Here is a 40,394-nt window from a genome sequence, read left to right on the forward strand (position 1 = left end):
GGCGGCACCTGGACCACCTTGGGGGCCGGGGCGGATCTGGTGACGCTGACCAGCGGCTCCGGCACCTACACCTGGAACAACATCCCGGATGCGATCCACGAGAACATCCTGCTGCGGGTGACCGATAACGGCAATGGGAATGTCACCGCCCAATCGGCCCAGTTCCACATCGCGGGCAAGGTGGAGGTGGCGAACATGCCGGCGACTGTTCCGGTGACGCCGAAGACGCAAGCGATCACCTACACGACCACCGGCACGGTGACGTCCATCAAGCTCTACTACTCCTCGGACAACGGCTCCAACTACAGCTTGCTCACGACGCAAGCCCAGACCGCGCCCGGGACCTACAACTGGACGTGGGCCACTATGCCGGATAACGTCACCAACACCGGCAAGATCAAGTCGACCGACGGCAACAGCGAGGCGAACCCGTACGTTGTGCAGACCGTGTCCAACACGTTCGCAATCGTCGGGATCTTCGACCTGACCGCGCCGGAAAGCGGGGCGGTGGTGACGGCTGAAACGCCGTTCCTGGTGCAGTGGGATAAGGGCACGGCTCTGGGGATCGGCAACGCCAAGATCGAATACTCGGTCAACGGCGGCAGCGACTGGGCCGTGATCCAGGAGAGCGAAGGCACGGCCAATGACGGCATCGTGCCCAACTCCGGCAGCTATTCATGGAGCGTGACGCAAACACTCACGGCGGCGTTGAAGCTGCGGGTGTCAGATCCGAATAACGCGACGACGGTGAATGTGGGCGCTGGCAACAGCGAAGTGCGCGGGTCGCTGACCGTCACCTCCCCGAATCTCGGCACCGAGTCGTGGGACGCCGGCTCGACCTACAGCGTGACGTGGACCAAGAAGGGCGACTGGGCCACCGCCGGCTACACGGTCCAAGTCCTGTACTCCTCAAACGGCGGCTCGACCTACACCGCGATCACCGGGGCCACCGGCATCGCCGCAGCCGCCGGCAGCTACGCGTGGTTCATCAGCGACTCCACGGTGACTAGCACCCAAGCGCGCATCCGGCTGCAGGGCGATACGCCCTACACCGTGGTCTTGGATGATTCAAACAACAACTTCACTGTGAAGGGGCAGGTCGTGCTGACCCAGCCTGACGCGGCCGGCATCACGCTCTTTGTGAACGACGGCTACGAGATCAAGTGGACCAAGTTCGGCAGCGTCGCTACGGTCGATCTGTACTACTCGATCGATAACGGCTCCACGTATCCGAACCTGATCACCACCGCCGGACCGGTGAGTGCCGCGGCCGGCACCTTCAGCTGGACCGTTCCAGACCAGATCATGACCAGCCTGCGGGTGAAAGTCGTCGACACCGGCAACTCGTCGGTGTTCGACACCTCGGCTAATGCGTTTACCATCAAGGGGAAGGTGAACCTGACGTATCCAGACGGCTTCGAGGTCTTCACGGTCAATGACACCGTCGGCATTCTCTGGTCGAAGACCGGCAGCATCGGCAACTTGAAGATCGAGTACAGCCCGGATGCCGGCACGACCTGGAGCAGCATCACCGCCTCAACTCCCTCGAACTCCGGGGCCTACACCTGGACCATCCCGCCGACGATCACGACCAGCACGACGGCGAAGGTTCGGTTGACAACGCTCTTCTCCGACGGGGCGCTGAACATCACCGATCAGTCCGTGAACAACTTCAAGGTGAAGGGCCAGGTCACGGTGACGTATCCCAACGCCGGATCCGAAGTCTGGATCGCGCAAGATGTGCCGACCATCCAGTGGCAGACGGTTGGGGCCATTCAGAATGTGGCGATCGACTATTCGATCAACAATGGCTCGACGTGGACCACCGCGGTCGGCTCGACCCCGGCGGCCGCCGGCTCCTACAACCTGTGGACCGTGCCGAATAACGCCATCACGAACCAAGCCAGGATCCGTGTCACCGACACCACCGATCCTGAGGTGACCGATGTGTCGAATAATCCGCACACGATCCGCACGGCCCTCGCACTGACCGATCCCAGCACCTCCGGCCAAACCGTCGTGGTGGATTCGGTCTTCAACATCAAGTGGACGAAGAAAGGGGACATGGCGACCGTCAAGATCGAGTACTCCACCGACGGCGGATCGACGTGGAGCGTGTGCCAAGACAGCGTGGGCACCCAGGCCAACGCCTTCGACGCCAGCCAAGGGGCGACGGGCTTTCCCTGGAAAGTGCCTGATGTGCTCGGCTCGAACACGAAGATCAAGATCACCAACAACGCCGATGCGACCAATGTCTACGCGATCTCTCCAGCCTTTAAGATCATCGGGTCGGTGGCGGTGACCGCGCCGGTCTCGAGCGACAATTGGAGGGTGTGCAGCACCTACAACATCAAGTTGACCAAGACTGGCTCCTTCGCGCAGGTTCGGATCGACTACACGACCGACAATGGCACAACCTACAACTCCATCACGGCCGGCACACCCTCTGGCGGCGGCAACCCTGGCTATCCGTGGAACGTGCCGAATGTGGCCGGTATCGTCTCCCCGAACGTGAAGATCCGGATCCAGGATGTGGATGAGCCGCTGGCCTTCAGCGTCTCGAACGCCTTCAGCGTCGTGCCGTCATTCACCGTGACCGCGCCAGCGCTCAATGAGCGGGTGACGGCGAAGCGGCCGTACAGCATCACGTGGAACACCGTCGGCCAGAACGCGACCGTGAATCTCTACTACTCCAAAGACGCGTTTGCGAGCGCTGGCATCTCGATTGCCGCCGGCGTGTCGAACACCGGCTCCTACTCGTGGAATACGCCGGATCTGACCGAGCTCTCCACCGGCCCGGTGACGATCAATGTTCGCGTCGCGTATCCGCTCGATGAGGCCGGCGCCTACGATGATTCAGACGCCTTCAAGATGGTGGCGGGTTTTGCGGTGGTCTCGCCCAACGGAGCCGCGGATAAATGGGATGTGGGGACGACCCAGCTGATCCGTTGGACCAGCACGACCGCCAATGTCGCCACGGCGACCATTCTCTACTCGACGGATCAGGGCTCGACCTTCCCGTACCAGCTGACGACGACCGCGGACAATACCGGCGCGGTTGATGCGGAGCGGACATGGCTGTGGCCATCGGTCGCGGATACGATCACCTCGCAGTTCCGCGTCAAGGTCCATGCGACCAACGATCCGCTGGCCTTTGACACATCTGACTTCAACGGCAAGATCAAGGCGTACTTCAAGGTCTTGACGCCGGATGCCTCAGGCATCGTGCTGAACGCCAACCAGGCCTACAATGTGACCTGGACGTGGAACGGCTCCGTCGCCAATGTGTTCCTCGACTACACGAAGGACAACGGCAGCACGTACGTTCCCATGAACGGTGGTGTGGCTACCGTCAATGACGGACTCTTCGAATGGACCGTGCCGGATGATATTACCACGACCCCAACGGTGAAGATCCGCGTCAAAAGCAGTTTGGACCTGGATGCGTATGACTTTTCTGATAACGCGTTTAAGATCCGCGCGGTCTTCTTAGTGACGCGGCCGAACGGCGGCGAGGGGTATCGGATCGGCCTGAGCGACACGATCCAGTGGACGACGACCGGCAACATCACCTCGGTGAAGCTCATCGCATACTCCACACTGGGTTTGAGCGACCCAGGCTTCCCCTACAGCCTGGCCTCGCCGTACACGATTGCTGATCCGCTGTCCAACACCGCCAACGGCAGCACGACGTACACGTGGAATCCGGTTCCTAACCTGCCGTCGCCCAACGTCATCGTGCGGGTGGTGGACGTGAATGACGCGGCGGTGTACGACGAATCCAACGCGGTCTTCCGCATCCAAGGGCAGTTTACGCTTTCCTCTCCAGTCGGGAGCGAAACCTGGGGCGTGGGCAGCACCCAGAACATCACGTGGACCTGGGGCGGGAACATCCCCAATGCCAAGATTGAATACTCGACGGACGGGGGCACCACCTACGCTGCGATTCAGGAGAGCGAAGGCACGGCCAATGACGGGATTGTCGCGAACGACGGCTCATTCACCTGGACCGTGCCCAACGCGATTTCTGACACGGTGAAAATCCGCATCAGCGATTCGCTGGATAGCACGGTGTTCAACGTGTCGCCAGCGAACTTCAAGATTCATGGCACCTTCACCGTGGTGGCGCCCAATGGGGCGGAACGGTTGATCACCAATGACCAGCAGTCCATCACCTGGACATCGACCGGCACCATGGCGAACGCCAAGATCGAATACTCGGTTGATGGCGGGACCACATACGCGGCCATTCAGGAGAGCGAAGGCACGGCCAATGACGGCATCGTCGCCAATGACGGGTCGTTCATATGGACGATTCCCAACACCCAATCGACGACGGTCATCGTGAAGATTTCGAATCCGCTCGACCTGACCAATGGATTCGATGTCTCGAACGCGACCTTGACCATCGATTTGTGGCAGATCACGTTCCATGTCCGCGACTTGCTCAGCAATGCGTACATCACGACCTTGACCGCAACGAGCACAGCCTCTCCGGTAGGGTACACGTGGTCGCAGCCCGGGTTAGGCAACGGTTCAGCTCCGATTATCAAAGGTTTACAGAACGGCACGTGGACGATCGTGTGGTCTCACAACGCTTATGGGGATCAGTCGGTCAACGTCTCAGCCGTTGATCCAGACGGCGCAGGGCCGCTCACCGGCGATCAGTCGATCACGGTCTTCATGGAGACCAAGATCGTGCACATCTATGAGGCGGTCACGGAGCACTCGTACAACGCGGTGAACAACACGCTGACCCTCGGTGTTTCGCTGCGGCGCGACGGCATTCTCTTAAACGGCGCCGACTTCTGCGAGGTGAAGATCTTCGACCCGGCCAGCCCTGCCTCGCCGATTGCCGGCGGCACCTTCACCACCAATGGGGCGCCGGATGTCAACGGCTTCTACAACTACACGTGGAGCGGGACGACCTTAGACCAGGATAAGGTCTACAGCGTGGTGACCAAAGTCCGGCTCGCGTCCACTGGGGCGATCTTCACGACGCCGCGAACGCTCAGCATCGCCGTCGAGAAGAAGATTGATACCCCCTTGTCACAGGTCAGAGGGGATGTGGTGGCTGCGGTCAACACCCAGCTGACGACTCAAACCAACAGCATCAACACCAAGCTGGATACCCAGACGACGAACCTCAACACCAAGCTGGACACGCAGACCGTCCTGATTCAGACGACGCTGAACAACTTCACCAACGCGGTGTCCAGCTCGATCATCAGCCTGGAGGACGCGGCGGTCCGAAGCCAGGTGGCCACCGAGAATCTCGAGGAAGCCGCCGAAAAGAGCTTGGCCGCGGCTGATTCACTCGATAAGACCGGCAAAAAGTACGCCGGACGCCTGCTGCTGCCGCCCACCGCGGTGATCGGCGAGCGGCTGATGCTCCGCTACCGCGCCGGCGAGAAGCTCTCGCCGAAGATCGACATCTTCCTCGTCGACACCGAGGGCAAGACGGTGAACATCGCCAAGGAAGCCGCGATGACGGAGTCGACCAGCAATGCGGGATTGTACGAATATGCCATCGACATCAAGAAAGACAACGGCTTCACCCCGGGCAAGCCGTTCAATGTCTTCGTGCGAGAGCTGACCACCGGTAACCTGGAAGCCGGGTCGGTGTTCGTGGAATCAACGACGCTGAGCGCCCTGGAGGGGTTGATCGCGGCGGGCGGCGGGGTCAAGAACATCGCGCAGGAGACCTTGGACGCGGTGAAGGCGGTTCGAGGCACCTTGGCCACCGGTGGTGATTTCAACAACGCCTTGGAGCTGCTGAAGGTCAAGGTGGATCGCATCCCGCGGCTCGTGGCTGAGGAAAGCGGCACCGGCAAGATCAAGCGAACGGTCGATGAGGTGGCCGAGACGATCAAGAGCCTGGCCGGCGATCAGGGCTATGACTTCAGCCAGCTCGTGAAGAAGGGCATTGAAGAAGCGCCCAGCCTGAAGGATGTCCGCAAGAAAGCGGATGAGATCCAGGGCGCCACCGAAGTGATGCAGATTCTGATGGAGCACAAGCTCGGCGGCATCGATGATCCAGTGGTGCATGTGACGTATCAGTAACGAGTGATTCAGTGATTGGGTGATTGAGTGATTGAGTGAGTCAGCAAAAGAGGGAAGGAGAAGACGATGAGGCGGCAGGGAGTTGCGATGATGGTGGCGGCGGCGCTGGTTGGCGGTATGACGGTTCCGGTATGCGCGGCGGAGCGCGAGCCGATGACAATGCGCGTGGTGGCCGTCAACCCATCGGCGGAAAAAGCCAAAACGGTTCCGGTGCGCATCGATTTGCCGCAGGAGATCAAGCCGGGCGACATCATCGACCACGGGGATCTGGAAGTGGAATTTGATACGGAGCGCTCCCTCTACTTCGTCCACAAGGAGGACGTGACCCTCTCGCCGAAGCAGACCCGCATCTTTGAGGTGGTCGTCAAAGATGTGTGGTTCATTCCGGACACGGACCTGGCCGGCTTGAGAAACCATGCGCAGATTCTCATGAAGCGGCTGGAGAAAAGCGAGTACCGCGACGCGGCGCTGCAGCTCGGCGGCACCATCGTCTCGCGGCTGGATGACATCCAGAAGATGCAGGATGATGAGTCGGTCGCCAGGAAGCAGCGGATCGGCGCGTACCGGCGCAACCTGCTGGCCCTCCAGACGATCAAAGAGGACTTGGCCCGGCTCGAGAAGCTGCTGTCCTTTGCAGGCGGCCCGCCGGTGCCCCAGATGCTCGAGGAATCGCCGTTGAAATCGGACGCGCCGTCCACCACGACGACGTGGCTGGTGATCTTTTTGATCGTGATCTTCATGGGGCTGCTGGCCGGGCAGTTCTTCTTCACCTGGCAACGGCGGCTCAAGACGGTCTCGGGGTTTTCCAACGAGCCTGAGGCGTTTCCCAACGAGGGGCCTCCTGAGGATGGGGGAGCCGCTCCGCGGGGAGGACCTGAGCGATAACGAAGAGCCGCTAACGCCGTACGTTGCGCCCAAGCCACAGAGGGAACAGCTGAGCGTTCTGTTCGCCCTGTGGTTTTGTGCTGTTTGGCTTTTGTTGGGAGTAAAGGAAAGTATCTGAATCAGATGGCGACGAGAGCGATACCGAAAGTGGAAGTGCTGGTGACGAGTCCGGCGAAGGTGCTGTATCGCGGCACGGCGCAGAGCGTCGTGTTCCCAGGCGAGCAGGGGACCTTTGAGGTGCTGCCGCTGCATCGGCCGCTCGTGAGCCGCCTGATCTCCGGCGCGCTCACCATCGATGGACGCGAGCTGGCGATTCGACGAGGGATTGTCCGTGTGGCGGATGATGTCGTCACCGCAGTGGTAGAACTACCATGAAAGCTATCAGCTATCAGCTATCAGCTATCAGCGGAGAAAGATGATGAAGGATCAGTGGGCGGTGCCGGTGGCGATTGGGACGACCATGGCGATCGTCGGGATCATGGTCATCATCGCCGCGGCCTGGAAGCTGTCGGTCAGCCGCAACGTGGCCCTGACGGTGATCTTCATGATGTCCATTGTCGGGCCGTCGCTGGTGTTCGCGGCCAACGCGTTCTCGAGCATTGAAGCGCTGGGGCGCAATCCCTCAGCGGCTCCGAAGATCATGACGGCGATGGTGATCAATTTGTTTTTTTCGGCCGGTGTGACCATTGTGGCGTTTCTGGTGGTCTGGCAGCTCTACGCGGCGCGAGGATGAGGCGATAAATGTCGTTTCTTCCGATGGTGGTCATTGTCCTGGTGTGTTTTATCGGCGGGGTCATCGTCCTGCAGATGCTCTTTGGCCGCCAGGTCACCCACGCCACCGCCCAGCTGCAAGCTCTCAACGCCGAATACACGCGGCGCCAGGAGGAGCTGAAAGAGCGGGTCAAGGAAGCCGAGCGGCAATACGACGAGCTCATGGCGAAGGCGCGGACCGAAGCCGAGCAGATGGTGCTGCACGCCAAGCAAGAAGCCGAATCCACGAAAGCGCGGACGGTCGAAGAGGCGCGCGCGGAGAGTGACCGGATCATCCACATGGCGATGACCAGCCGCGACGCCATTCGCAAAGAAATCGAGCAAGACATGGAGCGCCGCACCATCGACCGCGCCTGCGAGATGATCCGAGCCGCACTCCCGGCGGTGTTCCGACGGCAGATTCAATCTCACTGGCTTGAGGAACTGCTCGCCGACGGGCGAGGCACGCTCGATGGATTGAAAACGGACGAAGCGGTGCAGGAAGCCCGGATCGCCTCAGCGTTTCCCCTGTCGGCGGAGCAGCGACGGTTGATTCAGGACCACCTGAAGAAGCTCTTCGGGCGGGACGTGACACTCACCGAAGTCGTGGATGAGACGCTGGTGGCGGGGTTGACGCTGACGGTGGGTAGCCGGGTGCTTGATGGCACGCTGGCGTCAAAGATCCAACACGAGGCTCGTCGAGCCCAGCAGGCGATCTGATGGCAGGCAGCACACAGCACACAGCAGACAGCACACAGGGACATCCCGAGACCTCAGCGTATGAAATTCGAGAGATCGGGACGGTGAAGTCGGTGCGGGAGCTGATCGTCCGGGTCGTAGGATTGCCCTCCTGCATGAACGGGCAGATGGTGGAGTTTGCGAATGGCGCGATCGGCATGGTGATGGGGTTCACCGAGCACGATGTCCAGGTGCTCGTCTTCGGCGGCAAGGGGCGGATTCGCGCCGGCGATGAGGTGTACAACCGCGGCCAAGAATTCCGGCTGCCCGTCGGAGACCCGTTCATCGGGCGCATCGTCAACGCGCTGTGCGAGCCGGTCGACGGCTTAGGGCCAATTGCCGCGACCGAGCACCAGCCGGTGTTCGCCGAAGCCGCGGGGATCTTGGAGCGCCGCGGCGTGGAAGACACGCTGGAAACCGGCACGAGGATTCTCGACGCCGTGATTCCCATCGCGAAAGGGCAGCGCCAACTGCTGATCGGCGACCGCATGACGGGAAAAACCACCTTGACCATCGACGCGATCCTCAATCAAAAAGGGAAAAACGTCGTCTGCATTTATTGCTCCACCGGCAAAGCCTATTCCAATCTTCTGCGGATGGTGCGGCTGCTGCAGCACCAAGGGGCGATGGAGTACACCGTGGTGGTCAGCGGTCCGGCCTCCTCCTCGCCGGGCGAGCAATATTTGTCGCCCTACACCGCCGCGACGCTTGGCGAGCACTTCATGCGGCGCGGCCGCGACGTCCTGGTGGTCTTTGACGATCTGACGAAGCACGCCTGGGTGTACCGGCAGCTCAGCTTGCTGATGGAGCGCGCCCCGGGCCGCGAAGCGTATCCCGGCGACATCTTCTATATCCATTCGCAGCTCATGGAGCGGGCGGCCGCCATGACGCCTGAGCTTGGCAACGGCTCCATGACGTTTCTGCCCATTTGCGACATCCTGCAGGGGGACCTGACCGGGTACATTCCGAGCAACTTGGTGTCCATGACCGACGGGCAGATTTATTTCAACACGACGCTGTTCAACAAGGGGATCAAGCCGGCCATCGATTTCGGGTTGTCGGTGTCCCGCATCGGCAGCAAGGCGCAATGGCCGGGGATGAAGGAGCTCAGCGGGAAACTGCGCCTGGAATATGTCCAGTATCAGGAGCTGCTGCAGATGACGCAATTGCGCACGAATCTCTCCTCGGATGCGGAGGCGAAACTCAAGCGCGGCGAGGCGATCACGAACCTGCTCGTTCAAGACAAAAACCGCCCCGCGGCGATGGAGGACCAGATCATGCAGCTCTACGCGCTGCGGAAAGGCGTCTTGGATGAGCTCTCGGCCAGCCATATCAAGCAATTCAAGCGGGAGTTCGGAGCCGCCGTGCGCCAATGGGTTCCGCAGTTCGCGCCGGAGCTTCGAACGCGCAAGACCCTGACCGCCGAGATGAAACCGCAGCTTGACGAGATGCTGCGCCGCTACCTTCAACAATTGGCCCCCTGATGCCGGCGCTGACGAAGCTCAAACAGGACATGGTGTTCAACGCGCGCCTGGCCGGATTGCTGGAAGCCATGAAATCCATCGCGGCCCAGCAATTCCAGGCGCTGGAGCGCGCGCTGAAATCGAATCCGACGCTCTTTGAGGCGATTGAGATGATCGCGGCCACCTTCGACCCGCAGAGCGTGTCGCATCCGTTCATGCAGGCGGAAGGGCCGGTGGGCGTGATCGCGGTCACCTCGGATACCGGATTGGTTGGCGGTTTGAATCATCAGGTGATGCTCCGCTCGCTGCAGGAGTATCACCGGCAGCCCGGCGAACTGATGGTCGTCGGCGAGCGGGGTGTTGCCGCGGCGCGGGAGCACGGTGTTCCGTGCCATGCGTTTGCCTCGGCCGGCGACGCGGCGCGCCGGCAGCGGGCGGAGGAAATTCGCACCTACGCGCTCAATCGCGTCGTGAGCGGAGCGCTCGGCGCGCTGAGCATCGTGTATCCGCGAGCCCTCTCCTTCACGGTGCAGCGCGTTGAGCTGATTCGCGTGCTGCCGTGCAGCGCGTGGCTGCAGGCCAAGGAAGCGCCGCGGGTGCGCGGCGGGCCGGTCCTGATGGAGTCCGCGGTCTCAAGCGTGCTGGAGTATTTGGTCTGGCTCTGGCTGGGCCAGACCCTGGTGGATGTCCTGGGCATGAGCCGGTTGGCCGAGTTCGCCGCCCGCTCCATCCATCTGGAGGGCAGCTCCCAGGAGCTGCAGCGCCGCGGCAAGCAGATGCAGTTGCGCTATTTCAAGGAGCGGCGCGAGGTCATCGATCGCAACATGCGGGAGCTCTTTTCCGCAAAAGCCATTTTCGGGAAGACCTAGCCATGGGGCGCCGATGAGCACGGCTAATGCTAAGCAGAACGGGCAGGACATGGGACGCGTGGTCGCGGTCCAGGGGCCGGTGGTGGACGTGAAATTTCCCTCCTCGCGCGACGTGCCCAACGTCTTCGATGTCATCGAAACTGAAACCGCCTACCACGCGCCGGTGGTGCTGGAGGTGGCTGAGCACTTGCCCGGGAATCTCGCGCGGTGCATCGCGCTCACCTCGACCTTGAACCTGCTGCGCAACGCCGCGGCTCGGCCGACCGGCGGGGCGGTGACCATTCCGGTCGGGCATGAAATGTACGGCCGCCTGGTCAATGTGCTGGGCCGGCCGATGGACTTGAAGGGGCCGATCGTGCCCACGGATACGCGCCCCATCCGCCGCCCGCCGCCGGGAGCGCGAGTCTCCCAGCGGGGCCGGGGGGAAGAGCCCCAGCTGCTGGAAACCGGCATTAAGATCATCGACATGCTTTTTCCGCTGGTGAAGGGCAGCAAAAACGGCATCCTGGGGGGCGCAGCGCTCGGCAAGAGCGTGCTCACCCTGGAGCTGATTCATAACATGGTGAAAGAGCATCACGGGGCCTGCGTGTTTACCGGAGCCGGCGAGCGCATCCGCGAAGGCAACGAGCTGTATTACGCGCTGCAGCATCATGAGGTGCTGGACAAAGTGCAATTGGTCTACGGCCAGATGAATGAGCCGCCCGGGGCGCGCTTCTGCGTGGCCATGACCGGGATGACGCTCGCCGAATCCATCCAGCGGGAAAACAAGGATGTGCTGCTGTTTGTCGACAATGTGTTCCGCTTTCTTCAGGCGGGCGCGGAAATTTCCACCCTGCTCGGCCGCGTGCCGTCGGAAACCGGCTATCAGCCGACCTTGGCGGCGGAGGCCAGCGAATTCCACGAGCGGATCCGCTCGGCCTCGGATGGCAGCGGCTCGATCACCTCGCTTGAGGCCGTCTACGTGCCGGCGGATGACCTGACCGATCCGGCCGTCGTCGCCCTCTACAGCTTTTTGGAAAGCATCATGGTGCTCTCGCGCGAGCGCATTCAGCTGGGGCTGTATCCGGCGGTGGATCCGCTGCTGTCCTCCTCAAGCAATCTGGATGCGGATATCGTGGGGCAGCGGCATTTCGATGTGGCCATCGACGCCTTGCGCGTCATGCAGAAGTACGAGGAGCTTCGGCGCATCGTGGCCGTCATCGGGCTGGATGAGCTCTCCCAGGCGGATCGCACGCTGTACGCCCGCGCGCGCAAACTGCAGAACTTCATGACCCAGCCCTTCTTCGTCGCCGAAGGGTACACCGGCAAGCCAGGGGAATACGTCACCGTGGAAGACGTGGTGCAGGGGTGCGAGAAAATCTTGTCAGGCCGCGTGGATTCGGTGCCGGAGGAGAAGTTTTACATGGTCGGCCAGCTGCCTTTTTGAGGGACCGATGGAGACGTCGAGATCGAACAAGCGGATCGGAGAAATCCTGATGGAGCGCGGGTTGGTGACGCGCCGGCAGCTGGAGCTCGCCCTTGAGCATCAGCGCATCACCGGCCAATTCCTGGGGGCTACGCTCATCGATCTTGGGTTCATCAATTCGAAGATTCTGCTGGAAACGCTCTCGGAGCAGTTTCGTATTCCCCATGAGCCGCTCAGCGAAGGGCGCGTCGACTGGGAGGCGGTGAAAAAGTTTCCGGCATCTTTGCTGGCCTCAGGGAAATGCTTTCCCGTCCGCGCGGATGCCGCGACGGTCACGATCGCCTTGGCGAATCCGCTCGATGTGGAAGCGGTGAGCCAGGCCGAAAAGTTCGCGGGCTTGCGGCAGGTGAAACTGGTGCTGGTCTTGGAGCGCGAATTGCGAGAGGTGGTGCGAGCGTATCAGCAGCGCATCCTGCGATCGCTCTCCTCGCAACTGAAAAGCCATGGCAGCCTCTAAACCGACGAAATTTGGGCAGGGCCTCGTGACGAGCGGGGTGTTGACCGCCGAGCAGCTCGAGCAAGCCATGCAGGAGCAGGCGTCGAGCCGGCGGTTCCTGGGGACGATTCTGCTGGAGCGCCGATGGCTCAGCCCGGAGCAGCTGCTGCGCGCGCTCTCCGAGCAGTACGGGATGCCGTGGACGCGCTTCGCCGATGGGAGCGTGGAGCGGCAGGCGATCGACGCCATGCCGGTGAAGGTCGCCACGCACTATAAGGTCATGCCGGTTCGGGCCGGCAACGGCAGCCTCACCGTCGCCATTGCGAATCCCCAAGACGTGCGCCTGGCCGACGAATTGCAGACGGCGCTGCAGGATCGCTTTCGCATCGAGACGGTGCTGGCGACCGAGGAGGACATCGAGCGCGCCATCAAGAAGCACTACGGCATCGGCGCTGAAACCGTCAGCCAGCTCGTGAAGGATCAGCCGGCGAGTCTCCGCCTGCAAGCCGTCGGCGAGGGGGCGGTCGAGGATATTGAGCAGCTAGCGGATGACGCCTCGGTCGTGAAGCTCGTCAACCAGCTCATGGTCGAAGCCCATCACCGCCGCGCCACGGACATCCACCTGGAGCCGTACCGCGGCAAGGTGCGCCTGCGGTATCGCATCGATGGCGTGCTGCGCAACGTGGACGTGCCACCGGCAATTCGGCAATTGTTTCCGGCCATCCTCTCGCGCGTGAAAGTGCTCTCCAACCTGAACATCATGGAGCGGCGCCTGCCTCAGGACGGGCGCGCGAGTGTTAAAGTGGGGGAGGAGAAGCTCGATCTGCGCATTTCGGTGCTGCCCACGCCCTCCGGCGAGAGCATCGTGGTGAGAATCCTGCCCAACACCATGCTGCTGGCGTTGAAAGATCTGGGGTTTCGCGCCGAGGATCTCGACGGGCTGCAGCGCATCATCGCCCAGCCCCACGGGCTGCTGTTCGTCACCGGCCCGACCGGCAGCGGCAAGACCACCACCCTCTACGGCATGCTCAATACGATCAATACCGAGCGGCGGAAGATCATCACCATCGAGGATCCGGTGGAATACGAAATGGACGGCGTGACGCAGGTGCAGATTCATCCATCGATCGGGTTGACCTTTGCGACCGGGCTGCGCAGCATGCTGCGCCACGACCCGGATGTGATGATGGTTGGGGAAGTGCGCGATTATGAGACGGCCGAGCTGGCGATTCGGATCGCGCTAACCGGCCACCTGGTCTTTTCGACGCTGCATACGAATGATTCCGCCAGCAGCGTGACCCGCTTGCTGGATATGGGGGTGGATCCGTATCTCATCGTCTCCTCGGTGTCCTGCTTCATGGCGCAGCGCCTGGTGCGGCTGCTCTGTCCCGACTGCAAGGTCGAGATCGCGCCGGAGCGCAAGGATTTCAAGCGCCGGTTTCAAGCCAAAGGCTGCGAGGCGTGCGGGCATGCCGGCTACTTCGGCCGAACGGCGATCTATGAGCTGCTGGTCATGGCCGAGCCCATCAAGCAGCTCGTGCTGCAGCGCGCCTCCTCCGATGCGATTTGGCGCAAGGCGATTGAATGCGGGATGCGCACCATGCAGCAAGACGGCTGGGAGAAAGTGTCCCAGGGCTTGACGACGCCGGAGGAAGTGACGCGTGTGACCCAAGAGCAAGAAGATGAGTTCCTCCGCGTGACCAAAGAGGAAACCTGAGGGTGATTACAGTGAGCATCACTGTAATCAATGTTGAAAATGCCAAAATTCCACTACACAGCGAAACGCGGACCGCAGGATGTCATTGAAGGCATCCTGGAGGCGGAGAACCGCAGCGGAGTCCTCGCCTACCTGACGCATGCCGGGTATGTGCCGGTGCGCATTCGCGAGCACGCCGATGGGCAGACGGTTTCGGTGAAGCGACCGGCGACCCCCCTCCGCCCGCGGCGAGTGCCCTCGTCCGCCTTGGCGATGATGACGCGGCAATTCGCCAGCTTGACGCGCTCCGCCGTGCCGCTGCTGCGGGCGTTGAGCATCCTTGAAGATCAGGCCAGAGTCCCGTACCTGAAACACGTCTTGCGCGCGCTGAGCGAAGAGGTGCGCCAGGGCCAAACGCTCTCCTCGGCGATGGCAAAGTTCCCCACGGTCTTCTCCCCGCTGTACGCGAACCTGGTCCGCTCCGGAGAGATCAGCGGGGCGCTGGACGCCGTGCTCGAGCGGCTGGCGGAGCAAGCCGAGCAGGAGGAAGCGATTCGGATGAAACTCCGCATGGCGTTCACCTATCCCGCGTTCGTCGGGGCGGTGGGCTGCGGCACCGTGATCTTTCTGATGACGTTCGTCATGCCTCGGCTCTCGCGCCTGCTCATCGGCTTAGGCTCGCGGCTGCCGGCGGCGACGCGCGGGCTGCTGGCGATTTCCGAGGTGATGTCGACCTGGTGGTGTTGGGCCTCGGTGGCCGCCGCGGTGATGCTCGGCATTGTGCTCTGGCGGAACCTCGGGGAGCGCAGCCGGCTGGCGATCGATGGGCTCCTGCTGAAGGTTCCGCTCCTGGGCCCGCTGATCCAGCAAATCGACGTCGCTCGCTTCGCCCGCTCCTTTGGATTGCAGCTTGGCCATGGCATTTCGATTCTTCAGGCGATGGACGTGGCCCTCTGGGTGGTGGGCAATCGGATGATCCGCAAGGAGTTCCAGCGGCTGCCCGAAGCGCTGCGGCAGGGCACGCCGCTTTCGAGCGCCTTGAAAGAGCTGTCGGTCGGCACGGCCTTCCTTGTCAACACGGTGGCGGTCGGCGAAGAGGTCGGCAACGTGGGAGAATCGCTGACGGAAATCGCCCGCTATTACGAGCAAGACAGCGAGCGGCTGCTGCAGATGATGGCCGCGCTGGTGGAGCCGATCCTGATCGTCGGCGTGGGGCTGATCGTCGGCTTCATCGTCATGGCCGTGCTGCTGCCCATCTTTGAGATGAGCACAATTAATCCGTAACCTGGAGGCGACGATGGAAAAGATTAGACAAGGGTTTACGCTGATTGAGTTGATGCTCGTGGTGGTGATTATTGGAGCGTTGGCGGCGATGGTGGTGCCACGCTTAGCGGGCCGGTCCGAAGAGGCGCGCATCGGCATTGCGAAGACCGATATCAAGGCGAACATCGCGACCGCCCTGAAGCTGTATGAGCTCGACAACGGCCGATTCCCGACGACGGAGCAGGGTTTGCAGGCGCTGATCGCCAAGCCGACCAGCCCGCCGGTGGCGGATAACTGGAAAGGCCCGTACATTGAGCAGGAGCCGCTGGACCCGTGGAGACGGCCGTACGTGTATCGGTATCCGGGGACGCATCCGCCCAGGGATTATGATTTGTTTTCCGTGGGGGCCGACGGGGTCGAGGGCAAAGACGATGTCACGAATTGGGCCGTGCAGGCGGCGAGCCAAGACTAAGGGCGTCAGCCTGATTGAAGTCCTCATCAGCGTCGCCATCCTCGCCGCCGGGATGGCGGTGATTCTGCAAGGGCTCGTCCGCAGCGCCTACACCCTCAGCGTGGCCCGCAATCGCCTGCGCGCGTACAGTTTCGCCTCGGCGAAACTCACCGAAGTGGAATTAGGCATTCACCAGCGTGCGGAGCTGCGGCCGGAGGGGAGTTTCCGAATCGGCCGCGAGACGTTCCGCTGGCAGTTGACGGTAGCCCCCGCGACTCCCACCACTCAAGAGGCCGCGCTGGCCGTGGAATGGCAGCAGGCCGGCCATCCCTACCGCATTCACACCGCGTCGATGATGCCGATCCCCGCGACCCCTGAGCCATGACACCGCCACGCGCTGGCCGCGGATTTACGGTTGTGGAAATGCTCGTGGTCGTCTCGCTGATGGCCTTGGCCGGCGGGGCCATGGTCTCGGCGTTTGCCGGCGGGCTTCGGGTCTGGCAGCGGGCGAATGAATTGAGCGCAGCAGGGCAATCCGGGTTGATCGCCTTCGAGTTCATCCGGCGGGATCTGCGCAGCCTCCGCACCTTTTCGCCGGTGCCCTTCGACGGCGCCTATGATCGGTTTTCCGCCGCGACCGTCGAGGCCGAGCGCCCATCGGCCTGGCCCTCAGGGACGCTGGGCCGCATCGGCTATTTTCTTCGCGAGCGGGATCACGTGCTCTGCCGCTCGTTTGTTCCCTATGCGCAGACGCGGACCGTCTCGCTGCGCGATCGCTGCGAGCCGGTGCTGGATCGCGTGACGCGCCTGCGCCTTCGGTATTTCGGCAAGCACCCCGACAGCGGAGTCGAAGCGTGGAGCAGCCACTGGAGCGGGCCGTCGCCGCCGCTGGCGGTCACGGTTGAGGTGACCACGCAGGAGGGCCGGCGGCCGCCTGTCACCCAGACGCATACGGTGTTTCTTGCCCAAGGACACATCGATGAACCGACAACAGAGTGATATCGCGGATCGTGGATCGTGGATCGTGGATCGTGGACCCCTTCACGTCCACCATCCACCATCCACCATCCACCATCCTCATGGTGGAAGCATCCTCATCTACGTGCTGTGGGTGACGTTCTTGCTGAGCCTCTTCGCCGTCAGCGTGGCGTCCCAAGCCTCCGCCGGGCTGCGGTTTTCTGACCGCATGCTCGGCCAGTTGCGCATGCGCGGGATCGCCCAGGCCGGTTTGCTGAAGGCCATCGAAGCGCTCGCCCTTGACGCATCGATGGTCGATACGCTCAGCGATCCCTGGGCGGATTCGTTTCATGATCGCACGCAGTGGGACGGGATCTTTTCGTTGATGTCATCTCCGAAGCCCGATCCGGAGCGCCGCTATGGCCTGGCCGATGAAGAGCGCCGGCTGAATCTGAACACCGCGCCGAAGGATGCGCTCGACCGGTTGATCCGCTCGGTGACGCCGCTGGCACCCGATGACGCGGACGCCCTCGCCGATGCGATCAGTGATTGGCGCGATGAGGATGATGATGCCGAGCCGCATGGCGCGGAGCATTTTTACTATCGGGGGCTGGCCAACGCCTACGATTGCAAAAACGGGCCGTTCGAGCAGCTCGAGGAGCTTCGGCTGGTCAAGGGGGTGTCTCCGGCGATCTATCGCTGGCTTGAGCCGCATGTGACGGTCTATGGCTCGGGGGCGGTCAACGTGAATACCACCTCGCCGGTGATCTTCGCAGCGCTCGGTCTGAGCCCTCAGGGGGTGGCGGGCCTTCGAGCCTTTCGGTCGGGGGAGGATGGCCTTGAAGGCACGGGCGATGACCAAGCGTTCTCATCCGTCGATGGCATGGAAGCAGACCTCCGGGCGTATCTTCCCCAAGCGGACCTCGGCAGGCTCGCGCAGCTCATGCAAAAAAAACTCCTCACGGTCTCCTCGCGCGCGTTCCGGTTCCACCTGGAAGCTAGTGATGGCACGCCGGCCCACGCGGTGCATGCGATGGGCATCATCGATCGGGAAGGGCACGTCAAGTTGTGGACAGAACGGTAAGAACCGCGCACAATATCACCAATAATGACCAATCACCAAGCTCCAATAATCAAACAAGCACCAATGACCGAATGACCAATGACCAAACCAATATTGCGGTTTGGATATTCGGTCATTGATTCATTGGTCATTGTTTGGTTATTGGGATTTGGTCATTGGTAATTTTCCTGACCATGGGTTCAAAGCATCGCTTCCAAGAGGCGCTGTTGCAGCTGGCACTGCAGCCGCGGCGGTTGGCGAAATCGCTCGGCCAGTTGGTGCCTGCCGCCGCGTCCCAAGGGCTCTCCGTCGCGGTGCTCGACGGGCGGTGGCTGAAGCTGCTGCAAGCCCATGGGCGGTCGGTCGCCAAGGTGGCGGCCATTCCCATCGAGGGCAAGGGTCCTGAGGAGATCGCGAAGGCTCTGCAGGACCACTGCGCGGCCGAGCACGTGGCACTTCACGACGTCCTGCTCGCCAATCCCACCCATCTGTCCACGATCCGCGTCTTCACCCTGCCGTCGGTCGATGCGAACGAAATCCGGGACATCGTCGAGCTGCAGGCCGAGAAGCACACGCCCTATGCGAAGGAAGAGATCTTGCTCGATTTTGCCGTCCTGGATCGCGAGCGCGCCGGCTATTCCCGCGTGCTGCTCGTCATTGCGCACCAAGACGTGGTGCATCGCTCGGTCCGCGTGATGGAGCTCTCGAACCTGCTGCTGGAGCGCGTCGCCTGCGAGGTCGAGGGATTGGTGCAGTGGTTCCAGATGGTGCGCCGCCGCGTAAGCACTCCGGGGGCGGGGCCGACCCTCGTGATCGACGTCGACGGCAGCACGACGACGCTGCTGGTGATGCAGCGCGGCCAGCTCGTGTTTCAGCGGAACTTTGCCTTGGGGATGGAGCATCTCCATCGCGACCCGGCGGCGGCCAGCCAGCGGCTCATCGCCGAGCTGCAGCGGTCGGTCGAGGCCGTTGAAGCCGAGGGGAGCGCGTCCAAGATCCAGGACATCGTGATGACGGGCCGGGTGGAGCGGTTGCAGGAGCTCAAGACAGCCGTGGAAAGCGCCTTCGGGCTGCCCGTCAATCTCGCCGCACCTTGGGGAGCCATGGAGCTCGCCGAGGAAGCCAGCACAGCCGCCGAGCGGCTGCCGGAGATCTCATTCGCGAGCCTCGTGGGGCTGGCCGCGGCCCCCAGCCGCATTGATCTGACACCGAAGGCCACCAAATTGCGCCAAGCCTTCGAGGCGCGGGCGCGTTCCCTCGTGGTGATGGCGTGCCAGGGATTGGGGGTGCTGCTGCTTATCTCCTTGCTGATCATGGGCCGGGCCCAGCAGCAGCATCGCTATTATGAGACGCTGCAAGCCCTCTACAACACCGATGCCTCCGAGGCTTTTGACATCGAGCAAGGCTTGGCCAGCATCAATTTCATCCGCGAGCGGCTGCGCCATCGCGGCGAGCTGCTCAATCTTGTGGACGGGCTGGTCAAGCTCTCGCCCCGGGAAGTGCAGTGGGATGCCCTGACCTATACCCAGGCGGAGTCGCTCATCGTGAAAGGCGAATCGAACGCGCTGCCGAAAGTGTATGAGTTCGCCGCGAGCCTCTCGAACAGCGCCCTGTTCACCGACGTGCCTCCTCCGAAAGTCTCGCAGCGGAAGGGCGGCGCCGACGATGAGCAGGGGATCACGGATTTCGAGCTTCGGTGTTCTCTGGTTCCGCCGAAGCCCGGGCGCGGGACGCCGGGGTAGCCGAGCATGAAATTTCCGCAACTGCCGTCCCTGCAACCTCGCGAACGGCTCCTCGCCGTGGTCGGCGGCATGGCCGTGATGGTGCTGCTGCTGGACCGCGCGGTGCTCAGTCCGTGGCTGCGCCAGATCCGCGCCGTCGGCCGGAGTATTACGCAGATGGAGGAACGATACGTGACGAATCAACAGCTCATGACGCGCAAAGACCGCGTCCTCGTGGATCTGGTGCGGTACCAGCGCTATCTGCGCCCTCCGCAGGCCGATGAATCGCAAATGGCCGCACTCCTCAAGGAGGTCGAAGCCATCGCCGCCGACAGCCATGTGACGGTGGGGGAAGTCAAGCCGCTGGCCACGGAAACCACCGACGCCGCCACGCGCTATGCCCTGGAGATCCGGTTTGAGTGCACGCCGGAAGATTGGGCCGGCTTCATCTACCATCTGGAGACCTCGCCCGCCCTCTTTGATGTGCAGCGCGCCGGCCTCTCCCGCAAGCCGGACAGCCAGGATCAGCTCGAAGGCACCCTGCGCATTGCGACCACCGTGCTGCAGCTTGTCCCGGCGCGCTCGCCGGCTCCCGCGGGAGAACCCCATGCGGCGTCCCCGTAAGATCGCGCTGGCGGCGGGCTGCTGCGGGATCGCGCTGCTGTGCGGCCATGCCTTGGCGGCCGATGATGACGCAAGCCGTGCGGCGACGGTTCGAAAAACCGAAGACCGGCTGCATTTTCAGCTGCCCCAGGACTGGCCGGTTGAGCGCCGCAACGGGATGATCGCTCCGGTTCCGGTGGAGGAATACCTCGCCATGAAATTCGGCGCCATCGAGGAGCGGTTGCAGGCGATTGAGCAGCGGCTGAAGGGGTTCGATGCTCGGCTGCAGGCGGTTGAGGAGCAGCAGAAAACGCCACGTCAGCTCCCGCAAGCGTCCACGCCATGAGACGACCATCAGCTATTTGTTATGGGCTCTCTGCTATTTGTATTTTCTCCGTCGGCTCTTTCGTCGGATATGCCGCTGAGTCCTCTCGTGATCCCAACCGCATCGCCGGCTACATCTTCGGCCAGCCGGTGCCGGCAGGGAATTATGACTTTGCGAAACGCGTCGCGTCGCTCTTTCCGCGCCCGTGGGAAGAGCAGGCCTCGCCGGAGCAGCGCGAGCGGGCTATCTGGGACGCCCTGATCTTGCACTTCGAATCGTTCCGCCGCAAGATCACCGTCTCGGATGAGGCGCTAACGACGCGGATTGACAGCGTGCTGAAAGGCGATCAGCAATCCTTCACGCGCGCGAGCGATCCCTCGGCCTACGCCCGGTGGACCAACGAGCGGCTTGGCGAAGATGTCGAGCTCTTTGAGAACCAAATGCGGTATCTGCTGCAGATCGATCAATTGCAGGAGGCGATGAGGACCTCATTCAACGTGGCCGTCACCGAGGAGGAGCTGCGGCAGGAGTTTCTCAATGAGCAGCATCATGTCGGCGGCGAGATGGTGAGCTTCGGCGATCAGGCGGCGGCCCAGGCGTTTTACGAGCAGGTCAAGGACCCGAAGGCCTGGGACGCGATGAAAGCGAAAGGCGAGGAGAAGGTCCGGCCGGTCAGCCTCATGACGCTGGAAGCGTACATGGACCTGTGGGCGATTCCCAAGGGCCAGATCTACGCCTTCCACGCGCTGCCCATCGGCAGCGTCGGTCCGCCGATGCCCTTCGGCGCAAACGAATGGTGCGTGTTTCGGCTCTTGGATAAACGCACAGGAAATCTGGCGGAGTTTCCGAAGCATCGGGAATCGTACGTCGAGCAGATCACGACGAAGAAACAGCACGAGGAACTCAAGAAGTGGGTTGAGAACTTGAAAGCCTCAGCGAACCTGCAAATCCTTCCCCTTTCCTCCTAAGTCATGGGTCGCCGTTAAGCGGCAGCTTTTCGTTCTTTGGGGAGTCGCACCGTCATCGTCGTGCCTTGCCCGGGGATGCTTTCCACCTCGATCGCCCCGCCGTGGCCCTTGATGAGCGACTTGGCGATGAACAGCCCCTGGCCCAGCCCGCCCATTTTCCGCTCATGCAGATCCCCGATCGACTTGAACTGCTCAAACAGCGATGGCAGGGCGTCTTTGGCGATGCCAGCCCCGGTGTCGATCACCTCGATCACGGCCTCGCCGGAGCCGGCGGAGAGCTTAATCTTCACATGGCCGTCCCGCGAGGTCGCTTGAATCGCGTTTTCGACAAGCTGATTGAGGGCCACCGTCAGATGCGGCAAATCCACCTGCCAGAACAGCGGTTTGGGAAAATCGATCGTCGTTAAACGGAGGCCTTTGGCGGCCGCGGCTTGGCGGTGGATTTTCTCGAGGCTGGCGAGCAGCGTGCGCAGATCGTATGACTCGAAGGCGAATTTCGTCTGCCCGGTCATGAGCTCGGTGGACGTCTTGATTTTCTCGATCAACCGCTCAAGCCGGTCGGCGTTCTCCAGCACCGTCTTCAGAAAGTCCTGCTGGTCGCTGCTGGTTTCGCCGAGCGACCCATCCAGGACCAGGTTGACCCCCTCCTTGATGGCGGTCAGCGGCGTGCTCAGCTCGTGGGACACCAGCGAGAGCATTTGATTCTTCAGCTCATCGGCGCGGCGCAATTCCTCCACCAGGAACGCGTTGCGCAGCGACGACGCCAGCTGCTCCGCGACAATGCCGATGGCGTGGCCATCCTCCTGAGAGAAGGCGTCCTCCTTGCCGCTGAAGAGGCTCAGCAGGCCGATCGGCTCGCCTTTGACGGTCAACAGCGGCGCAAAATATTTCGACCGCAGCGACGCCGTGGGCTGCAGCAGCCCGCTATGCTCGACGGTCTCCATGACGCATAGACTGTCCTCTTCGGCGATGGGATGTTTCAGCAAATCCGACGCCGCCTCGCGGATCTGGCGAGTGGCACTCGCCAGCTCCACCGGGGCGATCGGGGCGAAGGGAATCAGATGCAGCTTCCGCTGGGGAAAAAAGAAGATGCCGCACAGGGCCACGGGAAACGCCCCGTGCGCGTACGACGCCGCCAGGCGGATGATCGCCTGCGGTTCGGTGGTGGAGGTGAGGAGCCGCCCGATTTCGTAGAGGGTCTTGATCTCTTCCCGGGAGCGCTCCACGAAATATTTCAATTCCGCCCGCGAGACGTTGGCCATGACGCCAAAAGTATACCACATCAGTGGCGAGCGTTGGCGAATGGCGATCAACGAAAGGCCATGGGGAAAATCTTTTGCCAAGCTTGACGAAGGATGACCATGGCAGGCATACTCTACCTATATAGAGGAAGGCGCATGGAGAAACCGTACTTGAACGTTGAAGATGTGGCCAAGCGCTTTGGCGTGAATACCACGACGATTTACCGCTTGGTCAAGCGCGGCAAGCTGCCGGGCTTCAAGGTCGGCAGCCAGTGGCGGTTCAGCGAGCTGCGCCTGAAGGAATGGGTCGAAAACCACGAGTGGCTCGGCTCATGACCATCCCCTCGCATGCTCATTGGACGCACCCGCGGCGCGCTGAGGCGTGGCGATATCTCATGGTCGCCGGCATTTTCGGGCTGGGGGTGCTGGTGTCGATCGGGCTGTCCCTGATGGTGCACGATGCCGAGCGCGCGCGGCTGCAAGCGATCTTTGCGGATGCTGCGGGAGATTACGCGCAGGAGCTGCGGCGGCAGCTCCGGAGCAGCTTGGAGGTTTTGTACGCCATCCGCAACTTCTATGCATCCAGCCGCGAGGTCGAGCGGGGCGAATTCGCGACCTTTACGCGCGATGCGCTGCGGCGCCATCCCGAGATCCTCGCTTTGGATTGGGTGCCTCGCGTGGCCGGAGCGGATCGTGCGGTTTTTGAGCAGGCGGTTCGCGCCGAGGGGTTCCCCGCCTTTGAGGTGACTGAGCAAACCGCCGATCGGTCGTTCGCGCGGGCGGAGGACCGGCCGGAGCATTATCCCATTCTGTTCATTGAGCCATTCGAACCGTACCAGGCGGCGATGGGGTTTGACATGGGCTCGGAAGCGCGCAGGCGCCAGGCGTTGGAGGCGGCACGAGATGCCGGAGACTGCCGCGCCACCGAGGCGGTCACACTGGTGGTCGGCGACCCTCAGGCGTATGGGTGGCTCGCGTATCTGCCGATCTATCGCAATGGGACGCCGCATGAGGCCCTCAGCGACCGGCGGGCGAACCTGCAGGGGTTTGCCATGGTGGTCTTCCGGCTGACCGAGCTGTTTGACAGCGCCTTGAAGGACGTGGGGCTCAAGGGGATGGCCGTGTCCCTGCACGATGACACAGAGCAGGTCGCAGCCCATCTCCTGTATCATCCGGGCAGCGCGAGCCGCGCCTTGGGAATGAGCCGCCCGCTGCAGTGGCAGACGGCGATTGACGTCGCGGGGCGGCGATGGAGGTTTGCGGCTGAGTCCACGCCGCGGTTTCTTGCCATCAATCAGCGACGGGGGGCGGTGTTCGTCTTGGGCTTCGGCCTGCTGATGACGGTGCTGGCGACGGCGTATCTTGGGTTGCTGCTGAACCAAGCCTCCAAAGTCGACCGCCTGGTGAAGCGGCGAACGGCTGAGCTGATCACCATGAATGACCGGCTCCAACAAGAAGTGGGAGAGCGCCTGGAGGCCGAGGCCGTGCGGCACACGACCGAGCTGCGGTACGAGACCCTCGTTCGCGAGGCGCCTGACCCGATCGTGATCCTGGATGCGGCAGGGCAGATCCAAGCATTGAATCCCGCGGCGGAGCGAATCTCAGGGTATGCCGCGCAGGAGCTGCTGGGCAAGCATTTCCTTCGCAGCGGGGTCCTGAGCGCTGTCGCGCTGCCCAAAGCGCTGCAGGAGTTTACGCTCGTGGTGGCCGGGCAGCAGCGGCCGCCGTTTGATCTGGAGATCATCCGCAAGGACCAAGCGCGGCTGATCATGGAGGTGAACCCTCATCTGTTGAAAGATGACCAGCGCATCTTGGGGATCCAGATCATGTTCCGGGATGTGACGCAGCGGCGCGCCGCCGAGCAGCAGAGCCGAGCGCAAACCGAGGCGCTTGAACGGATCAACGCGGAGCTGGCCCGGCGCGAGCAGGTCACGCGCAGCCTGCTTGAGGATCTGCAGCGGTCGAAAAAGGAGCTGGAAACCACCAGCCGGCAGGTGCAGCAGGCCAATCAGAAGCTGCAGCAGCTCGCCCTTCTCAAAGATGAGTTTGTCGCCAAAGTCAGCCATGAGCTGCGGACTCCGCTGACGTCCATCAAGGAAGGCTTGGGGCTGCTGCTGGACAACGCCTTAGGGGCCACGACGGATGACCAACAGGAATTTCTGGCGACGATGGACGGGGACATTGACCGATTGACCGAACTGATCAACAATATGCTCGATATCTCGAAGATTGAAGCCGGGCGGATGCGGCTCTCCCGCGCGCGGGTCGATCCCGGGGCGGTCGTGGCGTCGATCATCCGCAGCCATCAGCCCCTGCTGGGGCGACGGACGGTGAAGGTCGAGGGCGAGGAAGTCCCAGCGTTATTCGCGGATCGCGATCGCGTGATTCAAATTCTGACGAATTTTCTCTCCAACGCCATGAAGGTGACGGATGACGACGGCGCGATCACGGTCCGTCTGGCCCAGCATGAGGGCATGGTGTCGATCGGGGTCCAAGACGACGGGCCGGGCATGTCGTCGGATGATCTTGGCAAGCTCTTCGAGAAGTTTTCCCAGGTCGGGGCGGTGAAGGAAGGGCGTCCTCGCGGCACCGGCCTTGGGCTTGTGGTCTGCAAGGAGCTCACCGAATTGCACGGCGGGCGGATCGAGGTGGCCTCAGAGCCTGGCCGCGGCTCCACCTTCACCGTGCACCTGCCGATCTACACGGATGAGTTCGTGCTCACAGAAAGCTTTCGTGAGCTCCGCGAGCTGCTGCCGACGGCGGACGGCGAAACCGTTTGCGCCATCGCCATCGCGCCGGAGCGCCAAGAGCCGCTGGATCGGCTGGCCGAGGAGGTGCGGCAGCGGGTCCATCGCGGGGATATCATCTTTGCCTATAACCACCACTGGGTGGTGCTGCTCGGGCTGATCCGCCCGACGGACCTCGGGGCCATTGTGAAGCGGCTGCGGCAGGCGCTGGGCGGGAGCCACCGCCTCGGGTTCGGCGCAGCGCTCTATCCGGGGGACGGCGACAACGGGGATGCGCTGCTGCATGCAGCGGCCGCGCGGATTGAGCAGCCGTTGCCGAAGCCTGGGGCATCCGCATGACGGGTGCCGTGATCGCGGGGCTGATCGCCGTCGCGGGATACCTCTGGTATCAGCGCCATCGCCTGATCCGGCAGGTCGCGCAGCAGACCCGGCGGCTTCGGGAGCAGCTTGAGGAGCAGGAGCAGGCCAATCAGGAGCTCAGCGAGCTGGCAACGCTCAAGGATGAGTTTCTCGAAATCATGAACCATCAACTGCGCACGCCGGTCACCGCGATGCGGGAGTGCATCGAGCTGTTCCGGGATGGCGTGCTGGGATCCCTGACCCAGGAGCAAGGCTCCTTCGTCCGCGTGCTGGATCAAAACATGGCGAGCCTCTCAGACCTGGTGGAAGAAGTGCTGGACCTTTCGCTGCTGAAGTCCGGCCGGCGATTGCTGCAGCGGCAGCCTTCGGATCTCTCAGCGCTCCTCCACGGGTGCGCGGCCCGCTGGGCTGAGCTGGCCAAGCCCACGCGTCTCATCGTCTCCGCGGACGGTCTGCCGGCAGCCTACATGGATCCGACCGCGATTGCCGAGGTGGTCAATCATCTCTTGCGCAACGCCATCCGGCACGCGCCGAAAGGCACCGAGGTGGGCATCCATGCTGCGGCAAAGGGCGAGCAGGTTGAAGTGGCGGTGCAGGATCGCGGGGCCGGCCTCTCTGCCGAGCAGGCGGCGAAAGTGTTCGAGCCGTTCAGCCACGTGCATACGCCGGACTCCCCCGGCTCGCAGGGCAGCGGCCTTGGCTTGGCGTTTTGCAAGCAGGTGATTGAGCGCCATCACGGGACCATCACGGTTGACTCCGCGGTCGGCGACGGCACGACAGTGACCTTCACCGTGCCGCAGGCCGTGCCCCAGGTGCTGCTGGCGGAGGCGTGCCGGGAGGCCCAAGCCGATGCCGAGGCCGAGAGCGGCCGCTTCGGCCTGCTGCTGGCGGTGCCGGCATCACCGGAGGTTTCCCCGGAGCTCATGCGTCAGGCGGAAGCGGTGATCAAGCAGCGCACCCACCGCGGCGACTGGTTCATCACGTTTGACGACGGCACCTTCGCCGTTGTGGCGGTGGCCGACCCTGCCGGATGCCGCGCGATGCTCCAGCGGCTGCGCGGCGTGGCCCGGCAGGCCGGGGCAGCCGTGCGTCTTGCTGGCGCGGTGTTTCCGGATGACGGACGCACGCCCCAGGCGCTGCTGTTAGCGGCGCGGCAGCAGGCGGCAGCCTCATGAACCGGAAGAAGCGCATTCTCATTGCGGAAGATGAGCGGAACGTGCTGAAGATGACAAAGGCCCGCCTGGAGTTTGAAGGCTACGATGTCGTCACCGCGGAGGACGGCGAGGAGGCCATCGCGCAGGCGTCCTCTGCCGTGCCGATCCATCTGATCTTGCTCGATATCAAGTTGCCGAAGCTGAATGGCTATGAGGTGTGCCGCCGCCTGAAGACCGATGCGGCCACCAAGAAGATTCCGGTCGTCATTTTCACGGCGTCCGAGAGCCAGCTGCAGCATTTGGCCAACCGCTGCATTGAGGTGGGTGCTGCCGACTGGGTGAGGAAACCGTTTCGGTCGGCGGAGCTGATGGCGAAGATTCGTCGCGTGCTCGGAGAGGAGGGATCGGGTGATGCCTGAGAAGTTCAGGATTTTGCTGGTGGATGATGAGCCCAGCATCGTGAAGATGGTGGGCAAGCGGCTGGAGGTCGAGGGGTTTGATGTGCTCGTGGCCGTGGACGGCCAGGAAGGGCTGGCGAAAGCCCAGGCTGAGCGACCCCACCTCATCATTCTGGATCTCATGCTGCCGAAGATGAACGGCTACGAGGTCTGCACGATGCTCAAGCAGGACACCCGGTATCAACAGATCCCGATCATCCTGTTCACCGCGAAGGCGTCGGAGAAGGATGAAAAGTTGGGGATGGACTGCGGCGCTGACGGCTATATCCGCAAGCCGTTCCGGGCCCAGGAGCTGCTGGAGAAGATCCGAGCGCTCATCGGCGCCTCATCGCAGCCGACGCAGCCATGACACGAACACCGACACAGAGGAGGGCGCGCCGCCATGGATGATCAACCAAAGAAAAAGCGAATCTTGATTGTCGATGACACGAAGGATATCCTGACTGTCGTGTCCCGCCGGCTGCAAAGCTGGGGCTATGAAGCGCTGACCGCCGAGACCGGCGAGGACGGCTTGCGGATCGCCCAGGAGTGCGTGCCGGACTTGATGCTGCTGGACATCATGATGCCGAAGATGAAGGGGCGGGATGTGTGCGCCAAGCTGCGGGCGGACCCCAAGACCGCGAAGATCCCGGTGATCTTCCTGACGGCCTTAGGGCTGGCCGACCATGTGAAGGCCGGCATGGATTTGGGCGCGGCGGACTACATCGTCAAGCCCTTCGAGCCGGCGGAGTTGAAGGAGCGCATCGCCATCGTCCTGGCCCGCGCCGAACATGAGGCCGCCTAAGGGAAGAGAGCGCCATGTCCGTGACCATTGAGCTTGAAAACTATCTCATTAAGCCCGAGGTGATCCAGCTCGTGCCCGAAGCGCTGGCTCGCAAGCACGTCGTGATGCCGGTGTTTAAAATCGGGGAGACGCTGACCGTGGCGATGAAAGATTCGCTCGATGTCATCGCCATTGATGGGCTTCGTCTGAAGACGAAGTGCGACATCAAGACCGTCGTGGCTTCTGAGACGAGCATCCGGCAGGCGATCGATCAGTATTACGGCGCGGCGAGCGCGGCCGCCGCGGCCGGCCCTAAGAAGCCGATGAAGGAAGAGGAGGCTGCCGGGGAGCCTCCAGTCATCCGCATGGTGAGCCAGCTGGTCATGGAGGCGGTCAAGGACCGGGCCAGCGACATCCATATCGAGCCGGGCGAAGGCACGCTGCGCACGCGGTTTCGGGTCGACGGCGTGCTGCGGGAAGTCAGCGGCCCGCCCCTGCATCTGCATGCGGCGGTTGTCTCCCGCATCAAGGTGCTCTCGCGGCTGGACATCGCGGAAAAGCGCAAGCCGCAGGACGGCCGATTCCGGATGAAGATGGAAGAAACCGACATCGACTTGCGCGTCTCCACCATCCCAACACAGCATGGGGAGAAAGTCGTGATGCGCCTGCTGGATAGCTCCAGCGCTCGCTTAAGCCTGGCACAGCTCGGCATGGATGAGGCCACCCGCCACGCGGTGGAGCGATTCATCGCATCGCCGCACGGCATTTTCCTCGTGACCGGGCCGACCGGCAGCGGCAAGACCACCACGCTGTATGCCGCCCTGCATCTGATTAATTCCCAGGCCCTCAACATCCTGACCATCGAAGACCCGGTGGAATACCAGCTTGCCGGCGTCAACCAAGTCCAGGTCAACCCGAAAGCGGAGATCACCTTCGCCTCGGCGCTGCGCGCGTTTTTGCGGCAGGATCCGAACGTGATCATGGTGGGCGAAATCCGCGACCGCGAAACGGTGGAGATCGCGGTGCAAGCCGCCCTCACCGGGCATCTGGTCTTTTCCACCCTGCACACGAATGACGCCCCCAGCTCCTTGACCCGGCTGGTGGATATGGGGGTGGAGCCCTTCCTGATCGCCTCCGGCGTGATCGGCGTGCTGGCACAGCGCCTCGTGCGCGTCATCTGCCAGGCCTGCAAGGCATCGTACGCGCCGGAGCCGGCGGTGGTCCGCGAGTTTCAGCTGCCGGAGGCGGCGATGCTCACACGCGGCAAGGGCTGTGCCGCCTGCCAGCAGACCGGCTACAAGGGCCGCATTGGGATCTATGAGCTGCTGGCGATGACCTCTGAGGTGAAGGATTTGGTGGTGGCGAAGGCCGCGGCGCACGCGATCCGCGAGGCGGCTCACATCCGGACGCTACGCGACGATGGCGTGGCCAAGGCCCTCGCGGGGATCACCACCATCGAAGAAGTGGTTCGCGTGACCCAACTCGATTGAGGGGATCATGAAGAGCAAGCCGGTGATTTTACTCGTTGATGATGAGCTCTCAATCCGCAAGGTGATCGGCAAGCGGCTAGCACAGTTCGGCTTTTCCGTGCTGGCCGCCGCCAGCGGCGAGGAGGGCTTGCAGCTCGCCGCAGCGCACCATCCGGATCTGATCCTGCTGGACATCATGATGCCGAACATGAAAGGGCGCGATGTCTGCGCGCGGCTGAAGGCCGATCCGGCCACGAACGCGATCCCGGTGATTTTCCTCACGGCCTTAGGATTAGCCGATCACATCAAGGGCGGCATGGACCTCGGGGCCGATGATTACATCATCAAACCGTTTGATCCGGACAAGCTGCGGGAGCGCATCATGGTGTGCCTCGCGAGACATCAACGATAGTCAGATGCCGACGTACCAGTACACGGCGCGCGATCAGCGCGGCCAACAGGTCAGAGGCGCGCAGGCGGCCTCCAGCGTCGAAGCGCTGGCGGATGCGCTGCGCCGCCGCGGCTACTTGGTGACGACGCACCAGGAAGTCGGGGCCTTCGCTGTGAACGCTGCGCGCGGCCTGCAGCTCTTCGGGCCGCGGGTCGGCTATGACGATCTCGTCCTCTTGAATGTCCAGCTCTCGAAAATGGTCCAGGTGGGCATTCCGCTCGTCACCGGATTGGAAACGCTCGAGCAGCAGGCGACGAATCCAGCGCTCAAAACAACGCTCGCCGACGTGGCGCGCCGGGTGCAGGGCGGGGAGAGTTTTTCCGACGCCCTCAGCCACCATGGGCGCATCTTCTCCGGGCTGTTCATCAACATGGTGCGCGCCGGGGAGGCCTCGGGCAAATTGGATGACATCCTGCGCCGCCTGGCCGACTTCACGAAGCACCAAGCGCAGCTTCGCGAGCAGCTGGTCACGGCCATGACCTATCCGATTGCGCTGCTGGCGGTCGGCATCGGTGTCGGCACCTTTCTCATCACGATGATCATCCCCAAGTTCATGAAGATTTACCTCGAAGCCGATGTGCCGCTGCCGCTGCCAACACTGCTGCTCTACCAATTGAGCCGGCACTGGTGGCTCATCATCGGGCTGCTCATCGCCGCCGTGGCACTCCTTGGGTGGTACGTCACGACCCCGGCCGGCCGGCGGCAGCTCGACGCGCTGAGCCTGCGCGTTCCGGTGCTGGGCGAGCTGGTCCGCCGGGCTGCGCTCTCGCGCTTCGCCCGCACGCTGGCCACGTTGATTTCCAGCGGGGTGCCGATTCTGGAGTCGCTGGCGATTGCGGAGCTGACCTGCGGCAACGCGGTCATCGCGGATGCGTGCCGGGCGGCCGCCTCGCACGTGAAGGAAGGCGGGTCGCTCGCCGAGCCGCTGAACGCCAGCCGCGAATTTCCGCCGATGGTCATACAGATGATCCTTGTGGGCGAGGCAGCCGGCACCCTAGATCAGATGCTCGAAGAGGTCGCCAACCACTATGATGAGCTGGTCCAGCACGGCATTAAACGGGTGATGTCGCTGGTGGAGCCGATGTTTCTTGTCGTGATGGGAGGGATGGTGGCCTTCATCATGGCGAGCTTGCTGCTGCCGATGTTTCGGTTGGTCAATGTGGTGAAATAGAAATAGAAGAGGAGGAGAGATGAAGAGGCGAGGGCTGGGGTGGAGATCGGCGTTTACGCTGATCGAGATGCTGATTGTGATCATGGTGATCGCGATCTTAATCGGCGTGCTGCTGCCGCAATTCCGCGGGGCCCAGGATGAAGCCGCGATCCAGCGGGCGAAGTCGGAGCTGCGGACCATCGCGACCGCGATCGAGTCGTACTACATCCACAACAGCAACACGATCGTCAGCGCGCTCACCTCGCTGACCACGGCCAGCCCTCGGATCATCAGCTCCATTCCGGATGATCCATTCCGCGCCGGCAGCAATGATTACAGCTTTTACCGCGACACCAACGCCATCTACTACGTGGTCTTCTCCTACGGCCAGGACCGCGCGGCCGCGATCACCAGCATCACGACCGGCGGCGTGCCGCAGTGCACCGGGGCCAACTGTGCCACGTCGATCGATGATATCTGTGTGACCAACGGCTCTCCGCCCGGAGCGCCCAACTGTTGACATGATGCCCCGTTTAGGTTTTACGTTGATGGAGATGATGCTAGCCCTCGTGCTGTTTGCCACAGGCACGGTGGCGTGTATGGAGCTCTTGCATCGGGGACAAGCCGGGCAGGCGGATGGAGAAAACGTCCTGATCGCCACGTATGTCGGCCAGCGGCGGCTGGAAGAGTTGCGCAACACGGCGTACGGCAGCCTGGTCGATGAATCGAAAGCCTCGGTCAGCAGCCCGTCAGGCTACAGCCGGTTCAGCCGGCAGGTGACGGTGACCACGCCGTATACGGATCTGAAGCAGGTGGTGGTGACGGTCTACTGGACGCAGGCCGGATCTGAGACGAGCATTAGTTTGCAAACATATCGCTCGAATGTCTAAGCTTTTTCAAAGCGCCTTGGGGTTTACGTTGATGGAAGTGCTGATCGTGACGGTCCTCTTTGCCATTTTCATGGGCGCGGTGTATGAAACATCGATCGTGGGATTGCGGGCCGCCAACAGCGCGGATGAGCGGGAAGACCTCCGCACCCAAATGACGCGCGCCCTCGATCAAATGACCCGCGAGATGGCGTCCTCCTACAACGTTGATGTCGCGCAAGATCAACGATTTCAGTTTGACGCCAGGGACATCGACGGCGACGGCTCCAACGACACCAACATCAACTACGTGGTGACCAGCGGAGATCTGTTGCGGGGATCAACCTTGCTCATCAGGGACCTTTCGTCATTGGACTTCGATTATGTGGACGCCGACGGCGACAGCATGTCAACGCCCGTGGCCAGCGGAGACCGCGATGAAGTCCGCGTCGTCCAAATCACCATGACGGCAGTCAAAGACCAGGAAACGATCTCCCTCACTGCCGCCGCCTACCTGCGCAACATGTGATGAGAAACACAGCTCTTAGCTCCCAACTCCCAGCTCCCAGCCAACTCGGTCAGCAGGGCGCTGCCCTCATGGCGACCTTCCTCTTGATGCTCCTCCTCTCCGGCCTCGCGTTGGCTGTGGGCGTCTTCTCGAACAATAGCCTCGCCACGAGCCGGAGCCAGTTGCTGGATAAGCAGGCCTACTACATCGCCGAAGCCGGCTGGCAGCGCGCGCGGCAAGCGTTAAGCGCTGGCACGTGGTCGGCGGCCTCTAGCACGGGGAATACGTATAGCGAGTCGTTCGGGGCCGGCGAATACAGCGTGACCATCGTTGACGAAACCACGCCCGCGGTTGAAGACGACGACACGGAGTACACGATCACCTCCTCTGGGTATGTGCCGAGTGCGGCCTCCTATCGATCCCGGCGGCAAGTGGCGGAGACCGACGTGGAGGTCACGGTGACCAATACGAATCAGTCGCTCTCGGCCACCGCCACGGCGTCGTCCACCAACGGCTCCAACACGGCGAGCAAATCGAAAGACGGCGACACCGGCACCAAATGGCAAGCCGGCACCAAAGGGCCGAATGAATGGCTGAAGATGGACTACGGCAGCGCGGCCACCGTGAATCGGATGATCATCAAGGATGACGGCAATATCAGCAGCGCGATCACTATCCAGCACTCTGATGACGCCGCCGCGTGGACCGCGGTGAGCGGCTCATCGATCGTCGAGTCCCCCAACAACACCTTTGACATCAACTTTACTTCGACGAGCCACCGCTATTTCCGCGCGCTGTTTCCTGATGTAGGCAGCGGCAGCCGCGCCGGGGTCAAGGAGATGGAAACGTACAACATCGCAAGCCGCGCTGTGGAATTTGGCGATGCCGGAACGGTGACCAGCCAATGGTGATACCGGCAGGACGAGGCGCGCCCCGCCCTGACGGGCGGGGCAAGTGGATCGGGCTGGACATCAGGCCGCCAGGTACGCGATGGATTGAGATGGAATCCGACGGCAAGTCGCTGCGGGTCATCCGCCATGGCACGCAGCTTGGCGAGCTTTCAGGGCGCTCGGTGCATGCGGCCCTAGCCGGCGCTGACGTGGCGATCCGGCGCCTGGTCATGCCGCTGATGCCTAAGCTCGAGCTGCTTGAGGCGGCGAAGTGGGAATTGAAAGACCAGGTGGCATTTCCCATCCAAGAGGCCGCGCTGGATGTCCGGGTGCTTGGCGAGGTGGTGGAGCAGGACGTGAAGAAACAGGACGTCTTGGCGGCCGCCGCTCCAAGCCGTGCGGTCAGCGCGCTCATCGGCGAGCTGACACGCGCTCGGCTGCGCATCGAGAGCATCAGCCCGCAGTCGTGCGCGGCCTGGGAGTGCGTTGCAGCGCTCATCCCCGAGGCGCGCCGCGGGTCGGTGGCCGTGTTGGACATCGGCTGTTCCCAGACCTCAATCGTGATCGCCCATGACGGCGCGCCACAGCTGGTTCGCGAGATCGCCTTCGGCAGCGACCTCTTGACCCAAGCGCTCGTGGGGACGGTGGCGCTTGACGACGGGGGCGCGGTGACGATCGATCGCCCCATGGCCGAACGGCTCAAGCAGCGGCACGGGATTCTCTCCGACGCCGCCGAGGGCAAGACGGACGAAAACATTCCGCTGTTTCACCTGGCGTCCTTGATGCGCCCAGTGATGGAGCAGGTGCTGACGGAGCTCAGCCGCCTGTTCGATTTTTACAAAACCCAGGGTCACAGCGCCGGGGTCCAGCGCCTGCTCATCTGCGGCATGGACGCGACGCTGAGCAACCTGCAGGTCTCGCTGTCCGAAGGGCTCGGCATTCCCGTGGAGGTCTTCAACCCGTTGCAGCATCTTCCGCAGCCGTCGAAGACAGCGGCCGATGAGCTGCCTGAGGCAGAGGGATCGCGGCTGGCGGCGGCGATCGGCCTTGCCCTCTCGCACGGGCAAGGGGTCAACCTGCTGCCGCGGGCGTCCCAAACCGCGAACGCCGCCGGCGATGCGACGGCGAATCGCACGCCGCGTCTTGCCGCGGCGGTCGGACTCATCGCGCTCGCGGTCACAGGAGGATTCCTGGCGGCCGTCGGGATCTCACAGTGGCACGTGAGCCGGCAGCAGCGGCTCTGGCAGCAGATCGAGCCGGCCTATACCCAGCGGCTGAACCAGGATGAGGCCAACCGCAGCCTGGATGCCGCCTTAGACATCGTGCAGACATTTTTTGAGCGGCAGCCGCTCTGGGGGAGCCTGCTGAAAGAGCTGGCGGCTCTTGTGCCGGCGACGATCGAGCTGACCGAGTGTCACATCGAGTTCGAGGGCGAACGGCGCATCGCGCGTCTCAAAGGGCGCGTGATCGCCGCAGGAAACGGTGGCGGGGTCGCACAGTTAGCGGAAGCGCTTGAGCGCTCGCCGTTTTTCTCTGATGTTAACCTGATCGATTCCGAAGTCCGTTCCTCAGAGATGGGGGCCTCGACGTTCAGCCTTGAGGCTTTCTTGGAGTGACCGATGCTTCCTCCAGCGCTGGCTCAACTATCTGAAGGGCGCAAGCAGACGGCGCTCATCCTCTGCGCGGCGGTTGCCGGCGCAGTGTTGCTCGCCCAGTGGGTGTGCGTGCCGGCGGCCTCGCGCCTGAGCACCCAGCGGGCGATGCTCAGCGAGCTGAAGGCAAAGCATGCGCACGCCGCCGCCGTCACGCAGCAGCCGGTTGACGCGGTTGCGGATCGGGCGCGGCAGCAGCGGCGCCAAGCGCTGGAGGCTCGCCTGGGGAGGAGCCAATCGCTGCCCAAGATCCTCGAAGAACTGCAGCGGCGCGCCGGAGGGCATCGGCTGGCCGTCGTCATCACGCCGGCGCGGCCGGATGATCCGCGCGCCGCCCACCTGGTGCGCGCCGGGCCTTCGCTCACGCTGCGCGAAGTGCTCCTCAACGCGCAGCTCACCGGGACCTTGCGCGACATCGCCGAGTTTCTTGGCGCGCTCTCCGGAGCTCCCTTCGCCTCATCGGTGAGAGCGGCATCGCTCACTGCGTCAACGGCGGCGCCTGCGCCGTTGCGCGCGAACGTGCAGCTGGCCGTCTATCTTCCCGCGGCCGAGGCTGTGCCGCCTGGCATGCCGAGCACGGCCGCAGCACCGCTGCCCATCGAATCAAGTGCCACGGCGCGCGCAGCACAGCAAGCGCTGGCCGGCGGCCTAGCCTGGGGGCGGGATCCGTTTCCGCACAAGGAGGAGCGGGCGGCGGCCGCGGCCTCGCTGCATCTTGAAGGCATCTTGTGGGATGCGGCGATCCCGATGGCCATCATCAACGGCCAGACGCTGGGCGTGGGCGACACCTTTGAGGGCTACCGCATCACGGCCATCACGAACGATGAGGTCTCCTTGTCCAACGGCGCCGACACGTTCCAACTGCATCTATCCCCCTAAGCGGCCCGCACCATTTACCGACTAGACCTTACAGGCGGATTATGTGACAATACTCGTCTATGGAAACTCTCAGAGAATTCTTCGCGAACCTCTACCACTTCGATGCGCTCATCCGGTGGGGCGGCTACACCGTGCTCGTGGGGATCGTGTTTGCCGAAACCGGCTTGCTCGCCGGCTTCTTTCTGCCCGGCGATTCGCTGCTGGTGACGGCCGGGCTCTTGGCGGTCGGGGACGGGCCCTTGAACATTGGGGCGCTGATCATCCTCTTGAGCGCGGCGGCGATCGCGGGCGATAGCACCGGCTACGCGATCGGCTATCATGCCGGGCCGAAAATCTTCCGGCGCGAGGATTCCCGGTGGTTTCGGAAAGAGCACGTGCGGAGGACCCAGCGGTTCTATGACACCTACGGCGCAAAAACGATCGTCCTGGCTCGTTTCATGCCGTTTGTTCGGACCTTCGCGCCGACCGTCGCCGGCGTGGCGCGGATGCGCTACCGGACGTTTGTGATCTTTAATATCCTCGGCGGTATTAGCTGGGTGGCCAGCATGACGCTGGCCGGGTATTGGCTGGGCCGCTCGGTTCCGCATATCGATCGGCAGCTGCATTGGATCATCTTGGGGATTATCATCGTCTCGATGCTCCCCATCATTCGAGAATGGCTGGTCAGCCGCCATCGCCGCCATGAGCCCGCCTGAGCCGCTCCCCGAAGCGGCCTTCGACGACCTAAGGCTGCATCCGAATTTGCTCAAGGGGATCCATGACCTGGGGTTTTTGCGGCCCACGCCGATCCAGGCCCAAGCGATTCCGCACATCCTCGCCGGCCGGGATGTGATCGGCTGCGCGCAGACCGGCACGGGAAAAACCGCGGCGTTTGTCTTGCCGATTCTCCATCGATTGCTGCTTCGCCCCTCCACCAGGCACCTCCGAGCGCTCATCATTGCCCCGACCCGCGAGCTCGCCTTGCAGTCGATGGATCATCTCAAGGCCCTCTCGCGCTACGTGCATCTTAAGGGTGCGGCGATTTTCGGCGGGGTGCCGATGGATCCTCAGATCAAGGCGCTCACCCAGGGCGTGGACATTGTCTCGGCCACCCCAGGGCGGCTGCTCGACCACGTCTACTCAGGGCGGATCAATTTCGTGGACCTGGAGGTGTTCGTGCTGGATGAGGCGGATCGCATGCTGGACATGGGCTTTTTGCCGGACATCCAGAAGATCATGCGGTTGCTGCCGGTGAAGCGGCAGAACCTGCTGTTTTCCGCCACCATGCCTCCCTCGGTCCTCACCCTGGTCCATCAGATCCTGCACCATCCGGTCACCGTCGAAATCGGCCAGCGCTCAAGCCCTGCGGTCGGCATCCGCCATGCCATCTATCCGGTGGCGCGCGCGCAGAAAGTGGAGCTCCTCGCCCATCTGCTGCGCCAGCCCGGCATGACCTCGGTCCTGGTCTTTAGCCGCACCAAGCACTATGCGGATCGGTTGAGCCAGATGCTGCAGCGGCACGGGTTTTCCGTCTCGGTGCTGCACGGCGACCGCAGCCAGAGCCAGCGCCTGCGAGCCCTCGATCAATTCCGGCGCGGCAAAACCCAGGTCATGGTGGCGACCGATATCGCCGCGCGCGGCATCGACATCGAGGACATCACCCATGTCATCAACTTCGACGTGCCCAATACCCCGGACGATTACGTGCACCGCATCGGGCGGACCGCCCGGGCCGAGGCGACCGGCGATGCCTTTACACTGATCGATCATGACGAGGAGCCGCTCATCGCCGACATCGAGCGGGCCCTGGCCCGCACCTTGCCCCGCGTGACCCTGCCGGATTTTCAGTACAAGAAATCCGAGCCCCATCGTCCGCATGAGCCGTACCGACATCGTCCGGGGCAGCGCCCGCCGCCTCGCGCCCATGATGCGCATGGCCATCGGTACCGTCATCGATAACTCGTCATGCAAGTCGGCCTGATTGGATTGCCGCAATCCGGAAAAAAGACGCTGCTGCGGCTGCTCACGGGTGTTGATGCCACCACCGTCTCCCACGGAAACGGCGGGGCGATCCCCGGCATCTGCCCGGTCCGCGATCCGCGGCTGGATCGGCTGGCCGCCATGTACCGCCCGAAGAAACTCACCCCGGCGACGATCGAATATCACCTCCTGCCTGATCTGACCAAAGATTCCGCGAAAAACCAGGAGCTCTTCAAGGCGTTGGAGCGGGTCGATGTCTTCGGGGTCGTGGTCCGCGCCTTTGCGGATACGGCCGTGTTCCATCTTGAGGGCTCGGTCGATCCGCTCCGGGACATCGAGATCGTCGTCAACGAGCTGTTGCTGAATGACCTGCTGTTCGTGGACAAGCGGCTGGAGCGCATCGCCAAAGACGCCCTCCGCAGCGCGGGCCCTGATCGCGCGGCGGAGCAGGCCCTCTTGAGAGCGCTGCACGGCCATCTCAACAATAATCAGCCGGTGCGCACGTTTCCGCTGGATGCGGCGGCGGCCAAGCTCTTGGCGAGCGCGCCTCTCTTGAGCCGCAAGCCGCTGCTCTTGATCTTGAATGTGGGGGAAGAGGAGCTGGCTTCGCATCGTCTGGCGGCTGCCGTGTCCGAGCGCTATGGAGCGCAGGGGGCGCTCAGCGTCGAAGTCTCGGCGAAAATCGAAGAGGAGCTCTCGCAGTTGGAGGATCCCACAGAGCGCGCGGCGTTTCTGGCGGATTTAGGGCTGGCCGAGTCGGCCATTGACCGGCTGACGAGGATGAGTTACAGTGCCTTAGGGCTGATCTCCTACTTCACGGTGGGGGAGGATGAGGTGCGCGCCTGGACGATCCGCCGCGGAGCGGCAGCGCCGGAGGCCGGCGGGGCGATTCATTCCGACATCGCCCGGGGTTTTATCCGGGCCGAGCGGATCGCCTATGAGGATCTCATCAGCCTCGGCAGCGAGCAGGCCGTCAGCCAGGCCGGGAAAGCGCAGCTGAAAGGCAAAGAGTATGTGGTGGAGGACGGCGACATCCTCAATTTTCGCTTCAATGTCTAAGGCGCGCGACATCGGAGGGAGCCGGAAGCCATGAAGGAGATGGTTAAGCAGTTGACCGCCAACCTGAAAACGGTGATCGCCTTCGTCGAGCAGCGGGCCTCGCCTCCCACCGGGGAGTATTTGGAGGGTGTCTTGACGCGCCAAGGTCTTGAGCCATGCCGCAAGCTCCTTGAGCAAGCCCTCGGCCCTCCGCTGAAAGATTTCAACGAGGCCAAGACGCTTGAGCCGCGCATCCAAAAAGCGGTGGATCGGCTCGGCGGCATCCGCATCGAGCAGTGCCTGTTTTTCGCCAAGGGGCAGGACACCCAGGTGGCCTACGCCGCCTTGTGGCCTTGGGCGTCGAATCCTGAGAAGATCACGATCAAGGTGGGGCTGTGCGAACTGGCGTAACGCATGGCGAGCGACCACGCCTTTGATATCGTCTCCAACGTCAATTGGCAAGAGCTGCGCAATGCCGTCTCCCAGGCGCAGAAAGAGATCGGCACGCGGTTTGATTTCCGCGGCAGCGCGGCGAGTGTTGTCTTCGATGAGGCCGAGAAGATGATGAAGACGACGGCGGATGATCAGGGGCAGCTGCGCAGCGTCGTGGAGGTGCTGGAGACCAAGATGGCCAAGCGCGGGGTGTCGGTGAGGGCGCTGGCCTGGAGCGCGCCCGAGCAGCTGCCAAGCGGCGGCATGAAGCAGTCGGCCGCGCTGCAGCAGGGCCTCTCGTCGGAGAAGGCGAGGGACATCGTGAAGGCCATTAAGGATCTCGGCCTGAAGGTGCAGCCGCGCATTGACGGCGATGCGGTGCGGGTATCCGGCAAGAAGCTCGATGACTTGCAAGCGGTGATCCACGCGCTTCGCGGGAAGGATTTCGGCATTCCCATCCAGTGCGAGAATTACCGCTAACAATAGGCCGAGCGCCCGTCGCGCTCGGCATTCCGCGGCTGCCACGATGGCAGCCGCTGCAGAGGGGGTGATAGCATGAAAACGCTGGGTCGCTTGAACGCTGTCATACTGGCACCAACCGACAGGAGGTGCCGCGATGACATCCATCGCAGTGAACACGGTGATCGGGATGGACATTGGA

At 62.9% G+C, this 40,394-nt stretch carries 40 protein-coding genes; 39 read left to right on the top strand and 1 reads right to left on the bottom strand.

Annotation, left to right across the window (positions count from 1 at the left end; all coding sequences use genetic code 11):
* The 19 genes from HY737_08820 to HY737_08910 all read left to right on the top strand — a co-directional run.
* Nucleotides 1–6,063: hypothetical protein (locus HY737_08820; GenBank protein ID MBI4598484.1), on the top strand; the 6,063-nt coding region annotated here is incomplete at its 5' end.
* 66 nt (nt 6,064–6,129) lie between these two features.
* Nucleotides 6,130–6,948 carry a hypothetical protein gene (locus HY737_08825; protein ID MBI4598485.1) on the top strand — a complete coding sequence of 273 codons (819 nt, stop codon included), beginning with the start codon at nt 6,130–6,132 and terminating at the stop codon, nt 6,946–6,948.
* Nucleotides 6,949–7,071: 123 nt separating this feature from the next.
* Nucleotides 7,072–7,323, top strand: a complete 252-nt coding sequence (locus HY737_08830) for a hypothetical protein (GenBank protein ID MBI4598486.1) — start codon at nt 7,072–7,074, stop codon at nt 7,321–7,323.
* A gap of 43 nt (nt 7,324–7,366) precedes the next feature.
* Complete coding sequence (locus tag HY737_08835) at nt 7,367–7,681, top strand: hypothetical protein (GenBank protein ID MBI4598487.1); 315 nt, start codon at nt 7,367–7,369, stop codon at nt 7,679–7,681.
* 8 nt (nt 7,682–7,689) lie between these two features.
* Entirely contained in the window at nt 7,690–8,418 is a 729-nt protein-coding gene (locus HY737_08840) for a F0F1 ATP synthase subunit delta (protein MBI4598488.1), read from the top strand.
* Entirely contained in the window at nt 8,418–9,920 is a 1,503-nt protein-coding gene (locus HY737_08845; GenBank protein ID MBI4598489.1) for a F0F1 ATP synthase subunit alpha, read from the top strand. The genes HY737_08840 and HY737_08845 overlap by 1 nt, the downstream gene beginning before the upstream one ends.
* Complete coding sequence (locus tag HY737_08850; protein MBI4598490.1) at nt 9,920–10,768, top strand: F0F1 ATP synthase subunit gamma; 849 nt, start codon at nt 9,920–9,922, stop codon at nt 10,766–10,768. The genes HY737_08845 and HY737_08850 overlap by 1 nt, the downstream gene beginning before the upstream one ends.
* A gap of 13 nt (nt 10,769–10,781) precedes the next feature.
* The gene (locus HY737_08855; GenBank protein MBI4598491.1) at nt 10,782–12,194 is read left to right on the top strand and encodes a F0F1 ATP synthase subunit beta; all 1,413 of its coding nucleotides are present in this window, start codon (nt 10,782–10,784) and stop codon (nt 12,192–12,194) included.
* Nucleotides 12,195–12,201: 7 nt separating this feature from the next.
* Nucleotides 12,202–12,690, top strand: a complete 489-nt coding sequence (locus HY737_08860; protein MBI4598492.1) for a hypothetical protein — start codon at nt 12,202–12,204, stop codon at nt 12,688–12,690.
* Complete coding sequence (tadA, locus tag HY737_08865; GenBank protein MBI4598493.1) at nt 12,677–14,386, top strand: Flp pilus assembly complex ATPase component TadA; 1,710 nt, start codon at nt 12,677–12,679, stop codon at nt 14,384–14,386. Before HY737_08860 ends, tadA begins: the two co-directional genes overlap by 14 nt.
* Before the next feature lie 30 nt (nt 14,387–14,416).
* The gene (locus tag HY737_08870) at nt 14,417–15,649 is read left to right on the top strand and encodes a type II secretion system F family protein (GenBank protein ID MBI4598494.1); all 1,233 of its coding nucleotides are present in this window, start codon (nt 14,417–14,419) and stop codon (nt 15,647–15,649) included.
* 13 nt (nt 15,650–15,662) lie between these two features.
* Complete coding sequence (gene gspG, locus HY737_08875; GenBank protein MBI4598495.1) at nt 15,663–16,100, top strand: type II secretion system major pseudopilin GspG; 438 nt, start codon at nt 15,663–15,665, stop codon at nt 16,098–16,100.
* The gene (locus HY737_08880; GenBank protein MBI4598496.1) at nt 16,060–16,464 is read left to right on the top strand and encodes a prepilin-type N-terminal cleavage/methylation domain-containing protein; all 405 of its coding nucleotides are present in this window, start codon (nt 16,060–16,062) and stop codon (nt 16,462–16,464) included. Before gspG ends, HY737_08880 begins: the two co-directional genes overlap by 41 nt.
* Nucleotides 16,461–17,078 carry a prepilin-type N-terminal cleavage/methylation domain-containing protein gene (locus tag HY737_08885; GenBank protein MBI4598497.1) on the top strand — a complete coding sequence of 206 codons (618 nt, stop codon included), beginning with the start codon at nt 16,461–16,463 and terminating at the stop codon, nt 17,076–17,078. The genes HY737_08880 and HY737_08885 overlap by 4 nt, the downstream gene beginning before the upstream one ends.
* A complete protein-coding gene (locus HY737_08890) occupies nt 17,059–18,120 on the top strand; it encodes a general secretion pathway protein GspK (protein ID MBI4598498.1) in 1,062 nt (353 codons plus the stop codon). Before HY737_08885 ends, HY737_08890 begins: the two co-directional genes overlap by 20 nt.
* 173 nt (nt 18,121–18,293) lie before the next feature.
* A complete protein-coding gene (pilM, locus tag HY737_08895) occupies nt 18,294–19,841 on the top strand; it encodes a pilus assembly protein PilM (protein ID MBI4598499.1) in 1,548 nt (515 codons plus the stop codon).
* A 6-nt stretch (nt 19,842–19,847) separates the two neighbouring features.
* A complete protein-coding gene (locus HY737_08900; protein ID MBI4598500.1) occupies nt 19,848–20,444 on the top strand; it encodes a hypothetical protein in 597 nt (198 codons plus the stop codon).
* A complete protein-coding gene (locus HY737_08905) occupies nt 20,428–20,769 on the top strand; it encodes a hypothetical protein (GenBank protein ID MBI4598501.1) in 342 nt (113 codons plus the stop codon). Before HY737_08900 ends, HY737_08905 begins: the two co-directional genes overlap by 17 nt.
* Complete coding sequence (locus tag HY737_08910) at nt 20,766–21,716, top strand: peptidyl-prolyl cis-trans isomerase (GenBank protein MBI4598502.1); 951 nt, start codon at nt 20,766–20,768, stop codon at nt 21,714–21,716. Before HY737_08905 ends, HY737_08910 begins: the two co-directional genes overlap by 4 nt.
* 14 nt (nt 21,717–21,730) lie before the next feature.
* Here HY737_08910 and HY737_08915 read toward each other — a convergent pair whose 3' ends face one another.
* Entirely contained in the window at nt 21,731–22,999 is a 1,269-nt protein-coding gene (locus HY737_08915) for a GAF domain-containing sensor histidine kinase (GenBank protein MBI4598503.1), read from the bottom strand.
* 114 nt (nt 23,000–23,113) lie between these two features.
* Between HY737_08915 and HY737_08920 the strand changes: the two genes are divergently transcribed.
* The 20 genes from HY737_08920 (at nt 23,114) to HY737_09015 (ending at nt 40,213) form a co-directional block, all read left to right on the top strand.
* Nucleotides 23,114–23,293 (top strand): helix-turn-helix domain-containing protein, encoded by a 180-nt coding sequence (locus HY737_08920; GenBank protein ID MBI4598504.1) that lies wholly within the window; start codon nt 23,114–23,116, stop codon nt 23,291–23,293.
* Nucleotides 23,290–26,043 (top strand): CHASE domain-containing protein, encoded by a 2,754-nt coding sequence (locus tag HY737_08925; GenBank protein ID MBI4598505.1) that lies wholly within the window; start codon nt 23,290–23,292, stop codon nt 26,041–26,043. Before HY737_08920 ends, HY737_08925 begins: the two co-directional genes overlap by 4 nt.
* Nucleotides 26,040–27,239 carry a HAMP domain-containing histidine kinase gene (locus HY737_08930; protein ID MBI4598506.1) on the top strand — a complete coding sequence of 400 codons (1,200 nt, stop codon included), beginning with the start codon at nt 26,040–26,042 and terminating at the stop codon, nt 27,237–27,239. Before HY737_08925 ends, HY737_08930 begins: the two co-directional genes overlap by 4 nt.
* Nucleotides 27,236–27,637 carry a response regulator gene (locus tag HY737_08935; GenBank protein ID MBI4598507.1) on the top strand — a complete coding sequence of 134 codons (402 nt, stop codon included), beginning with the start codon at nt 27,236–27,238 and terminating at the stop codon, nt 27,635–27,637. Before HY737_08930 ends, HY737_08935 begins: the two co-directional genes overlap by 4 nt.
* A complete protein-coding gene (locus HY737_08940; protein MBI4598508.1) occupies nt 27,630–28,025 on the top strand; it encodes a response regulator in 396 nt (131 codons plus the stop codon). Before HY737_08935 ends, HY737_08940 begins: the two co-directional genes overlap by 8 nt.
* A gap of 33 nt (nt 28,026–28,058) precedes the next feature.
* On the top strand, nt 28,059–28,460 hold the full coding sequence (locus tag HY737_08945) for a response regulator (protein MBI4598509.1): 402 nt from the start codon (nt 28,059–28,061) through the stop codon (nt 28,458–28,460).
* A 14-nt stretch (nt 28,461–28,474) separates the two neighbouring features.
* Entirely contained in the window at nt 28,475–29,929 is a 1,455-nt protein-coding gene (locus tag HY737_08950) for a type II/IV secretion system protein (protein ID MBI4598510.1), read from the top strand.
* A 7-nt stretch (nt 29,930–29,936) separates the two neighbouring features.
* On the top strand, nt 29,937–30,320 hold the full coding sequence (locus tag HY737_08955; protein ID MBI4598511.1) for a response regulator: 384 nt from the start codon (nt 29,937–29,939) through the stop codon (nt 30,318–30,320).
* A gap of 4 nt (nt 30,321–30,324) precedes the next feature.
* Nucleotides 30,325–31,530: a type II secretion system F family protein gene (locus HY737_08960; protein ID MBI4598512.1), complete on the top strand. Its 1,206-nt coding sequence runs from the start codon at nt 30,325–30,327 to the stop codon at nt 31,528–31,530.
* A 19-nt stretch (nt 31,531–31,549) separates the two neighbouring features.
* Nucleotides 31,550–32,029 carry a type II secretion system protein gene (locus tag HY737_08965; GenBank protein ID MBI4598513.1) on the top strand — a complete coding sequence of 160 codons (480 nt, stop codon included), beginning with the start codon at nt 31,550–31,552 and terminating at the stop codon, nt 32,027–32,029.
* Nucleotides 32,030–32,063: 34 nt separating this feature from the next.
* Nucleotides 32,064–32,399, top strand: coding sequence for a hypothetical protein (locus HY737_08970; protein ID MBI4598514.1), 336 nt, complete (start codon nt 32,064–32,066; stop codon nt 32,397–32,399).
* Nucleotides 32,392–32,904, top strand: coding sequence for a prepilin-type N-terminal cleavage/methylation domain-containing protein (locus tag HY737_08975; protein MBI4598515.1), 513 nt, complete (start codon nt 32,392–32,394; stop codon nt 32,902–32,904). Before HY737_08970 ends, HY737_08975 begins: the two co-directional genes overlap by 8 nt.
* A gap of 68 nt (nt 32,905–32,972) precedes the next feature.
* Entirely contained in the window at nt 32,973–33,794 is an 822-nt protein-coding gene (locus tag HY737_08980) for a discoidin domain-containing protein (protein MBI4598516.1), read from the top strand.
* A complete protein-coding gene (pilM, locus tag HY737_08985) occupies nt 33,788–35,389 on the top strand; it encodes a type IV pilus assembly protein PilM (GenBank protein MBI4598517.1) in 1,602 nt (533 codons plus the stop codon). The genes HY737_08980 and pilM (HY737_08985) overlap by 7 nt, the downstream gene beginning before the upstream one ends.
* Before the next feature lie 3 nt (nt 35,390–35,392).
* On the top strand, nt 35,393–36,304 hold the full coding sequence (locus tag HY737_08990) for a hypothetical protein (GenBank protein ID MBI4598518.1): 912 nt from the start codon (nt 35,393–35,395) through the stop codon (nt 36,302–36,304).
* Nucleotides 36,305–36,363: 59 nt separating this feature from the next.
* Entirely contained in the window at nt 36,364–36,999 is a 636-nt protein-coding gene (locus tag HY737_08995) for a VTT domain-containing protein (protein MBI4598519.1), read from the top strand.
* Complete coding sequence (locus HY737_09000; GenBank protein ID MBI4598520.1) at nt 36,986–38,242, top strand: DEAD/DEAH box helicase; 1,257 nt, start codon at nt 36,986–36,988, stop codon at nt 38,240–38,242. Before HY737_08995 ends, HY737_09000 begins: the two co-directional genes overlap by 14 nt.
* A gap of 6 nt (nt 38,243–38,248) precedes the next feature.
* Nucleotides 38,249–39,322: a redox-regulated ATPase YchF gene (gene ychF / locus HY737_09005; protein ID MBI4598521.1), complete on the top strand. Its 1,074-nt coding sequence runs from the start codon at nt 38,249–38,251 to the stop codon at nt 39,320–39,322.
* 30 nt (nt 39,323–39,352) lie between these two features.
* On the top strand, nt 39,353–39,712 hold the full coding sequence (locus HY737_09010) for a hypothetical protein (protein MBI4598522.1): 360 nt from the start codon (nt 39,353–39,355) through the stop codon (nt 39,710–39,712).
* A 3-nt stretch (nt 39,713–39,715) separates the two neighbouring features.
* Nucleotides 39,716–40,213, top strand: coding sequence for a YajQ family cyclic di-GMP-binding protein (locus HY737_09015; GenBank protein MBI4598523.1), 498 nt, complete (start codon nt 39,716–39,718; stop codon nt 40,211–40,213).
* The last annotated feature ends 181 nt before the right edge of the window (nt 40,214–40,394 follow it).

The sequence above is a fragment of the Candidatus Omnitrophota bacterium genome (genome assembly GCA_016209275.1).
Taxonomy (GTDB): domain Bacteria; phylum Omnitrophota; class Gorgyraeia; order Aquiviventales; family Aquiviventaceae; genus JACQWM01.

Bases quoted from the DNA above. Each gene is read 5' to 3' on its own strand.
- HY737_08825 (MBI4598485.1), top strand. From the start codon at position 6,130: ATGAGGCGGCAGGGAGTTGCGATGATGGTGGCGGCGGCGCTGGTTGGC.
- HY737_08830 (MBI4598486.1), top strand. From the start codon at position 7,072: ATGGCGACGAGAGCGATACCGAAAGTGGAAGTGCTGGTGACGAGTCCG.
- HY737_08835 (MBI4598487.1), top strand. From the start codon at position 7,367: ATGAAGGATCAGTGGGCGGTGCCGGTGGCGATTGGGACGACCATGGCG.
- HY737_08840 (MBI4598488.1), top strand. From the start codon at position 7,690: ATGTCGTTTCTTCCGATGGTGGTCATTGTCCTGGTGTGTTTTATCGGC.
- HY737_08845 (MBI4598489.1), top strand. From the start codon at position 8,418: ATGGCAGGCAGCACACAGCACACAGCAGACAGCACACAGGGACATCCC.
- HY737_08850 (MBI4598490.1), top strand. From the start codon at position 9,920: ATGCCGGCGCTGACGAAGCTCAAACAGGACATGGTGTTCAACGCGCGC.
- HY737_08855 (MBI4598491.1), top strand. From the start codon at position 10,782: ATGAGCACGGCTAATGCTAAGCAGAACGGGCAGGACATGGGACGCGTG.
- HY737_08860 (MBI4598492.1), top strand. From the start codon at position 12,202: ATGGAGACGTCGAGATCGAACAAGCGGATCGGAGAAATCCTGATGGAG.
- tadA (MBI4598493.1), top strand. From the start codon at position 12,677: ATGGCAGCCTCTAAACCGACGAAATTTGGGCAGGGCCTCGTGACGAGC.
- HY737_08870 (MBI4598494.1), top strand. From the start codon at position 14,417: ATGTTGAAAATGCCAAAATTCCACTACACAGCGAAACGCGGACCGCAG.
- gspG (MBI4598495.1), top strand. From the start codon at position 15,663: ATGGAAAAGATTAGACAAGGGTTTACGCTGATTGAGTTGATGCTCGTG.
- HY737_08880 (MBI4598496.1), top strand. From the start codon at position 16,060: ATGTCACGAATTGGGCCGTGCAGGCGGCGAGCCAAGACTAAGGGCGTC.
- HY737_08885 (MBI4598497.1), top strand. From the start codon at position 16,461: ATGACACCGCCACGCGCTGGCCGCGGATTTACGGTTGTGGAAATGCTC.
- HY737_08890 (MBI4598498.1), top strand. From the start codon at position 17,059: ATGAACCGACAACAGAGTGATATCGCGGATCGTGGATCGTGGATCGTG.
- pilM (MBI4598499.1), top strand. From the start codon at position 18,294: ATGGGTTCAAAGCATCGCTTCCAAGAGGCGCTGTTGCAGCTGGCACTG.
- HY737_08900 (MBI4598500.1), top strand. From the start codon at position 19,848: ATGAAATTTCCGCAACTGCCGTCCCTGCAACCTCGCGAACGGCTCCTC.
- HY737_08905 (MBI4598501.1), top strand. From the start codon at position 20,428: ATGCGGCGTCCCCGTAAGATCGCGCTGGCGGCGGGCTGCTGCGGGATC.
- HY737_08910 (MBI4598502.1), top strand. From the start codon at position 20,766: ATGAGACGACCATCAGCTATTTGTTATGGGCTCTCTGCTATTTGTATT.
- HY737_08915 (MBI4598503.1), bottom strand. From the start codon at position 22,999: ATGTGGTATACTTTTGGCGTCATGGCCAACGTCTCGCGGGCGGAATTG.
- HY737_08920 (MBI4598504.1), top strand. From the start codon at position 23,114: ATGGAGAAACCGTACTTGAACGTTGAAGATGTGGCCAAGCGCTTTGGC.
- HY737_08925 (MBI4598505.1), top strand. From the start codon at position 23,290: ATGACCATCCCCTCGCATGCTCATTGGACGCACCCGCGGCGCGCTGAG.
- HY737_08930 (MBI4598506.1), top strand. From the start codon at position 26,040: ATGACGGGTGCCGTGATCGCGGGGCTGATCGCCGTCGCGGGATACCTC.
- HY737_08935 (MBI4598507.1), top strand. From the start codon at position 27,236: ATGAACCGGAAGAAGCGCATTCTCATTGCGGAAGATGAGCGGAACGTG.
- HY737_08940 (MBI4598508.1), top strand. From the start codon at position 27,630: ATGCCTGAGAAGTTCAGGATTTTGCTGGTGGATGATGAGCCCAGCATC.
- HY737_08945 (MBI4598509.1), top strand. From the start codon at position 28,059: ATGGATGATCAACCAAAGAAAAAGCGAATCTTGATTGTCGATGACACG.
- HY737_08950 (MBI4598510.1), top strand. From the start codon at position 28,475: ATGTCCGTGACCATTGAGCTTGAAAACTATCTCATTAAGCCCGAGGTG.
- HY737_08955 (MBI4598511.1), top strand. From the start codon at position 29,937: ATGAAGAGCAAGCCGGTGATTTTACTCGTTGATGATGAGCTCTCAATC.
- HY737_08960 (MBI4598512.1), top strand. From the start codon at position 30,325: ATGCCGACGTACCAGTACACGGCGCGCGATCAGCGCGGCCAACAGGTC.
- HY737_08965 (MBI4598513.1), top strand. From the start codon at position 31,550: ATGAAGAGGCGAGGGCTGGGGTGGAGATCGGCGTTTACGCTGATCGAG.
- HY737_08970 (MBI4598514.1), top strand. From the start codon at position 32,064: ATGATGCTAGCCCTCGTGCTGTTTGCCACAGGCACGGTGGCGTGTATG.
- HY737_08975 (MBI4598515.1), top strand. From the start codon at position 32,392: ATGTCTAAGCTTTTTCAAAGCGCCTTGGGGTTTACGTTGATGGAAGTG.
- HY737_08980 (MBI4598516.1), top strand. From the start codon at position 32,973: ATGGCGACCTTCCTCTTGATGCTCCTCCTCTCCGGCCTCGCGTTGGCT.
- pilM (MBI4598517.1), top strand. From the start codon at position 33,788: ATGGTGATACCGGCAGGACGAGGCGCGCCCCGCCCTGACGGGCGGGGC.
- HY737_08990 (MBI4598518.1), top strand. From the start codon at position 35,393: ATGCTTCCTCCAGCGCTGGCTCAACTATCTGAAGGGCGCAAGCAGACG.
- HY737_08995 (MBI4598519.1), top strand. From the start codon at position 36,364: ATGGAAACTCTCAGAGAATTCTTCGCGAACCTCTACCACTTCGATGCG.
- HY737_09000 (MBI4598520.1), top strand. From the start codon at position 36,986: ATGAGCCCGCCTGAGCCGCTCCCCGAAGCGGCCTTCGACGACCTAAGG.
- ychF (MBI4598521.1), top strand. From the start codon at position 38,249: ATGCAAGTCGGCCTGATTGGATTGCCGCAATCCGGAAAAAAGACGCTG.
- HY737_09010 (MBI4598522.1), top strand. From the start codon at position 39,353: ATGAAGGAGATGGTTAAGCAGTTGACCGCCAACCTGAAAACGGTGATC.
- HY737_09015 (MBI4598523.1), top strand. From the start codon at position 39,716: ATGGCGAGCGACCACGCCTTTGATATCGTCTCCAACGTCAATTGGCAA.